This window comes from Actinomyces sp. Z5 (assembly GCF_003287795.1).
Classification (GTDB): Bacteria; Actinomycetota; Actinomycetes; order Actinomycetales; family Actinomycetaceae; genus Actinomyces; species Actinomyces glycerinitolerans.
Genome location: NZ_QMIN01000098.1, coordinates 1 through 56,010 on the forward strand (window position 1 = coordinate 1; position 56,010 = coordinate 56,010).

A 56,010-nucleotide genomic window follows, 5' to 3' on the forward strand; every position below is an offset into this window, starting at 1 on the left:
CGGACGAACCAGCTAGAACACCCCGACACGCCGGTCTAAAGCAACACGTTCGCGCCTATAACCCTCATTTTCGGGCTGGCGAGGTCGTTTTGGCCGGTCATAGGACATTGTCGGGCTGGCGGGGATGTCCTCGGGTCGGCGTCGGGGTGAGCGGTTCGTGTGTTTGGGTGGGGGTTCGTCAGGTAGCTCCAACGACTCGCCACTTCCGGCGCCGTGCGTCTGCCCCACGAACCGTTGCAAGAGGTGGCGAACCGTCGACCGCGGCGCGTGGTGCGCCACTGGGGCGCACGCGTCCACCACCACCTGGTCAGCCGCCGCTCCTGGCCCGCCACGTCTCCGAGCGCGAGGAGTCTGTGTGCCTGACGGCGAACCGTTTCTTCGTAGGGGGTGTGGAGGTTGGTGGTGCGAGCATCCGGGGTGGGGCGGCGTCGCGGGCGTAGAGCCAGTGGAATCAAGGCCAGGGCCCGATCATTGGGTACGCCCCTTCGGCCTCTGCTGCGCCCCTTCGGCGTCTGCTACGCCAGTTAGACCTCCGCTGAAGGGCCCAGAACCCTTCAGCAGACACCTAACCGGCGTAGTAAACCCCGAACCGGCGTAGTAGACGACGTCAGCGCCAAGCACGCAGGCGAACCGATCCCGGCTCCATCCACACCCACAAACACGAAGAACCCCATAAGACCTTGCAAGTATGGCACGCGCCCCCGGACGATACTCAACTCGCCCTCCGAAGCCGGTACGGCCCGGCCAGCGCGGCGAGCCGTGCACGGCGCTCCGCTCGAGCGTGCGCCGACGGACACTGGAACAGGCAGCTGAACAACCTGACGAAGGTCAACTGTTCGGGCACACCCGCGCGGCATAAAATGGGGTGGAGGAGGCGTCGGTACAGCTGCCGCACCGACCGGAGCGTCGAGGTCGACCCACGCGCACGCCCGAAGGATCAACGAGGAGCCGGAAATGAAAACCACCTACCGCGCTTCAGGGAGAACGATAACGATACTGGTTGGGAGCTTTTGCCTCGTATTCATGCTTTCAGTGATCGCGCTCGCTATTCTCGATGGCGCCAGCCTACAGGCTGTCACACTGACACCAACGCCGTGGATAACCGCGGTCTTGGGCACATTCATTCAGTGGCTGCGACTTCGAGAAGGCAATAATTAGACCGAGCCTCTACACCGACGCTTCTCCCCTGGTTCCGAAGGAATCCCGCATGAAAAAGTCGCTGCAGGAATTACGCGGGTACGTCGTGCTCTCGGTGATGGTTGTCATGGTCACGGCGCCGATGTACCTCGCCCTGGCAGCAGTCGCCCTTCTACCCGTCGGCAGACCCAAGTACGGTGGTCTCACGCTGGTTTGGCTGCCGCCGCTTCTGATGCTGACCTGGCTGGCAGTGGTGATCCTCTGGGGCGACTTCGTTTCCAAGTCACACGTGGGCCAGTTCCTCGGCGAGGCGCTGGAACTCGTCGTGCAGGCATCTGCCATGGCGCTCATCGGGGTGCTGCTGGTGGAGCCCCTGCCCGCGATCCTGGTATTCGGCACGACGGCGCTGGTCTCCTTCCTACTGCTCTACTGGCTGTACGGGAAGATCCCCGCACCAGAGGGAGACGACCGATAGCACCCCGGTCGGCAGCAGTGACACCATGCGGAACATCCGGCTTGCATAGCGGTCTGGCACGACAACCCTGACGAAGATCAGTCTATGATTCGGCTCATACTTTCCCTACACTCACCCTGACAGGTATCGGCCGATCGCAGATCGACGGACGAAATCCAATCAGGAGAACCCATGGCGACCACAACACAGGAATCCGACTCCCGCTGGCGCCCAGCAATCCCGCTCTGGGCGCTGGCTTCCGGGAGGGCCTTCATGGCTCTGCTTGATGGACTCGGTCTTGGCATCGTCACAGGGATCTTGTCGGCGTTGACCCACATGGGCCTGACCATCGACCGCGTGGTCGCATTCGCGATCGTGGCCGCAGTCATACGGGAGGTTCTCGACGCGACGGCGTCGCGGCTGATCATGCGAGCCAAGCGGTCGCAGGACCCCGAGGGACCGACCCTGACTGTCATATCGCTCATCTGCCCAGCCGTTGCAGGCTCCGCCGCTGCCACGCTGCTTGCGTCGTCCTCAATACTCACCCTCACCCTGGTGACCTGGATCTTCTACATGGTCATCATCGTCACGCTTGAGAAGCCTTGGAACACCACCCTCAACCACGAGGAAATGATGAAGCGCGGCCGCCAAGTGCGCCTGATGACACGCGAGCACTTCGCCGAGGAGATTCAGGACGGCCGCTTGAGTTTCCAGGAGATCGACGATGAAGGGTACTACGTTGACGAAGATGGCAACCGGATCGAAGAAGATCAGGCAGGGCATTGACAAGGCCCACATCATTTGCCTAGCGCTCACAATCACCCTCGCCACAGCACCCGCCTTCTCCCCAGACGGCAAGAACTATCCACTACCATGGTGCATTTTCGTGCCTTTTTCGACGCTGTGCCAACAACAATGACGGCCACCCTTCCGCTGAAGCGCACGCAGTTAAGGGTGATTGCATTAGCCCTAGCAGCTGGCCTAACATTGACATTAGACCTGCACTGGCTCATTGCTTCACCTGCACCCATTTCTGCAGGATGGGAAGCTCTTCAGTTCGTTGCCTTCATCGCCTATATGAGAAATCAACGCACCGGCACGCTAGTGTATGCCACGACGCTTGCAGTAGTATTTTTGCTTCCGGATGCACACCTCGCATGGTCGTCGTTACTCCCGTACGTTGCCGTCATTGACCTAATTGCACATCGACGCACATTAGTCGCCGTCGCGGTCTTCCTCACCGTACACATCGTCCAACTCCCCTCGGCAGATACACCCGCAGACGTTCTTGCCCCAATGGCGCTCTGGGCCGTCATCTGCGCCGGTGTGGGGCTGTTACTTCAATGGGTTGGCGGGCGAATGAATGCACTTGAGCGGGAGGCCAAGGCCTCTCGCGAGGCCGCCGATGCGCTCAACCGCCAACTGCGCCGTGACATCGCCGACACCCTGCACGACGACCTCGCCGCGGACCTGACTCACCTACTGATCCTGACCCGCCAGCTGCGCGAGGCGGCCCCGGAGCACGAGTCCGAAGCAGCCGCCGTCGAGGCGAACGCGCGCAAGTCCCTCGGTCACCTGCGCGCGCTCATCGACAACCTCGCGACATCCCCGCATTCCCAGGTCGAAGAACCTACCATCCCCGAACTCGTCGCCACCAGCAGGAAGGCACTTGCGCAGCGGTCCATCACCCTTGATGCGGACTTGGACAATACCGAACGTCTTCTCCCGCGGTACGGGCCCGAAGCCAGCCGATTGCTCGCGGCACTCATTCGCGAGTGCACCGTCAATGCCCTGAAGTACAGTGACGACGGCGATCTGCTCTCGCTGGTAGTCGAACCGGTCGAGAAGCACCTGGCGATCACCTTCACCGCGCCCTGGCGTGACCGCGAGGTCCCCGCCGAACTGCACGGCGGACACGGCCTAGCCACCTTGACGAGCCGCTTCGAGAAGGCCGGTGGCGAGCTCGTCGCCAGTAGGGTAGGTGAGTCTTGGACCGTCCTGGCAACCATCCCGATCGCCCCGGCACCTGATCACCCAGGAACGACCCACTCCACCGAACTACCGGAACGCACTGGAGCGTCCCATGTCTGAGGTAACCCCACCGCTGCGGATCATGATCGTGGATGACGATCCGCTCATCCGCACCGTATTCGCCGAGCAGATCGATGCGCAGCCGCCCGTCACCGTCGTCACCACCGCCGAGAACGGAATGGCCGCACTCGACCTGCTCAGCCGCGGCAATCTGGAGATCGACGTCGCCCTCGTCGACATCGACATGCCCGGGCTGAGCGGCCCCCACACCGCGCGCGCCATCATTCAGAACCATCCCGGCATCGCCGTCGTCATGTTCACCGTATTTCGGCGCGAGGACTCCCTCCGCGACGCGCTCGCCGAGGGAGTCAGCGGGTTCATCACCAAGGACGAGCCACCGGAGGCGGTCGCCCATGCCCTGGTTCGTGCCGCCCGGGGCGAGCCCGTCATGTCCTCCCGACCCACCGAGCTGCTCGTAGAGGCCTACCGGGTGCAGCAGGACCGGAGCGATGCCGTGCGGCAGGCGCAGGCCGCCGTCGAGAAGCTGCCACCGCACCTCCAAGAGGTCCACGCCTGCCTGCTGAAGGGGTTGACCAACAAACGGATTGCTACTCGCCTGAACCTCTCACAGAACACGGTCCGCCTCTACGTGTCCGATGTGCTCCACGAGCTCGGCTACAACTCACGCACCGAACTCATGGCCGCCTACATCACCGGCTGACCAAGACGCCGTCTCCTCCCCTTACCCTGTGCGCATGAGCCAGTCGTCAACTGCCGAGCCGTCGCCCCACCCGCTGCCGCAGCGGGTCTCGGAGATCTTCGATCCCCTCCACTGGCGCGACGTCGCCGGATTCGCCAACCGTGGCGACGGCCCGGGCGCGCTTACCGACGTCACCTACCACCGCGGCTGCGAGCGCGACGCCAACGGCGCGTGGGTGCGCGACCTGCCGGTGGTGCGGGTGGCCCTGGATCGTCCCGAGCTGCGCAACGCCTTCCGCCCCCACACCGTCGACGAGCTGTACCGGGTGCTCGACCACGCGCGCATGAGCGGCGACGTCGGTGCCGTCATCCTCACCGGCAACGGCCCCTCCCCCAAGGACGGAGGCTGGGGCTTCTGCTCCGGCGGCGACCAGCGGGTGCGCGGCAGGGACGGCTACCTGTACGAGAAGGCGGGCGACGACGTCGAGGCCGCGTCCACTGCCGGGGAGAACGCCGGGACGTCCCGCCCCGACGCCGTCGTCGGGAGCGTCGCAGCCGCGCCCACCGACGACCACGAGGCCGCTGCCGCGCCCACCGACGACCACGACGCCGCCGTCGCCGCACAGCGCGAGCGCCTGGACGCCGCCCGGGCGGGGCGATTGCACATACTGGAGGTGCAGAGACTCATCCGCACCATGCCGAAGGTCGTCATCGCGGCCGTATCCGGCTGGGCGGCCGGCGGCGGTCACTCCCTGAACGTGGTCTGCGACCTCTCACTCGCCTCCGCCGAGCATGCCCGCTTCAAGCAGACCGACGCCGATGTGGGCTCCTTCGACGCCGGTTACGGCTCCGCCCTGCTCGCCCGGCAGGTCGGGGACAAGCGGGCCCGCGAGATCTTCTTCCTGGCCCGCACCTACGACGCCGCCACCGCCGAGCGCTGGGGCGTGGTCAACGAGGCCGTCCCCCATGCCGAGCTGGAGGAGCGGGCGCTGGAGTATGCGCGCATCGTGGTCGGCAAATCGCCGCAGGCGATCCGCATGCTCAAGTACGCCTTCAACCTGGCCGACGACGGCATGGCGGGCCAGCAGGTCTTCGCCGGGGAGGCCACCCGCCTGGCCTACATGACCGACGAGGCCGCCGAGGGGCGCGACGCCTTCCTCGAGCGCCGCGATCCGGATTGGTCGCCGTTCCCCTACTACTTCTGAGCGTCCGCGCCCGGTTCCGCGGCCACCTGGCGGCGTCTCTTGGCCGCGTCCGCACGCGCCCACTCACAGGCCGCCCATACCTGGTCCAGTCGGTCCTCTACCGCCTGACGTGCGACGGCGGGGTCGTCGTACTGCTTCATATTCTCCAGTCCGCGCATGCGTACGCGCCCAGACGAGGTGTAGTAAACGGCACGATGGTGAGGGCGTCTGGCCAGACGCCGCTTCTCGACAACGAGAAGTTCCTCGCGCCGCCGCGGCCAGGGCAGGTAATCCCTGGCGATGTGCATGCCGCGTTCAGTCACCTGCACGCTCCGGGGCGACAGCAGAAAGCGGTGGGCGCTGTACCAGGCGGCTCCAAGCGCCGCGAAGTAGCACAACAGTACGAAGGCCCCCGTGCCCGCCATGTTCGCGATGACAAACAGCGCGGAGAGCATCACCGCCAGCCGCAGACCACACACCAGAACGACCGCCAGGATGGCACTGACAACACCCAGTGCGGTTCCGCCGTGCTCATCGTTCCTTTGGTAGTAGATCACACCTTTACCCTATGCGCTTGCTGGAGTTGTGTTGACGAGTTCGACACCCACCTTCGCCGCCGGGTCGCTTGGACACCGGCGCTACGCCGTGAAATCGTTGGTCGACCCAGATGAGCGCGCCGCAAGCGCCTGCTCATCATCGCCGCGGCGACCCCGCCGCAATACCCGGAGGTTCAATGCCCACCTGGATCACCCGCCTGCTCGGCTCGACCGAGCCCTCCCGACGCCGCCTCGGCGTGGCCACACTCGTCGGCCTCATTGCCGGCACCTTCTCCGCCCTGGTCAAGTTCGGCTGGGAGGTGCCCTTCCCGCCGCGCACACCCGGCATCCGCTCGGACACGAACCCGCCGCAGGCCATGCTGGAGTGGTTCGGCATGTCCCCGGAGACCTCGCACCTGACGGTGACGTTCTCCAACAACGAGCTGCCGATCATGTCCTTCATCGTGCACTTCAGCTTCGCGATCGTCTTCGGCCTGATCTACTGCATCGCCGCCGAGTACTTCCCGCGGATCAAGCTGTGGCAGGGTGCCGTCTTCGGCGTCTTCGTGTACGTGGGCGCGCACGTGATCGTCATGCCGCTGCTGGGCTGGGCCCCCAACCCCTTCCCCTGGATCGACGGCGCCCAGACCTGGTCGGAGCACTTCTCGGAGTTCTTCGGCCACATCGTGTGGATGTGGTCCATTGAAATCGTGCGCCGCGACCTGCGTAACCGCATCACCCGCGAACCCGACGCGGAGGTCGCCCTGGAGGCCGCCACCCGCTGAGCCCCTTCGCTTCCCGACGACGGCGCCCGCCCCGACTCTCCTGCCGGGGCGGGCGTCGTCTGTGCTACCCCGGTCAGCGGCCCAGGAGCGTCAGGATGTGGCGCCGCAGCCGCTGGAACTCGGGGGCGGCCTCGTCACGCCCCAGCCCCTCGGGCACGCGAATGTCCTCCACCACGTGCGCGGGCCGCTCGGAGAGCACGATTACGCGGTTGGACAGGCGCAGTGCCTCCTCCACGTCGTGGGTGACCAGCACCGCGGTGAAGCCCTGCGAGGCCCACAGGGAGGCGATCTCGTCCTGCAGGGTCAGGCGGGTGAGCGCGTCGAGCTTGCCGAAGGGTTCATCCAGCAGGAACAGGCGCGGCCGGTTGACCAGGGCCCGGGCCAGGGCCGCGCGCTGCGCCATGCCGCCGGACAGGGTGGTCGGGTAGGCGTCGGCGAAGTCGCGCAGCCCCACCACCTGCAGCGCCGCCTCGACCCGCCGCGGCTCCAGGCGTCCGCGTGCCTGTGGCCCCAGGGCGACGTTCTCCCGCACCGTGCGCCAGGGCAGGAGTGTGGCGTCCTGGAAGGCCAGTGCCCGCTCGGGGGCGGTGCCGGTCACCGGCTCGCCGTCGACGACGACGCTGCCCTGACTGGGAGTCTCCAGCCCCGACAGCAGCCGCAGGATCGTGGACTTGCCGCAGCCGGACTGGCCCACCAGGGAGACGAACTCCCCCGGGGCGATGTCCAGGTCAATGCCGTCCAGCACCGGCAACTGGTCCGGCTTGGCGGACTCGGCCTCATACCGGGCCCGGGCGGCGGGGGAAACCAGTCGCATGAGGGCCGGCACCCAGCCGTGGTCGACGTCGTGCCGCAGCGGGTAGTGGTGGCTGATGCCGGCCAGGCGCACCCGCGCTCCGCGCGAGGCGACGGCGCCGGTGGTGGAGGTGCCCGCTGCGTCCGCCTGCGCCGGCGCAGAAGTCGTAGAAACGGTTGAGGGCGTCGAAGCAGTCATCGTTTACCACCTCACCAGGTCCTGCTGCCAGGCCAGCAGCGAGGAGCGCAGTTTGAACAGCAGAATCATCAGGGCGCGGCAGAAGATGATGAGCACCGCCAGGCCCACGTACATGCGCGGGTAGTCGGCCCACCCCTTGACCCAGTTGATGTACCAGGCGAGTCCCTGGTCGACGCCCACCAGCTCCGCGGTCATCAGCGCCGCCAGGCTCGTGCCCAGGCCCGTGAACAGTCCGGTGAGCATGTCGGGCAGGGCCGCCGGGATGGCGATGCGACGCACCAGGAAGGACTCGCTGGCGCCCAGCGTGCGGGCCACGTCTATGTAGGTGCGGGGCACCGCCCGCACGCCGGCGCGGGTCATGGTCGCCATGGGGAACCAGGCTCCGAAGGCGACGATGAAGGCGGCCGAGGCGTACGTCGTCGGCAGGATGAGCACCGCCAGCGGCAGCAGTGAGGCCGCGGGCACCGGTCCGATCGTCTGCAGCAGCGGGTGCAGCCAGTAGTCGGCCCGCCGCGACCAGCCCATGAGCAGGCCCGTGATGAAGCCCAGTACAGACCCGACGGCGTAGCCGGTCAGGAACAGCAGCGCGGAGGATCCCAGGCACCTCGCCAGCAGCGTCCAGTCGCCGCGGAAGGCCTCGATGAGCACCTCCGGGGCGACGAAGTAGGGCGGGTCCAGCAGCCCGGACTTGACCGTGGTCAGCTGCCAGACGATGAACCACGCCCCGAAGAACACGATCCAGGGCAGCCGGTGGGCCAGTGCCCCCGCGGCGGGTGTGCCCGGGCGCGCCAGGGCCGCCGCCGTCCACAGCCCCAGCGCCACGATCCAGGCGCCGACCCCGGCGAGCAGCGGCGTCGTACTGGCCGTGCGCGCGTCGGCGGCGTCGGGGACCAGGACAACGACTCCGACATACACGGCCCAGAGGACCAGCGCCGCCCCGGCGAGACGAATCAGGGCGATGCGCCGACGTGGGTCCGCGGAGGGGCGCGGTGCGGTCCGGTCGGGCGGCGTCACAGCAGTGCCGGCCGGGACCGAGTCGTCGGCAGGAGCGGGCCGCCCCGCCGCGACGGCCGTCCGGGATGCGGCACTCACCGGTTGATCCCCAGGTCGGCGTAGACGGTGTCGGCGAGCTCGGCGGCGGCGATGCCGGAGTCGATGTAGCCGGTGAGCTTGAAGTCCTCGATGCCCGGCTCGATGGCCTCGCGGAAGGCGGTGGCCGAGGCCTCCCAGCCGTAGGTCTCCAGCACCTGCTCCACCAGGGACTGGTCGGCGGCCACGTAGTTGTTGTCTACCTCGATCTTGGCGATCTCCTTGCGGTTGGCCTCGGAGGCGGCCAGGTAGTCCGAGCCCTTCAGCCAGGCCTCGGTCAGTGCCTTGGCGTCGTCGGTCCGGTTGGCGACGAAGTCGCCGTTAAGGGCGACGGAGCAGCAGAAGGGCTCGTCGTCGTTGGATTCGATCACATGGGCGGTGCCGTCGAATACGGGCAGCAGCGGGGCCGGGTCCGAGCCCATGATGGCGTCGACGTCGCCGTTGGTCAGGCGGGTGCCCAGGGAGTCCTCATCAATGGTGGTCCAGGTGATGTCGCCGTGCTCGGGGTCCACGTCGATGCCGGCCTTGGCCAGGCCGATCGAGAAGTAGGCGAAGGCCGAGGAAGACAGTGAGGGGACGCCAATGGTGGCACCCTTCAGATCCGCGTATGAGGAAATAGGGGAATCGTTGTTGACCACAAGCTGCAGGCAGCCGGAGTGGAAGCCCGCGGTCAGCTTGGCGTTGATGCCGTTGTAGATGGGCTCCAGCCAGGAGAAGAAGATGCCGGGGGCACCAATGTACTTACCGGCGCTGAGCGCGTCCTTGGTGTCCTCGGTGCGCTGGGTGCGGGCGAGAGTGACGTTCAGGCCGGCGTCGTCGAAGTAGCCCTGGTGGTAGGCGGCGTACAGCGGAGCGGCGCAGATGTCGCCGCCGATGACCAGCGGCAGCTCCTCGGCGGTGCCGACGACGCCGGAGTTGGTGCGACGCAGCGTAAGCCATGCGGCGCCGCCGGCCACGGCCGCGGCGGCGAGTCCGCCGACGGTGAGCAAGCGCCGCCGGGTAAGGCGCGAGGTTTTGGAGGACTCCGCGGCGTCGGTGTCGTCTGCGGCGAGGATGTCGGCGGCGTTCTCGGCGGTGACGTCGCCGGCCTGGGGATCAGGGGTGCCGCCGGCCTGGGGTTCGGGGGTCGAGTCGGGCGTGTGCTCGGGGTTGTTGACGGGGTTGGAGGGAGTGGACATGGGGGTTCTCCTCAAGGCGCATCGACGTGATCGTTGCGCGGCTGCGGACGGAAATGGCGTTGTCCGAAAGGGAGGATCGCTGTCAGGCACAGGCGGACGGCGGCAGCAATGGCTCGTCCCAAGGTTTCCGCGGCGCTCGATCCAGGTCGGATTTGCGCCCCGGCGGGGCTCCGAATGATGCAGAAGTCGCGCGGAGTTGAGTTGGGGTTGAGTCGGGCTAGCGGCGGGCGTCGCGCCTCACGGACAGGGTCAGCGTGCCTGACAGCACCGACACATGCACACCTGACACATGACCGCGAGCGCCTGGGCGCTGCCAGCGGTCCGGGTCATCAGGTGAGTGTCAGCCATGTCCCGGACGCTAGCCCTCGCGATCCGAGCCGTGCAAACTGTCGGGCCGAACTCCGGCGGATCTCACACCAGCGCTACCAGGGCGACGGCCAGGACGACGCCGTAGGCCAGCTCGTACAGGCCGGCGTCGCGCAGGGCGGGGATCAGCGCCCGGCCGGTGGCCCCGGCCAGCACCGGCCGCAGCGTGCGCACGGCAGCAGCGGTGAGCACCACGAGCAGCACCGCGACGAGGGCGAGCAGCGTCCACACCGAGCCCGGCTCCGCGGCCCTCGCGGTAAGGTCGGCGCGCGCCCAGACCGGCACGAGGACGGCCATCACCACCGGGGTACACACCATGACGACGAAGGCCCGCCGCGCGCCGCGCTCCCCCAGGCGCACCGCCAGTGTGCGCTTGCCGTGCTGCGGATCGGTGTCGATGTCCCGCAGATTGTTGACCATCAGCAGGGAGCAGGCGATCAGGCCGATCCCGCTCGCGGCCAGCCACACCCACCCGGGCACGCTCCCGGCCTGCACGTACACGGTGCCGCCGGTGGCCATGAGCCCGAAGAAGATGAATACGAAGACCTCGCCGAGTCCCATGTAGCCGTATGGGTGGGAGCCGCCGGTGTAGAACCAGGCGGCCGCGACCGCGGCGGCGCCGGCTGCCACCAACCACCACTGGCCGGAGAGCGCCACGAGGGCCAGTCCGAACAACGCGCCGATGCCGAAACACCCGAAGGCCGCGTACTTCACGCGGCGCGGAGCGACCTGGCCGGAGGCGGTGAGCCGAGGTGGACCCGTGCGGTCATCATCGGTGCCGCGCACGCCATCGGAGTAGTCGTTGGCCAGGTTGGAGCCGATCTGCAGCGCCAGGGCCACGCCCGCGGCCAGCAGGGTGCGCACCAGCGAGAAACCGCCCAGGGCCGCGGCGGCGCCGGCGCCGAGAATGACCGGGGCGACGGCAGCGGGCAGTGTGCGCAGGCGCACGACCTCCATCCAACTGGTGGCGGCCGGGCCCGTGGGGCTCTGACCGCCGCGCCGTGTGGATCGGTTGCCTTCCGATGCCTGCCGCTCGCTCATGGTTTCCTTTCTCCGGTACGGGCAGAGCCTACTCGCAGAGCAAGGTGTCACAATCTGCACCACTTTCCCACGCGGACCGCTCGCGCCACACTAGGAAAACCCCGTAATCACGCGGGTCAAGCGGTGACCTGCACCTACAGGGACGGGGAAAGTGGTGCATTTCGTGTCACCGCGTCGGCCGATCCGAGGCACCGCATTGTCTTAGAGCGCACTCGAAGTCCTAGCGTTCGAAGTATGGATGCGGAAGCCCTAGCACAAGCCCTGCGTCTTGCGGTCGACCCACCCGGCGGAGTCGGTATCGAAGCGCTGCAAGGCCTGGTCCGCGATGATCAAGCGGCGGACTGGGATATCGGTACGACCGCCCGGCACCTGCAGCTCAGCCCGCACACGCTCCGCTACTACGAGCGTGTTGGACTGGTCACCGTCACGCGCGACTCGGTCGGTCACCGGCGTTACACCCCGGCGACTATTCGTCGCTTAGTTTTTCTCGCTCGCATGCGGGCCTCGGGCCTGTCGATTGCCGATCTCCAGCGATACATCAAGCTGGTCGACGCGGGCCCCGAGACGATTCCCGCCCGCGTCGCTCTGCTCACCGGGCACCGCGATGCGCTGCGCCACCGAATCGCTCAACTGCAACTCGCGCTAGCGGCCACCGAATTCAAACTCGCCACCTACTCGGAAGGACCTCAGCCATGAACTCTACCCAGCACGACATCTCATCCACCGAGAACCTAGCTCGGCGACAGCATGGTCAAGACGTCTTGTACCGGATCGATGGAGACCAAGGCGGAGCCGTCATCGACTCGCTCGCCGACATCAACCCGGCGATGGGCCACCACATTGCCGCATTCGCCTTCGGAGACGTCTACGACCGGCCGGGCTTGGATGCGCGTAGCCGGCAGCTGGTAACCCTCGGGGTGCTGACGGCTCTGGGCGGCTGCGAGCCCCAGCTCAAAGTACACGTCGGCGCCGCCCTAAACGTCGGGATCACCCGCGAAGAGATCGCCGAAGTGATGCTGCACGCCGCCGTCTACTGCGGCTTCCCGAAAGCTCTCAACGCCACCTTCGCCGCCCGGGAGGTCTATACGTCTCTTGATCAGCCGCAGGATCCAACGGTCAATGCGACAGATCGTCGCTGACGCTGCGTCCACCGGCACGAGTGGTCAGTATCCGGCACCGCCGCATCGATCTCGCCCTAGGATGCGGACCTCTGAGAGACTCGCATTACCTCCCGTTCCCGATTCGTGATTTTGTGGGCGGTCGGTTAGGGTGGGGCGTCCTTCCCCAAACGGAGGTCCTCGCATGACCAACAGCCCGAAACCCGACCAGCAGTCCCCGTACACGAACAACGGCGGACGGCCGCGCAGCTATGACGTGCCGACCTGGCGCAAGGTCGCCTACTACGGCGGGGCCGTGCTCCAGGGCGTGGGACTGGTCATGTTCTTCAGCGTCTTCTTTATCGGCTTCAGCGCCTTCTCCGGGATCGGTACTTCGGACACGGGCCAGGACATCGGCCGCATGTTCCGGTCCTTCCCCGTCTCACTCGTCGGTTTCATCCTGATCGGGATCGGCCAGTGGATCCGACGCGTCGGCAAGGAGGGACTGGCCGGCTCCGGCGTCGTGCTGTCGCCCCAGGGAGAGGCCCGCGACGCCGAACCGTGGAAGCGGTCGGAAGGCGCCCAGGATCAGATGCGGCTGGAGGAGGTTCCTACCCTGCAGACCGCACTCGGCGGCTCTTCTAAGCCGGCGGGCGCCCCGGCCGAGGTGGTCCGGCTGCGCTGCCGCTCCTGCGGATACCTGGAGACCGAGGACGCCACCTTCTGCTCCCAGTGCGGCCAACCGATCTGAGATCGCTCGGGGTCGGCCCGCAACTCTGCCCGCAAGCACACCGTCCGGTCCGGCCGCGCCCGCTACGAGTCAGAGCCCGGCCTGATTCCGTGGCACCGAGTCACTGGTCATAATCCCGGCCCGCCCCTACGGTGGGGGCATGAGCGAGCACACCGACTCCCCCACGAACGCCAATCCCTATCTCGGCCTGCTGGAGGCCTCACTGGATCGCTCCCGCGAGCGCTTCGACCGCGCCCTGAACGGGGTCACCGTGGAACAGGCGAACACTCAACCCACCCCGGAGCTCGCTCCGCGCATCGACTCCCTCAGCTGGCTGGCCTGGCACACCGCCCGCGAGATCGACATGCAGATCTCCGCCCTGGCGGGCACCGAAATGCTGTGGACCGCCGCCGGCTTCAAGGAGCGGTTCGCTCTGCCGCTGCCGGACGACACCGAGGACTGGCGCCACACACCGGCTCAGGCCGCGCTCGTGCGCGTGGCCGACCTGACGGTGCTGACCGACTATCTCGACGCCGCCTACGCCCTGGCGCGCCACTACCTGCGTTCTTTGTCGCCGCAGGCGCTTGAAGAGGTCATTGACCGGGCCTGGACACCGCCGGTCACTCGCGGGGTGCGGCTGGCCTCGATCATCGACGACGCCGCCCAGCACTCCGGGCAGGCCGTCTACACCCACAGGCTCCTGGGCCTGCCCGGCTGACCAGTTCCCGCGGCCCCGATGGGGGCGGCCCGAACCGACACTAGCCACGCGCCGCCCGGTCCCACCCGGGTCAGTCCACGACCTCACCGCGGCGGATCACGGTCACCGGGCGCAGGTCCGCGTCGGTGACCACGACGTCGGCCCATAGGCCGGGTTCCAGTGCGCCGATGGAGTCGTCACCGACGATCTCGGCGCCCTGGCAGGAGGCGGCGAAGACCGCGTCGACCAGGTCAACCCCGCCCCGCCAAGTGGTGCGCACGACGTCGAGCAGGTGCGCCGTGCTGCCGGCAAGCGCCCCGCCCTCGGTCAGGCGGGCCACCCCGCCGGAAACCGTGACGGCCTGGGAGCCGAGCACGTAGTCGCCGTCGGGCACGCCGGCGGCGGCGAGCGCGTCGGTGATCAGCACGACGTTCTCCCGCCCCAGCGTCTCGAACATGTCGCGCACGATGGCGGGGTCCAGGTGGACGCCGTCACCGATCAGCTCCACGATGCACTCCCCGCCCGCGGCGGCGGCGAGGAACTCTGGCACGGGTCCGGGCTTGCGGTGGTGCATGGGGCGCATGCCGTTGAACAGGTGGGTGGCGGTGGCGCGGGCGGAGCGGACCGGAGCGCCGGCCTCAGCGCGCGCGGCGATGCGGGCGGAGGCGTCAGCCAGGGCGGCGCGCACCGGGGCGGCCTCGGCATCGGTGTGCCCGAAGGAGGGCAATGCACCGCCGTCGATCAGCGCGGCGACCACGCCGTCGCCCCCGGTGATGTGCGGCTTCTCGGGGGCGATCGTCATGGTGGCCACGTGTCCGCGGCCGAGCGCGATCAGCTCACGGGTGAGGGCAGCATCGGGGTCCGTGATGTAGGTGGGGTCCTGGGCGCCGCAGCGCTCGACGGACACGAATGGTCCCTCGAAGTGGATCCCGGCGAGCTCCCCGGCGTCGCACAGGTCGGCAAGTACTCGCGTGCGCGCCTTGAGCACCTCCGGGGCGGCGGTGACGCAGGAGGCGACCAGGCTGGTGGTGCCGTGCCGGCGGTGCTCGCGGACGGCGGTCATGGCCTGGGCAGGGGTTTCCGCGTTGGGGAAGGACTCGCCGCCGCCGCCGTGGCAGTGCACGTCCACCAGGCCGGGCAGCAGGTAGCCGCCCTCCGGAGCATTGTGAGCGGTGGCGAGCAGGTCCGCCCAGCCCGCCCGCGCGGCCTCCGTGGCCGGCCCCACCCAGGCGATGTGGCGTTCGGCGAGGACGACGATGCCGTCGTCGATGATCTGCATCGGGGTGACGACCCGGCCGCGCAGAGCGAGGGTGGCCGGTGCCGCGGCGGAGCCCGCGGAGGCCGAGGTGGAGCCCGGATTGGAGGAGGCCGACGCGGAGTCGGCGGGCATGGCGGCGTTGCTCATGCCCGCGAGTCTATCGCATGAACCACGCAGACATCAGACGTCTGCTGTCTCGCGGGGTTGGTGCGGATGAGACGGTCACATCCGGGCCACTCAGTGGCTCAGACGCCGCTCCACACGCCGCACCGCCCGGTCCACCGCGGCCTCCAGCCGGGCCGAGCGGCGGGCACCGTCGGCCCACAGCAGCCCCTCCCCCACGGGCCGCACGGCCACCACCCGCCCGCGATCCACCAGCAGCGGGCGGAACATGCCGTTGCTCGCCGGGCAGATCAGCCGCTCACCGGCGGCGTCGGTCAGGCACAACCGGTCCTTGTAGCCCACATGCAGCTCATCGAAGGAGGGCAGGAACAGCGTGCGGGCGACGGCGCGCCGATTCGCCTCCAGCAGCTCCGGCAGGTCGACGCGCAGGTAGAGCACGTCGCGTCCGGGCCGCGCCCCGGCACCCGCTTCGAGCAGCCGCACGCTCCCCCGCAAACCGCCCTCGGCCCGAGCGCGCGCCAGCGGCACACGGGCCGTGGCCGGATCCACCGGGTAGTCGGCGGCGTTCGTGATCTCGACGGCGTCCTCCAGGGCCCGAGTGGCCTCGGCCTGCGGCAGGGTGGTCCAGCGGGCGAGGTCGGCGGCGCTCACCGGCCCGTGGCTGGTGGCGTAGCGGCGGGCGATCTCCGCCAAGGCGGCGCGGTGTCCGGCGGCGCCGTGGGCGGCTCCCCCGCTGCCGCCGGGGCCGGTGTCTGCGCCGGGCAGGTCACGGGCGTCCATGATCAGGTGCTCGTTGCCGCGCCGGGGCCCCTGCACCAGCAGCCCCTCACGCTGCAACCGCACCAGCAGGTGTCGCCGCCGCCAGGAACCGCTGGTGGCCGGGTCGGAATCGAGCAGGCCGGCATCCCGCCAGGCCCTGATCAGCCGGCTGCGGGCCACCGGCCCCTCCCGGCCGATGAGCCCCAACGCGGCATCGGCGGCGCGCCCCAGGACGGCGTCGTCAATCCCCAGGCGCGCCTCGGTCTGTCGCGTCCAGGCGTCCGAACGGTGCATGAGTGCCTCGCGCAGCCAGTGGTGGTCGGCGGCGGTGGTGATGTGGATCGTGCCGCGCATCGGCCAGGAGCGCACCAGGTGCCCGGAGGCGAAGGCGGCGTCGACTGCCGAGCCCGTGGCGCCGTCGGCCCGCAGAATCAGCGCGTGCGGGGCGGCGGAGGGCTGCTGCCCCTGCACGGCGAGTTGACGGCGCACCGCCTCGACGACGTCGGGGGCGGTGGTGGCGGGGACGAGCCCCTGGGCGAGGATGCGCAGGTAGGACATCTCGCGCGGGGCTGCGGAGCGGGCGGCGGGCATGGACAGATGCTAAACGCCCGGCGAGGGTGCGGCACGACGGGGAGGGAACGGCGCACGCGCCGTGACTCGGGCCCGGTCCCGCGCCGCCGGGCTACGCCGACCCGTCAGAACAGCCGGGAGGAGGGGTCGTCCAGGCCGCGCATGGCGTCGTAGTCCAGCACCACGCAGCGGATACCGCGGTCCTCGGCCAGCACGCGCGCCTGCGGCTTGATCTGCTGGGCGGCGAACACCCCGCGCACCGGGGTCAGCAACGGGTCGCGGTCGAGCATGTCCAGGTAGCGGGTCAGCTGCTCGACGCCGTCAATGCCGCCCACGCGCTTGACCTCCACGGCGACGGCGGCGCCGGCCCCGTCACGCACGAGCAGGTCGACCGGGCCGATGGGGGTGGGGTACTCGCGGCGCACCAGGCGGAAGCCGGGGCCGAGCAACTCCACCTGCTCTGCGAGCAGCTCCTGCAGGTGGGCCTCGACCCCGTCCTTGGTCAGCCCGGGGTCGACGCCGAGCTCCACACTGGTATCTGAGACGATCTCGAACAGGCGGATGACCAGGCGGTCGTCGGTCTTGGCGGCGGTCACCTCCCAGCGAGCGGTGACGCCGGCCTCGGCGTCCTCCTCGTCCGGGGCGACCTCCGCCAGGCGGGCGGGCGGACTCATCCAGTTCAGTGGCTTGTAGGAGCCGCCGTCGGAGTGAACCAGCACCGAGCCGTCGGCCTTGACCATGATCAGGCGGGTGGCCCGGGGCAGGTGGGCGGCAAGACGGCCGGAGTAGTCCACGGAGCAGGAAGCGATGACGACGCGCACTCCGGCAGCCTACCCGCTTCCCCCTCACCGAGGTCGACTGCACTTACCCGCCAAGGTCGACTGCACTTACCCGCCGAGGTCGGTTGACGTCACGTACCGAGCTCGGTAGGTATGACGCGGCTCACCCCACTCAGTTCGCCCCGCCCGCGGACAGCGGCCCGTAGTACCAGGAGGCGGTGACGCCGCCGTCGGCCAGCACGTCCGTGCCGTTGATGTAGCCGGCCTCCGGCCCCATGAGGAAACCAGCCAGCGCGGCGATCTCATCGGGCGTGCCGGCGCGCCCGGCCGGGGAGAGCTCGAGCTGCTTGCGGTAGCCGGCGCCGCGCGGCCCCTCGAGCTCGTCGCGCGCCAGCGGCGTGATGACGATGCCGGGACTGATCGCATTGATACGAGCACCGCGCTCCCCCCAGGTGACGGCGTTCGCCCGCACCCGCAGGCCATTGGCCCGCTTGGACATCTGGTAGGCGTGCAGCGTGGAGGTGATGGCGCCGTCGGCGAGCAGCGGCAGGTCGAGCAGCTTGTCGACGGGGGTGGTCGCCAGCAGGGCGTCCTGCTCACGGGTGAGCGCGGGCATGCGGTAGCCGGACTGGCTGGAGATGACGACGCCGGAGCCGCCCGGGGCGATCACCTTGCCGAACTCCTCCAGGGCGACGGCGAAGCCGTACAGGTCCACCCGCAGGATGGTGGGGATGTCGGCCTGCGACGGCGAGACTCCTCCGGCGAGGATCACGCGGCTGACCGGCCCGAGCGAGGCGGCGTGCTCCGTCAGGGCCCGGATGGAGGCGGGGTCGGCCAGGTCCGTCGTCGTCGCCTCGGCGCTGTAACCGGCGTCGAGGAGTTGCTCGCGGACCTTTTGCGCGTTCTCGAGCCGCAGGTCGGCGACGACGATGTGGCCGCCGTTGGTGACGCGCCGGGCGATGGCGGTGCCGATGGCTCCGGCGCCGAGCAGGACAGTAACGGGACGTTTTGTGCTCATGAAAGCGATTGTCCGCCTCGGCGCGCCCTCGAGGCAGGCCGTGTCACAGGGGGTCCGAGGGACCCTCCCTATCCTCGTGCGCGGACCGTCCGCTCGGGCGCCGCTGCGCCGTACTTCATCTCTTCCAGATTGGCTACAGCCTGATCGACCACTTCGAGTACCTCGGGCAGCAGTCGTTCACACTGTGATCTGGTTGGCGCAGTGTCGGGCTCCAGCAGTTGACGGATTGTGCGGGCCAACACGGCGGCCGGGTCGATCACCGCAGAGTCCGCCCGCTCCGTCACCTTGCCGACGACGAAACCGGTCATCACGGCGTTGAAGACGTAGGCCTGTTCGTGCGCATCGGTATCACTGCGCACAAGTCCCTCCCGGCGCATCAGAGGCAACACACGCACACACAGTTCCATCGGCATGGATCGTTCCAGGAGCTCTCGAGAATCCCGGTGCGCGGCGAGGACTCGACGCAGGTATAAGTCGGAGGCAATGAGTTCAACCACTTCATGGCGCCACGAGTCCAGCAGCAGCACCGCCAGACGGGACGGGCGCAACCGCTCGGGATCGTGCACCACCTCGGCGCGCACGGATCGGATCCACACCACCAGCTCGTGGGCGAGCAGCGCCAGCAGCAACTTCTCCTTGCTGGGCCAGTACAGGTAGGCCGTCCCCTTGCCGACGCCGGCCGCTCGGGCGATCTCGGCGACGGTGGTCTTCTGGGGACCGTGCTGACCGACGAGTTCCGCGGCGGCCGTGAGGATCCGCTCGGGGAGGGCAGAAGCGACGGTCGGCACCCCGACGTCGGATGCGTGCCGGGTATTGCGCATGGGGCGATCATATTGCCGCTGGGTGCCTTGACTGTCCGGCCCCCAGGACCGGTCCGGTAAGTTTAGCCTTCGGGCGCCCGGCGCCGCCCAGCAAGCCCAATTCGCTGTCAGCCAAGGTTGCCGTTGGTGCCCTCCGCCGGTGCGGGTTACGGGATTGATGGTTCGGCCGTCACCGACATCCGGGTGACGACGCCGGCCGAACCGTCCACCTCGATCAGTTCGCCGTCGCTAATCCGCGCGGTGGCGCCGGTGGCACCGAGCACGGCGGGTATGCCGAACTCCCGGGCGATGATCGCGGCGTGCGACAGAGGCCCTCCCGCGTCCGCGACGACGCCGGCGGCCAGGGAGAACAGCGGTGTCCACGACGGGTCGGTGAACGGGCACACCAGCACCTCCCCGGCGTTCAAGCGCCCGAAGTCCCGCGGCTCGAGGATCACCCGCGCGCGCCCGCGTACCCTGCCCGCCGCGGACGGAAACCCGCGCAGTGCCAGTCCTTCTGCGGGTCGGTAGTCGGCCGACTCAACCGCGTCTGTTGCGCCGCAACTGCGCAGCCAGGTCTCCCGAGCCCGCGCACGGGCGTTCTTGCGTCGAGTGATCAGGCTTGTCAGCCCCACCTCCGCGGGACGGGTCAGCGCCCGACGCACCTCGGCGTCGTAGAGCAGGACCACGTCCTCCGCCTCCTCCAGCACACCGCCGGCCACCAGCCTGCCGGCGATCTCAGCCATGACCCGGCGGGCCTGGAGGAAGAACTCCTCGATCAGGTAGAGGGTGCCCTCCCGTCCGACGTGCAGGGCGCGCTGCCGCGCCACGGATCGGTGCCAGCAGCCACGCAGCGGCGCAGACAACCGAGCCGTCACGTCCTGCATCACGGCGGGCCGGGACGGAGGCTCAATCTCCGTCCGCTCGCGGGCCGAGGCGTTCATTCCGCGCAGTTGCACCGCGATGAGCCCGATCAGGTCCTCGGGACACTCACGCCATGATCTGGCGGAGAACGCCAGGTAGGGCGAGCCGGCTCGCGCACCGTAGTCATCGAGGAACTGGTGCAGTTCGGCGAGAAGTTTGCGTCCCGCAGGCGTGGCGTCGAGCCCGTTCAGGAAAGGTCGCGGCCCGTCCTGAAGCAGCCTCCGCTCCAGTCCGAGTGAGCGCATCCGCTCGCCGAGGCGGGAGATTCCCGCGTTAGCCGCAGCGGTTACATAGGACAGATCCCGGTAGAGGTCCTCCTCCTGCACACCGTCTCCCAGACCCGCCATTGCCGCCAGCCGCATGGTGACCGCCCGGTTAACGGCGAGAGGCACGAGATAGTTGCGGTAGCGGTCGTGCAGGACGTGGGCGGCGGCGTCGACCGCTTGATCCAGAAGTCGCAGGAGCGCTGCCGAATCGGCTTCCGCGCATCGATCGATGCACCGGGTGAGACGACCAAGGCGTCTGCGGATAGCGGCCTCCTCCTGGGACCAACACCCGGGATCGTGGCGCAGGCTGCGCCCCACGACGGCGGGCAGGCGCGTGAGCCCCCACAGACTCTGCGGCGGCAGGGACGCATGCAGGCGTATGACGCCGTCGGCGTCGCCTTGAAGCAGTGCCTCCGGGGCGGGAGGATTGAAGCCGGCGCGGGACAGCAGCGCCCCTACGGCCTCGACGAGCCGGTGCGCGGCACTCAAGTCGAGGGGGTAGGGGCAGGGCAGGTGCTCAGCCACGTCCGCCCGGATCAACTCCTCCGCTCGGGCGCGCATGGATCGCGGTCCGGCAGGCGGTGCGGCGGAGCCGGCCCGGCCGGCGAAGGCGGTGACCGGCCTGGCCTGGAGGAGCACGACCTCTCCGTCGCACAGCGCCCACTCGACGTCCTGCGCGCATCCGTAGTACTCCTCCAGGCGCATTCCGATATCGAGCAGGCGGAGCAGCTGATCGTCGTCGAGGCACAGTCGGTTGCGCTCGGCCGAGGGGACCTGTGTGGTGACAACGCCCCGCGGGCCCAGGTCCATCCGAGTCTCCTTGGAGCCCATGGTTCGGCTGAGGATTCGCGGCGGGCTGGCACTCAGCTTGAAGACATCGGGCAGCACGTGACCGGAGACCACGCTCTCCCCGAGCCCGTACGAGGCGCTCACCACCGCCGCATCCGCTGCCGCGGATAGCGGGTCGCGGGTGAATAGCACGCCGGAGACTGCGGGATCCACCATCCTTTGGACGACGACGGCGATGGGCGCCGCCTCCGTGATCTCCCGGCGGCGGCGGTACTCGGCGGCCCGCTCGTTGAAGGCGGATGCCCAGCAGGTGCGTACGGCGTCTAGCAGTGCGGCCGCGCCCGACACGCCCAGGACAGTGTCGTGCTGCCCGGCCAGGCTGGTTTCGCGGCCGTCCTCATCGGCACCCGAGGAGCGCACCGCGACTGCGGGCCGTCCCAGCCGGTCATAGGCATCAAGCAGGGCGGACTCAAACCCGGGAGGAAGTGGGAGCGGGTGCGTGCCATTCGTCTGCCCATCAACTGCACCCGACCGGCTGGCGGCGAGGAATGCCCTGGTGGTGATGCAGAAGCCGTCGGGGACGGGCAGACCCAGCTGACGACACTGCGCCAGGGAGGCGCCCTTGCCGCCCGTCAGTGAGCGATCGGAGGCTTCGGCGTCGTCGAGCCAGAGAATCATGGCGCCTCCATTCAGCGGCCGGGGCGCGGGGTACGCCGCAACCCATCCTGACTAACTGACCAAAACATGTCAACTGGTCAGTCAAAGGGTGTTGCCGTCCCCGGGCTCGGACCATCAACACCTGTTTGGACCGCGCAAGTCCATTCGGCGCTTCTCTGTTTGGACCGCCGTCGTGCGCCACTGGGACGGTCCAAACCGACGCAAGCGCTCCAAACAGGGACAAGTCGGGGCTTACCCCCTTGAGCTAGAAGAGGGTGGGCTGGGAGGGGGCCGCCGATTCGATCCAGGCGACCAGCGCGGAATGGGAGTCCTCCACCATGGCCAGCTCAAAGCGCTCACCGCGGTAGCGGCAGGGCACGTCCACGACGTGCCCGCCCTCACCGCGGTGGTGCACCGGGCCCAGCTCGAGGTCTTCGCGCAGCAGCCGCTGACGCGGCCGCAGCGATAACGACACCAGCCGGTGCCACTCCAGGTCGTCGTCGCCGAAGATGGCGATACCGCTGATCCAGTGCCGCCCGCCGGTGGGACGCAGTGCGCACTCGAAGGCGCCGACGCGCCCCGCCAGATGACGCAGCCGCGTGAGGAACAGGCCGGCGAGGATGATCACCACCAGCGCTATCGCACCGACAATCCCCCACACCGGCATGCTCATGATCAGTCCCGTATACCCACGCCGGGGATGACGATGGTCTCGGCGATCACGTCCGTGACCTGGGCGCTGGACTCGGAGGCCCCCGCCCCGGCCACGTCGGCCGCCACGGTGACCACATCGCCGTCGACCGAACAGAATCCGCCGGCCACCGGCACCGCGACCGGCTCGCCGTCGACCGGCGTGATGCGCACGTTGCCGCGTCCGAGCACCGCCAGGATCGGCTGGCGCCCGGGCAGGATGCCGAGTTCGCCGTCGGGCAGCGGGACCGAGACCCGGGTGGCTGCGCCGACCCAGGCCTCGCCCCCGAACCGGGAGACCACCTCCACACTCAGGCTGTGCTCGCCGGGCATGTCAGGCGTCCGCCATTTCGGCCGCGCGGCGCTCGAGGTCGTCGATGCCGCCGATGTTGAAGAAGGCCTGTTCGGGCAGGTGGTCGTACTCGCCCTCGGTGATGCGGCGGAAGGCCTCGATGGTCTCCGCCAGCGGCACCGTGGAGCCGGGCACACCCGTGAACTTCTCCGCCATGTAGGTGTTCTGGGACAGGAACTGCTCGATGCGCCGGGCCCGGCCCACCGTCACCCGGTCCTCCTCGCTGAGCTCGTCCACACCGAGGATGGCGATGATGTCCTGCAGCTCCCGGTTCTTCTGCAGAATCGACTTCACGCGGGTGGCGACGTCGTAGTGCTCCTGCCCCACGTACTGGGGGGCGAGCAGCCGGGAGGTGGAGGCCAGCGGGTCCACCGCCGGGTAGATGCCGCGGGAGGCGATGTCGCGCGACAGCTCCGTGGTGGCGTCCAGGTGGGCGAAGGTGGTGGCCGGGGCGGGGTCGGTGTAGTCGTCGGCGGGCACGTAAATCGCCTGCAGGGAGGTGATGGAGTGGCCGCCGGCGGAGGTGATGCGCTCCTGCAGCTGTCCCATCTCATCGGCCAGGTTCGGCTGGTAGCCCACGGCCGACGGCATGCGGCCCAGCAGGGTGGAGACCTCGGAGCCGGCCTGGGTGAAGCGGAAGATGTTGTCGATGAACAGCAGCACGTCCTGGTGCTGCACGTCGCGGAAGTACTCCGCCATGGTCAGCGCGCTCAGGGCCACGCGCAGACGCGTGCCCGGCGGCTCGTCCATCTGTCCGAACACCAGCGCGGTCTTGTCGAACACGCCGGCCTCGTCCATCTCCCCGATCAGGTCGTTGCCCTCACGGGTGCGCTCGCCGACACCGGCGAACACGGACACGCCACCGTGGTTCTGGGCGACGCGCTGAATCATCTCCTGGATCAGGACCGTCTTGCCGACGCCGGCGCCGCCGAACAGGCCGATCTTGCCGCCCTGCACGTAGGGGGTCAGCAGGTCGATGACCTTGATGCCGGTCTCGAACATCTGCTCCTTGGCCTCGAGCTGCTCGAAGGCCGGCGGCTGGCGGTGGATGGGCCAGCGCTCCTTGATCTCCAGGCGCTCGCCCGGTTCAAGGTTGAGCACCTCGCCGGTGACGTTGAAGACGTGCCCGAGGGTGACGTCCCCGACGGGCACGGAGATGGGGGCGCCGGTGTCGCGCACCTCGGTGCCGCGCACCAGGCCGTCGGTGGGCTTGAGCGAGACGGTGCGCACGATGTTGTCGCCCAGGTGCTGGGCCACCTCGAGGGTGATCTCGTGGGTCTCGTCGCCCTCACCGGTGGAGTTCACGGTCACCTTCAGGGCGTTGTACATCGCGGGGATCGCGTCCGGCGGGAACTCGACGTCGACGACGGCGCCGATGATCCGGGTGACGTGCCCGATGGCGGGGATGGTCCCTTGGGGGGTCGTGTCGGTCATGATGCGTTCTTCCGTGTCCGTTCTGCCAGAAGCTACTGGGTTGGTTGGCTGTGATCGAGTGGGGCGGCCGTTATTGCGAGCCGAGGGCGTCGGCGCCCGAGACGATCTCGGTGATCTCCTGGGTGATGTCGCCCTGACGGGCGGCATTGGCCAGGCGGGTGTAGGTCGCGATGAGGTCCTCGGCGTTCGAGGTGGCCGTGTGCATGGCCTGTTGCCGGCTGGCCAGCTCGGAGGCGGCCGCCTGCAGCAGGGCGTTGCGGATGCGGCTGCGCACATAGCGGGTGAGCAGGGCGTCCAGCACGGCGTCAGCGCTGGGCGAGAACTCATACAGGGGCTGGGCGCCGGTCCGCTCGGCCCGCACCCGCTCGACGTCGGCGGCCAGGTCCTCGCGGCTGAGTTCGCCGGGCCCGTCGACGTCGACGACGGTCAGCGGCAGCATGCGGCGCACCTCGGGCACCTGGGAGACCATCGACACGAAGCGGGTGAAGACGATGTGCACCTCGGCCACGCCCCCGGCCTCCACGCTGGACAGGAAGTAGTCCAGCATGACGGTGGCCACCTCCTCGATGGAGGCGTCGCTGGGACGGTCGGACTCGCCGGTCCAGGAGAACTCCACGGGCCGGCCGCGGAAGGCGAAGTAGGCGCTCGCGCGGCGCCCGTAGGTGAACAGGACGGGCTCCTTGCCGTCCTCCACCAGCTGCTCGATCAGCCGCTCGGTCTCACGCAGGATGGTGGCGGAGTAAGCGCCGGCCATGCCGCGGTCGGAGGTGAGCACCAGGACGGCCACCCGATTGGTGTCCTCCCGCTCCCGGGTCAGCGGGTGGTCCAAGACGGCGTGGGTGCCGACGGCGGCAACCGCCTGACTCAGGGCGTGGTCGTAGGGGCCGGCCTCCTGGGCGTTGTGGCGTGCGGAACCGATCCGGGAGGAGGCGATCAGCTCCATGGCCCGGAAGACCTTCTGCAGCGTCTCGGTGGACCGGATGCGCTGCTTGTAGATGCGCTGGTTCCCTGCCACGGCGGTCAGCTCCTCTTGACCACGATCTGCTCGGCGGTGTGCTCCGCGGGCACCTCTTCCTCGGGCGCCTCAACCTCGCCGGACAGCATGCGCCCGCCGGACAGGTAGGTGGTGCGGAAGGACTCCACGGCCTGGCGCAACGCCGCCTCGGTGTCGTCGTCGAGCTGGCCGGTGTCCCGGATGGTGTCCAGGATGGAGGTGTTGCGGCGCAGGTAGTCCAGCAGCGCGCGCTCGAAGGGCAGCACGTCGGCGACGGGGAGGTCGTCGAGGTAACCGTTGGTGCCCGCCCACACGCTGGCGACCTGCTCCTGCACCGGGTAGGGGGTGAACTGGGGCTGCTTGAGCAGCTCCATGAGCCGCTCACCGCGGGTCAGCTGCTGACGAGTGGCCGAGTCCAGGTCGGAGGCGAACATGGCGAAGGCCTGCATGGAGCGGTACTGGGCCAGCGTGATCTTGAGCGTGCCGGCGACCTTCTTCATCGCCTTGATCTGCGCGTCACCACCGACGCGGGACACCGAGATGCCCACGTCGACGGCGGGGCGCTGGTCGGCGTTGAACAGGTCGGACTGCAGGAAGATCTGCCCGTCGGTGATGGAGATGACGTTGGTGGGGATGTAGGCGGAGACGTCGTTGGCCTTCGTCTCGATGATCGGCAGGCCGGTCATGGAGCCGCCCCCCAGCTCGTCGGACAGCTTGGCGCAGCGCTCCAGCAGCCGGGAGTGGAGGTAGAAGACGTCACCGGGGTAGGCCTCGCGGCCCGGCGGACGGCGCAGCAGCAGCGATACGGCGCGGTAGGCCTCCGCCTGCTTGGACAGGTCGTCGAAGACGATCAGCACGTGCTTGCCGCCGTACATCCAGTGCTGTCCGATCGCCGAGCCGGTGTAGGGCGACAGGTACTTGAATCCGGCCGGGTCGGAGGCCGGGGAGGCGACGATGGTGGTGTACTCCAGCGCGCCGCGCTCCTCCAGGGTGGCACGCACCGAGGCGATGGTGGAGCCCTTCTGGCCGGTGGCCACGTAGATGCAGCGCACCTGCTGGTTCGGGTCGCCGGTCTCCCAGGCGGCCTTCTGGTTCAGGATCGTGTCCAGGGCGATGGCGGTCTTGCCCGTCTTGCGGTCGCCGATGATCAGCTGTCGCTGTCCGCGACCGATCGGAATCATGGAGTCGATGGCCTTCAGGCCGGTCTGCAGCGGCTCGTGCACGGACTTGCGGGCCATCACGCCGGGGGCCTGCAGCTCCAGGGCGCGGCGCCCCTCGGCGGCGATCTCACCGAGCCCGTCGATGGGGCGGCCCAGCGGGTCGACGACGCGCCCGAGGAAGCCGTCCCCCACCGGTACCGAGAGCACCTCACCGGTGCGGTGCACGACCTGTCCCTCGTCGATGTCGGAGTAGTCGCCCAGGATCACCACGCCGATCTGGCGCTCGTCCAGGTTCATGGCCAGTCCGGCGGTGCCGTCCTCGAAGGTGAGCAGCTCGTTGGCCATGGCCCCGGGCAGGCCCTCCACGTGGGCGATGCCGTCGGCGGCGAAGACCACGTGCCCGATCTCGTCGGCGGCGACTTCCGCCGGCCGGTAGGAATCGACGAACTCGTCCAGGGCGGAGCGAACGTCCTCCGCGGCGATGGTCATATCAGCCATCTGTCGTCTCCTTCGCTGTGGCTGGCTGCGTTATCGCAGCGGTTCGTTTGGCTTGTATGTGGCGTCGGCGCCGGGAGGCGGGTCATCCGGTCAGTGCGGTGCGCAGCCCGGCGAGCGAGTGGCGCACGGTGGAGTCCATGACGAGGTCGCGCACCATGACCCGCACGCCGCCGATGACCTCCGGATCGACCTGCAGGTTGAGTTCGACGTCGTATCCCAGCCGCCGGGCCAGGATGTCGCGCAGCCGGGTCTGCTGCCGGGTGGTCAGCGGCACGGCCGTGACGACGTCGGCGATCACCCGGTTCTGCATGGCGGCGGCCAGCTCGGTGACGCGGCGCAGGTTGTAGGGCACCCCGCCGACGGCGACCTCCGGCTGGTGTCGCACGCACCAGACCACCAGGGTCATGGCGGGGTGGGAGATGCGTGAGGCGAACAGCCGCTGGGCCAGGCGCACACGAGCCTCGGTACTGGTGCGGCGGGCCGGCTCGAGCGCCTGCCGGATCTCCCGGTTGGCGGCTACCTGGCGGGAGACGGCGAAGACCTCCTGCTCGACGTCGTCGAGGGTGCCACCCGCCCGGGCGCCGGCCAGAATCGACTGGATGCCCAGGTCGTGCAGCGCACTGATCAGGTCTACGGGCCGGGACCAGCGGCCCCGCGCCATGCCCTGCAGCAGCTCCACCACGCGCGCGTCCACACGTCCCGTGAACAGGCGGGCGGCCAGCGCGGCCTTGTGCTCCGGCTCGCGATTGGGGTCCGTCAGGGGGCCTCGCAGCGGGTTGGAGGCGATCGCGTGGGCCACGGTGAGGATCTGTTCGCCGAGTTCCTGCCCCTGCGCACCGGCGGCGGCCAGGACCGGCGCCCAGGCCTCCTCGGCTTGGGCGCGGGTGGTGGCGGTTCCGGCTTTCACCGGACCGACCCCGCTCTGGCGGACCAGGCCGGGCTCACCGGCGCGTTCTCGAGTTCGTCAAGGAAGCGGTCGATGACGCGACCGGACAGCTCCGTGTCTGACAGGTGCTCACCGACGAGCTTCTCCGCCAGGTCCGTGGCCAGCAGGCCGACGTCGGAGCGCAGCGAGATCTGGGCGGCCTGCTTGTCCGCCTGGATCTGCCGCTCGGCGGCCTCCATGGCGCGGCCGGCCTCGCCGGCGGCCTCGGCACGGGCGTCGGCAATGATCTTGTCCGCCTCCGCCTGGGCGTTCTCGCGGATCTTGGCGGCCTCCAGGCGGGCGTCCTCCACAAGCCGGGCCGCACGGGCCTCGGCCCCGGACTGCTCCTCCTTGGCCTTCTCCGTCAGGGCCAGGCCCTCCTCGATCTTCGCGGTGCGCTCGTCGAGCACCGCGTTGAATCGCGGCAGGGCGTACTTGATCAGGACGACGGCGATGATCAGGAAGCAGATCGTGCCCCAAACCAGGTCGGCCAGGTCGGGGATGAACAGACCAATTCCCTCCGGGGTCCCGGCCGCCGGCAGCACGACGGTACCGACAGACATGCTGGTCACTCCGTAACGATCAGTGGAAGATGAAGCCGGCGACGAAGCCGAGCAGGCCGAGGGCCTCGATCAGGGCGGCACCGATGAACATGTTGGTGCGCAGCACGCCGGCGACCTCGGGCTGCCGGGCGGTGGACTCCTGGGTCTTGGCCACGACCATGCCGATGCCGAGGGCGGGACCGACGGTCGCCAGGGCGTAGCCGATCGTCGCGATAGAACCGGTGATTCCCATGGGGTTTCTCCTCAGTGTTGGTAGGTGGGTGGGTTGTTCGGGGGCGGGTCAGTGCAGGTGCACCGACGATTCGATGTAGACGGCGGACAGCAGCGCGAAGATGTAGGCCTGCAGCGCGGCGATGAACGTCTCGAACAGGATGAAGACGATACCCGCCGCCAGAGTGACCACGCCAACGGCCTTCAGCTGCGCCGACGCGTACACGAAAAGTGCGTTGGTGGCCAGGAACCACAGCGACAGCAGCAGGTGCCCGGAGATCATGTTCGCCATGAGTCGGACGGTCAGCGTGAACGGGCGCATCACGAAGGTCGACAGGAACTCGACCGGGACGATCAGGGGATACAGGAAGCCGGGCACGCCCGCCGGCACCAGCGAGCGCAGGGTGAACTTCCCGACCCCGTTCGTGCGTACACCCGCGTAAATGAAGGCGATGTAGGAGACGATGGCGAAGACCAGCGGCATGCCCACCACGCCGGTGGAGGCGATCTGCAGGCCGGGTATCACGCCGGAGAGGTTCAGGAAGAACACGCCCAGGAAGATCGTGGTGATGATCGGGGTGTAGCGCTTGCCGTATTTCTCGCCGAGGATCTCCACCGCAATGTTCTTGCGGACGAACTCCAGCAGCATCTCCAGCGCGTTCTGCATCCGCCCCGGCACCACCTTGGCGCGGGACGCGCCGATGCCGAACAGAGCCACCAGCACCAGCGTCATGATGATGCGCACCAGCATGACCCGGTTGAGCTCGAAGGGCGTGCCCAGGAAGGCGAAGGGCTCGGGATAGAAGTCGTCGATCGAGGGGGGTTCGAAGCCGCCCTCGTCCGCTGCCGGGACGATCGCGGCCAGACCGGATGCGAGGATCGCGCTCGTTGTCACCGGACCTCCTCAAGAACGATTGCGGACTGCGGGATGTTACCGCGGCGCGCCGCAGCGGCGGTGCCCGATGGCATCTGCCACCGCCTCCAGCGCCGGCACCTGGCGGTCATGGTACTCCCCTCATGGTGCAGTGACCCTACCCCGCTTCGGCGCCGGTCGCACGCCCGTGCCCCCGGATTCCGTTGCATGGCGGTTGAGGATTGCGCCTCCCGGATGCAGGTGACGGTGCCGGGCACGCTTCGGCACGCCGACGCGCCTAAGTCTTTAGGTCTTATCATCCGAGTTGTTGCCCGCGGGACGCCCTGAGGGCGCATGGCTGCCGGAGCCGAGCGAGACGACCTCGACGACGGTCACCCCCAGCAGCACCGCGGCGAAGGCACAGAAGAACCAGCCCGGCGCCAGCGCACCGCGGTGCGCTCCGAGCACCAGCACCACGCCGATCACCACGAGGATCTTCGCGGCGAAGGAGACCATTACCCCGGCCGACGCGAGCATGGGGAAGCGGTCCCAGGGGATGAGCAGGGCGATGACGGTGACGACGGTCAGCAGAACCCCGGTCAGGGCACCCCACGCCGCCCCGGCCCAGGCGCCACCGCCCGCCAGGGCGCCGGCAATCAACGCGACCGCGGCAATCACACCGCCCGCCCAGGCGACGCGCACCGCGGTGCGGCGGAACAGGGACTGCTGCGACATCCGCTGCGATAAGGACCGCTTCTGGCTCGGCCCCCGCCTCTGCTTCAACGCCGCTCCCCCCTGACGCGTCGGGGGCGGGCGTGGCGGGCGCCCAGGTGACGCGTCCAGGCGACGCGGACGCCGGGCATCAGGTCCGCCGTCACCACCAGGGCGAGGACCACACCGACGGCGGCGCCCGCCAGGACCCAGCGCAGGGGGAAGAAGGCCATGGCCGCCACGGAGTACGCGGCGACGGCGGCCCACACGTACATCACCAGCACGGCACGGCGGTGGGAGTGGCCGGCGGCGAGCAGACGATGGTGCATGTGCATGCGGTCGGGGTGGAAGGGGCTGTGGCCGGCGCGGGTGCGGCGCACGATCGCCATGATCATGTCCATCAGCGGCAGCAGCAGCACCGCCAGGGGGATGAGCACCGGCAGGAACACGGGCACCGCCGTCGGCCCCCCGAGCGTGCCCGGGTCGATCTGCCCGGTGACGATGATGGTGCCGGCGGCACTGATCAGCCCCAGCTGCATGGAGCCGGAGTCGCCCATGAAGATGGTGGCGGGATGAAAGTTGTGGGGCAGGAATCCCAAGCAGATGCCGATCAGGGCCGCCATCACGGTGGCCGCCAGGGAGGTGTAGGACTCCGGGGAGGTGTGGCGGGTCAGCACGTAGACGTACAGGAAGAAGGCGGAGGCGCCGATGCCGATGATGCCGGCGGCCAGCCCGTCCAGGCCGTCGACGAAGTTGACGGCGTTGATGACCGCCAGGACCACGATGATGGTCGAGAACAGGGACAGCCGCGAGGAGCCGATGGTCAGCCCGCCGACGGGGAAGGTGATCAGCTGCACGCCCTGCCACGCCATGACGCCGGCCGCCAGCACCTGCCCCACGAGCTTCGTCATCCAGTCAAGCTCCCACAGGTCGTCGATAACCCCGAGGACGCACACCAGGCCCGCCCCCAGCACCACCGCCCAGGCCGAGGAGTCGATGACGCGGGACAGGTAGGGCACCTGGGAGGCGACCACCATCGCGGTGGCGAAGCCGGCGAACATGGCCACACCCCCCAGCCGCGGGATCGGCTTGGAGTGCACGTCCCGCGCCCGTACCGGGGTGAGGGCACCGCTGACCAGGGCGAGGTGACGCACGATCGGCACGGCCACATAGGTGACGGCCGCAGCGACCAGCAGCACGAGCAGATAGACCCTCATGCGTCCACGCCCTCCAATCGCGCGCGGGTGATGACACCCTCCCGCAGCACCGCGGGGGCCTGCGCGGCCGTCCCGGCCAGGGAGACGATGGTGGAGGGTACCGAGCCCGGGGTGGGGCCGCCGTCGAGCAGGAGTATGTCCGCGGTTGCGGGCTGGCCTGCGGCAGCGTCCCCGGCGTCGACGACGCGCCCCGGGAAGGCGGCGCGCACTCCGGCGGCGTCGGTGGCCGGGGGCCGTCCCGTGGCATTGGCGCTGGTGACGGCCATGGGGCCGGTGGCGTGCAGCAGGGCCAGGGCCAGAGGGTGGTCGGGCATGCGCACGGCGATCGTGCCGCCGGTCTCCCCAAGGTCCCAGCCGAGGCTCGGCGCGGCGTCGAGTACGAGGGTGAGCGCTCCGGGCCAGAAGGTCTCCATGAGGGCACGGGCCGCCTCCGGGACGTGGGCGACGACGCCGTCGAGCTGGGACACGCCGGCGATCAGCACGGGCGGCGGCATGCTGCGGCCACGACCCTTGGCGGCCAGCAGGCGGGAGACGGCGTCCGCGTCGTCGGCGCGCACGCCCAGGCCGTAGACGGTGTCGGTGGGCAGTGCCAGTAGTCCGCCGGCGGCGACGTGTGCGGCGGCCCTGGCGATCTGCTCGGGCATCGAGTCCGAAGGGGCCTGCTGGGTCACGGCCGTCATCTTCGCACGATTCACCCCGTCACGCGCGCACGCGCCGCGGTCACCGGCTCAGCGCTTGGGCGATTCCTTGCCCGCGGTCAAGGCTGCGTACCAAATCAGGGCAATGCCGAGAACCATTTGTATCAGCATTATGACTACCGGAACTACGAACGGGATGATTTCAGGCAGGAACGCCTGAATCACGAACAGCACGGCGGAGTCGAAGCATATGAAGCCCAGCAGCAGTACGGCGTTCGCACAGGCCGACTGGATTTGATACCAGTCCTCCTCGGAACGGTAGGCACGGGGGATGCGCACCCCCGCAAAGGAGTTCGGTTTGAGGGCCCCGCGTTTCATCTTGACACCGATGACGGTGCCCAGAACACCGCTGGCGGCGAAGACCACGGTCATCAGCATGCCCGCCAGGAAGTCCTCCATGCCTCCCACCTCGCTCCGCCTGCCCAGGAAGCCGCCGCTCCGGGCGTACCAGCAGCCTACCGTTTCCGGATGACCGGTTCCAGGGCGGCAGGACCCGGCTGCCTTCCCCGAGCACGGATGCGCGTCACGGGGCGTGGTCGACGACGGCTCGTCGGCTACACGATGCGGCGGGCGGCGGCCCAGCGGGTGAGCTCGTTGCGGTTGGACAGCTGCAGCTTGCGCAACACGGCGGACACGTGGGTCTCCACCGTCTTGACGGAGATGAACAGCTCCGCGGCGCACTCCTTGTAGGTGTAGCCGCGGGCGATCAGGCGCATGACCTCGCGCTCGCGGGCGGAGAGCCGATCCAGTTCGGAGTCGGCCACCGCGACCTCCCCCGCCCCGGCACCGAAGGCGTCCAGCACGAAGCCGGCGAGCCGTGGGGAGAAGGCGGCGTCCCCCGCAGCGACGCGCCGCACCGCCTGCGCCAGGTCGGTTGAGGAGATGGCCTTGGTGACGTAGCCGCGAGCGCCGGCACGGATCACGCCCACGACGTCCTCTGAGGCGTCGGATACCGACAGGGCCAAGAAGCGGGTGGCGGGCACGTCCCGGCAGGCGGTGACGACCTCGGCCCCTCCCCCGCCGTTGCCGCCGGGCAGGTGCACGTCCAGCAGGACCACGTCGGGGGTCAGGGCGTGAACGGCGGCGATGGCGCCCTCGACGTCGTCGGCCTCGGCGATCACCTCCAGGTCGGGGGCGTCGGCGGCAAGCTCGGCGCGCACGCCGGCGCGCACCAGGGCGTGGTCGTCGACGACGAGGATGCGCAGCGGGGGCTGTTCGGGCTGATCGGAGGCGGGCGGCTGGGTCACGGGGAACTCCTGGTTCTGGATGGGAGTGGGCGGCTGCGTTCTGGACGAGGGCGGGCGACGACGTGGGCCGTCAGTGCGGGGAGGCCGGCCCGGCCGAGGCTCCGGACGCGGGCGACGGCGAGGCAGGCGTGGCCGGGCCGACCGGTGTGGCCAGGGACAGGTGTACCTCGGTGCCGCTCTCGCGGCAGCGCACGGTGGCACGGCCGCCATGGCGTTCCATGCGCCCGATGATCGACTCCTTCACGCCGTGTCGGTCGGGGGCGACCTCCGCCAGGTCGAAGCCGGCACCATGGTCGCGGACGAACACGTCCAGGTGGTCGGCGGCGATCTCGGCGTAGGCGCTCACCGGCGGGGTGCCGTGGCGCACGGCGTTGGACAGCGCCTCCCGGGCGGCGGCGACCACGACCTCCGTTGCCGCGTCCGGGGGCCGGTCCCCCACGATCACGAGCTCAACCTCGACGCCGTGGCGATCCTCGATCTCGGCCGCCAGCTCGCGCAGGACGTCGGCGGTGGAGGCGGCGGCCTCGGGGCGGTCGGTGTACAGCCAGGCGCGCAGTTCGCGCTCCTGGGAGCGGGCCAGACGCGCCACCGTCTCGGAATCGTCGGCGCGCTTGCGGATCAGGGTGAGGGTTTGCAGCACGGAGTCGTGCAGGTGGGCGGCGATGTCGGCGCGCTCGGCCTCGCGGGCCTCGGCGGCACGGGTGTCCGACAGGGCGCGATTGGTGCGCAGCCACAGGGGCGCCAGGACCAGGCCGATGCCCGCCACCAGGGCGCCACCGGTCAGGGCGCCTTTGACCAGCTCACGCGGCGGGACGTCGTCGCCGATCAGCAGCAGGACGCCGGCGGCCGCCAGCAGCACGCCCCCGGCCAGGCGCACGATGGTGCCGGAGTCCCGTTCCGGGCCGGTGACGGCGTCGGCCTGGGACCAGGCCAGGGCGGCGCCGGAGGCGATCAGGATCAGCGGTAGCAGCAGGCCGGCGCCACCGGTGAACACGCCCTCCCGCCAGGCGGCAATCATGGCGGCGGCCAGCAGCAGGGAGCCGCCGCCGACCAGGCCGCGCAGCCTGGGCGTCAGCAGCGGCCGATCGGCGGTGCGGCCCGCCAACCGGGCGGCCAGTCGGGCTCGCGCGGGCGGCAGCGGTGCCGGGCTGAGCGGGTTGCCAGTGGGCACGAATGCCCACAGCAGTAGGTACAGCAGGACGCCGGCGCCGCTCATGGTCGCCGCCAGCACCATGGCCAGCCGCACGACGCCGACCGGCAGCCCCAGGTGAACGGCCATCCCCGCGCATACGCCGGCGACGACCCGCGACGGGCACGGCGCTGCGGCCCGGTAGGGCGGGCGCAGCAGCGGGGGACGACCGGGCGACGGCGCCCCCGCGCCGGCGCCCACCGGAGCGGCGGTCGGCGTCGGCAGCTGCTGCGAGGGCGCGGACGCAGACCGGTCCCCGAATGCGGAGGGCGCGCCGGAGGCGGTCTGGGTCATGCCCCCATGTTGGCACGCGGAACCGTCCTCCAGGCAGGTCCGTAAACGGAATTCAGGGACTCGGGCGGGAGAATCGGGGGCGACTCAGGGGAGCCCCCCATCGCGTTGGAGCCGCCGGGGCGCCGAGGATGGGGCCATGAGTGAAGTGCCCCCTACCGAGCCGCCCGCCGACCAGCCGCAAGACCGGGCGCCCAGCCCCGGTGCCGGACAACCCGAGCCCTCCGGTGGGCCGGTGCCTCCGCCGGGCACGGTCCCCGCGGACGACATGCCGCCGGGTGCTGCGCCACCTGGGGGCGTGCCGCCGCAGGGCGCCTTCCCGCCCGACGCCGGCGCGCCCGTGCCCCCGCACCGGCCGGCATCGGCGGGGTTCTTCGAGTCTCTGCGCCGCACCGGCCTGGTGCGCACCAATGAGCGCTGGATCGGTGGCGTTGCCGGCGGGGTCGCCCGCCGCCTCGGCCTGGATCCCACCCTGGTGCGTTGCATCTGGCTGGTGTTGACCATCTTCAGCGGCATCGGGCTGGTGCTGTACGGCCTGGGCTGGGCGCTCATGCCCGAGGAGTCCGACGACCGTATCCACTTGGAGCAGGCTGTCGGCGGTGACTTCGACGCCGGACTCGCCGGAGCGCTGGCCACCTTCATCGCCGGCTGGGTGCTGCTCGACCACGGCCTGGTCCCCTCCTGGTACATCACCGGCCTGGCCGAATCGGACCTGTACAACGGGTTCTGGCCCGTGGTGTGGACCTGCCTGATGGTGGGGCTGGTGTATTGGGCCTACCGCGTCTTCCAGCGACGGCAGCGTCAAAAGCCGCCGGCTCCGGGCTCCCCGGGCTCACCGACGCCGGGCGCCGGCATGCCCTACGCCGCTCCACCGGCGGCGGGGCCGCAGGTGAGGACGCCGCCCCCCGGGGCCCCCGCGGCACACGCCACCCCTTACGCCGCTGCCGCGCGGGCAGCCGGTGGGGCAGACGGCGCCGTGCGCGCAGACGCGGCGCACAACGCACCCGCGGGCATGCCCGGCCCGACGGCGTCGGGCCCCACTCGCCCCATGCCCGCACAGGCCGGTGCCGGCCACGCCGCGACCAGGCCGACGGCCGCGCCCGGCACACCGGCGTCGGCGGCGCGCCGGCCGACTTACGTCGCTCCCCGTCCCGTCCGGCCGGTGCGGCCCCGTCGTCCCGGGCCGAGTCGACGCCTGGGGCTGGCGATTATGGGCATTGCCTGCTGCTGCATCGCCGTGATCGTGCTGACCTGTTCGACCGGCAGCATGGGTCCGCTGGCGGCGGGCTTCGCCATGGTCGGCACCGTCACCGCGCTGCTGGGAGCGGGCGTCATCATCAGTGCCCTGCGTGGGCGCCGCGGCGGCTGGATGACCGCCACGGGCTGGCTCGCCGTGATGGTGGCCGTGCCCGTACTGGCGATCGGCACCAGCATGCCAGAGGGTGCCCTGAGCGCACGCAGCACCACCCGCGGTGGCACCACCAACACCGTCACGTTGACCTGGGCCGACCTGGAGCCGCAGCTGACCGCCGCCGATGGCAACGCGAACGTGGTAAGCCTGGGTGACTACGCGGTGGGAAGCATCGTGCTTGACCTGCGCGACATGCCGGCCGGCGCCGAACCGCACACGCGGGCGCGGCTCAGCGTCGGCGTCGGCGAGGTCACGGTGCGCACCGTCACGGGCCAGAACCTGGCCGTTGACGCGGAGGTGGGCATGGGTGAGTTCACCGCCGACTTCAAGGACGACTGGCTCGTCGACGGCCAGCCGGTCAGCGACGGCGGCTACTGGCAGGAGGCCCGCTTTCGGGTCGACGGGAGCAGCGTCAACAACTACGCCGTCGCGCGCCTGAGCATGGACGAGACCAGTTCGGTCGTCTCACCGGCGGCCCGGGCCTCCGGAACCGCCCTGATGCTCGACATTGAGATGGGCACGGGAGAGGTGCGCGTAGCCGAGCAGCCCAGCGAAGTGACCTGGTACGGGAACCAGAACAACGAGGTGTGGATCGTCTGGTACTGGGTGGACGCCAACGGCAACTCCCACGACGGGCTCCCGGTTCCCGGCATGACGCATGACGCCATCGACAGCGACACCGCCGATATCTGCGCAGAAGCCGCGGAGGAGGCCCGGAATGCCGAGACCGCCGCGGAGGACGGTTCAGAGGATGCGGATCCCTACGAGGACGACTACTGGGACGGCAGCTGGTATGACGTCTCCAACTTGACGGGTGCCGGCCGCGAGGCCTGGGACAACTGCGTGAGTGAGGCCCTGGAGGCCGGGGCCGCCGCCGACGGGCAGGCCGAGCCGTCGGCCCCGGCCTCGGCGCAGCCTTCCGATGAGCCGTCGGCCGGGCCCTCGACCTCGTCGTCGACCGCGGAGCCCACGCCTACCCCGACTCACTGACCTGCGGCCGGATGTTTAAGGAGAAGACCATGAACGAGAACACGAGTGAGATCACCACAGACCCGGATGACCGGCCCGCGGAGGTCGCGGACACCACCGACGCTGGGCGTAACGAGTCCGGCGTCGCCCCGGACGCGAGCCCGGAGGAGGAGACCCGCAAGCTGGACGCCACCACCCCCGACGATCCCCCTACCGCCCCGCTGCCCCTGACGGCGCCGGACTCGCCCGACCCGGCGACCACCTGGCAACTGCCGGCCGGTAAACCGCCCGAGTCCCCCGCCGCGCGGCCGCCTCACGACCTGCCGCCGCTCACCCCGGAACGCGATGTCTGGAGCGCGCCGCGCAAGGGCACGCTCAACCAGGGCGCCGAGGCGCAGAAGAACGGCGCGAACACCGCCTCGGCCCCGGCCGCCCCGCGGGGCGTGCGGGCCAGCACCCTGGTGTGGGGACTGATTCTGCTGGTGCTGGGCGGGCTGTTGCTCGCCGTCGCCGTGGGCGTGAAAGTCGATCCGGTCACCGCGCTGATTGTGCTGCTGGCAGGAATCGGCGTCGCGCTGCTCATCATCGCGCTGCTGCCACACCGCAAGGCGGACGGACGGCAGTAACGGTCAGTCACGGTCAGTAGGCCTGGCAGGTGGGGCACCAGAACAGGCGCCGCCCGCCAACCTCCCGCTCGGCAATGCGAGTGCCGCAGCGCAGGCAGGGCCGCAGCGCGCGGTGGTAGACGTACCAGCGCCCGGCCTCCGCGTCACCCTCGGGCAACGGCTCGGGCGCCTCCGCGGCGTCGACCGTGGTGATGAAACCTGTGGCGACCCCGTATTCCATGAGCGGCACCAGGTCGTCCCAAATCTCCTGCAGCCGCTTGGCGCTGATCCGCTTGCCCTGTCGGAATGGGGACAGCCCCACCCGGAACAGGACCTCGGCGCGGTAGATATTGCCAACCCCGGCCAGAATCGATTGATCCATGAGTAGCTCGCCGATGGTGCGCTTGCGGCGGCGAACACCGGTGATGAAGTCCTTGGGGTCGGCATCCGGGCGCAGCGGGTCCGGCCCCAGGCGACGGCGCACCGCGGCCACGCCGTCGGCATCCAGCAACTCGCAGGCGGTCGGGCCGGTCAGGTCCGCCACCCCATGCTCCCCGGCGAGCCGCAGCCGGACGGCACCGCGGGGCTCGGGCGGGGCCCACTGTCCGGGCGCGGCGGGAGCCGGCTCCTGCCCGTCTAGGCCGGACAACGCGGAACCGCCGCCGTGGGCGAGGGCGTGCTCGCCCCGCTCCCCCACTCTGCGGCGGGGCGCGCCAATGGAATGGGGCGCGGTGAAGGCGCTGTCGCCGGCGAAGGTCCACGAGCCGTACAGGCCCAGATGGATGCGCACCCAGGTCACGTCCGGGGCGTCCTGGGGCAGGTCGGGAGCCGGGGCGAAGGGCAGGAACAACTGCTTGCCGTGCGCCTGCGCGCCCAGGAGTATCTGCCCGTTCAGGCGGGCGGCTCCGGCGGCGAAGCGCCCCTGCGGCGAGGACACCTCCAGGCGCTGGCCGCCGTACAACTCGGTGAGGGCGTCGGCGAGGCGGTGGACGGTGTGACCTTCGGGCATACCGGGAACGCTACACGCTGGTTAAGGCGCCGCAGCGGTTGGTCTCAATCCTGGGGATGGCTGCGGCGCGCCTCGTAGGCGGCCATCTGGTCGATACGGTTCTGGTGGCGCTGGTCGCCGCTGAAGGGCTCGGCGATGAAGGCGTCCAGGATCCGCACCGCCTCGTCGGTGCTGTGCATGCGGGCGCCCAGCCCGGCCACATTGGCGTCGTTGTGCTGACGGGCGAGCCGCGCGACCTCCTCGTTCCACACGAGCGCGGCGCGCACGCCGTCGACGAGGTTGGCGGCGATCTGCTCGCCATTGCCGGAGCCACCGAGTACCACGCCCAGGCTGCCCGGGTCGGCCACCACCGCCTCGGCGCAGGCGATGCAGAACTCCGGGTAGTCGTCCATGCGGTCGTAGACGTAGCAGCCGTGGTCGACGACCTCGTGTCCGGCCTGTCGCCAGTGGTCCACGAGAATGCCCTTGAGCTCGAATCCGGCGTGGTCGGTACCGATGTGAATGCGCATAAGGAGATTGTGCCCCACGCGAACAGCTCCGACGCCCTCAGCTAGCGAATACGGGCGGATGTGCAACCGCGGGCTAGCGTTGCGCCATGACTGAACCGACTGCTTCCCCCGCCGGCGCCGACGCCCCGGCGGCGCCCGCCGACTCCGATGCCGCCGTGCTGGCGGGCGTGTACGAGATCGCCGCCGCCGACGCCTCCGTGCGGCCGCAGGACGACCTGTACCGCCACGTCAACGGGAGCTGGCTGAGCGGCACGCAGATCCCCGCCGACCGCCCGGCCACCGGCTCCTTCCTGGTGCTGCGCGACGCCGCCGAGGCCGCCTGCCGCGACATTCTCCAGGAGTTGGCAGACGCCCCGCACGACGACGTTCCCACCACCTCCGCGGGCAAGCTCGGCGCCCTGTACGCCGCCTTCCTCGATGAGGAGCACGTCGAGCAGCTCGGTGCCGGCCCGTTATCCCCCGAGCTGGAACCGGTCCTTGTGGCGGCGGACAAGGAGGCGCTTGCCCGCGCCCTGGGCGCGCACCTGGCCGCAGGTTTTGTCGGGCCGGTAGCCATCGACGTCGAGGTCGACCTGAACGACCCGGACCGCTACACCACCTGGATGGCTCAGTCGGGCCTGGGCCTGCCGGACGAGTCCTACTACCGGGAGGAGAACCGCGCCGAGATCCGCCAGGCGTACGTCGCCCACGTGGCGCGCATGCTGGAACTGGCGGGTCTGCCGGAGCAGTTGGGGGCCGGCGCGGACGCGCTCGCCGGACGCATCATGGCGTTGGAGACGGCGTTGGCCAAGGGGCACTGGGATGTGGTGGCCTGCCGCGACATTGAGAAGATCAACAACCCTACGACCTGGGATGACCTGACGGCTTCCGCACCCGCCTTCCCCTGGCGGATCTGGCGCGAGGGCGTGGCCGAGGCCGTCGCGGCCGCGGATGCGCCGCTGGGGACCCTGCTGGAGCACACGATCGTCGAGCAGCCCGACTACCTGGCGCACCTGGCGCAGGTGTGGCAGGACACGCCACTGGCGGACCTGCGCGCCTGGGCGGCCTGGCATGTGGTGCATGGCCGCGCCACCCTGCTGTCGAAGGACTTCGTGGAGGAGAACTTCGACTTCTACTCCCACAGGCTGCAGGGCGTGGACGAGCTGCGGGCCCGCTGGAAGCGCGGAGTGGGCCTGATCGAGGGAACGTTGGGGGAGGCGCTGGGCGAGCTGTACGTGGCCCGGCACTTCCCGCCCGCCCACAAGGCGCGCATGGAGCAGCTGGTCGCCCGCCTGATCGAGGCCTACCGCCAGTCGATCTCCGCCCTGGACTGGATGAGCCCGGCCACGCGCGAGCGCGCCCTGGAGAAGCTGTCCCTGTTCACGCCGAAGATCGGCTACCCGAGCAAGTGGCGCGACTACACCGCCGTCACGGTCACGCCCGGCGACGTCGTCGGCTCGGTGCGCTCGGTTGAGGCCTTCGAGCTGGCCCGCGCCCTGCGCAAACTGGGCGGCCCGGTGGACCGGGACGAATGGCACATGACCCCGCAGACGGTCAACGCCTACTACAACCCGACCATGAATGAGATCGTCTTCCCGGCGGCGATCCTGCAGCCGCCCTTCTTCGACCCGGACGCCGACGACGCCATCAACTACGCCGGCATCGGCGCCGTGATCGGTCACGAGATCGGCCACGGCTTCGACGACCAGGGCTCCACCTTCGACGGGCACGGCAAGGTGACCGACTGGTGGACCCAGGCCGACCGGGAGGCCTTCGAGGCCCGCACCCATGCGCTGATTGCCCAGTACGACGCCTACCGTCCGGCGGCGCTGGTGGCGCGGGCGCAGGCCGAGGGCAAGGACGGCGATGCCGTCCCCCATGTCAACGGGGAACTCACGATCGGGGAGAACATCGGCGACCTGGGCGGCTTGGGCATCGCTCTGAAGGCCTATGCGCTGGCCCTGGCCGACGCCGGCATCGGTTCGGTGGCCGAGGCGCCGGTGATCGACGGCCTCACCGGCCTGGAGCGCTTCTTCTACTCCTGGGCCCGCATTTGGCGTAACAAGAGCCGGGACGACTACGCCGAGCTGCTGCTGACGATCGACCCGCACTCCCCCGCGGAGTTCCGCTGCAACGGGATTGTGCGCAACGTGGATGCCTTCTACGAGGCCTTCAACGTCACCGATCACGATGCACTGTGGCTCCCGCCGGAGGAGCGCGTGAGCATCTGGTGAGGCGCCGGGCCGGGCGAGGCGGCGTGAGGCGAAGTCAGCCGGCCTGACGGGGCGGGGTACGCAGGCGCGGGGCCCGGATGGGCGGCTCTCCGCGCATTGGGGCGGGCCGACCCCGCAGGCGCAGGGGGTACCGCGCTTTTCCAGTTGGACCCCTGTCCCCCCGTTGGACCGCCGTATCCGCCGGTTACAGCGGTCCAACGGGGCGTGGGCGGTCCAAGCAGGGGCAGACGGTCCAAGTAGGGGCAGACGGTCCAACGCCCAAACGCGAAACGCCAGACTCACCGGGCCTTAGGTCCCAGCTATGAGACTGATGTGACACCTGTTGCACCATATGGAAGCGGGATCACAAAGAGATCACACGAAAGGGACTTGTCTTCAAACCGAGATCAAGGAAGGCTTGGCTGGGTCCGGCGCTCCCCGCGCCGCACCTCGTCTATCCCATCTGGAGGATTCATGCGTCTCGGACGCCCCATCACCGCCATCGGTGCCGCCGCGCTCGTTGCCGCCGGCGTCGTCGTATCGACCCCGGCATTCGCCTACACCACCGATGACGGCTTCACGCTCGACGCCCCCGACAGCCGCGTCGTCGACCCCAACTCGTCCATCACCGTGACCGGCTCTGGCTGCGGCAACTCGGAGAACCCCGGGAAGGTGGCCGTCGCCCTCACCAACGACGTGAACGGCTCCACCTACTCCACGCCCGTCACGGTTGACCCCGGCACCGACGGCACCTGGACCGCCACCGTGGACCTGTCCACCGCCGTCGCCGAGGTCGGTGGCGACCCCAACGAAGACCCCTGGTACGTGGCCGCTCAGTGCCTCAGCTACAACGGTGACGAGAGCGACACGGCCGGCGAGCGGATCATCCTGGACGGCACCGACTTCTCCGGCAATTACACGATCAGTGGTGCGGCCGGATCCCAGACCTTCGAGATCACGGCCTCCGGCCTGACCCCGGGCGAGACCGCCACCGCCACCCTGATCCGCCAGGCCGACGCCGAGTCGGCCGACGCCACCCCCGTGGCCACCATCGGCTCCGGCACCGTTGACGCCGATGGCAACTTCAACGGCACCTTCCCCGCCCCCTCCGTCCCCGACGGAACCTATGTGATGCGCCTGACCGGCTCCCGCTACGGCGAGGGCGGCGACTCCACCTCCCTGATCACCGTCACGAACGGCGCGTACAACCTCGCCGCCCGCGACAACAACTCCGACGACACCGCCATCACCCAGAACGACCCCACCACGACGACGGCGGACAACACCTCCGCGACCGTGGCGGTCGCCGTTCCGGCCAAGGCCTCCAGCAAGCAGCTGGCCAAGACCGGTGGTGAGGGCCTGGTCCCGGCCATTCTCGCGGCCGGCCTGCTCGCCTCCGGCGCCGTGCTGCTGCGCACCCGCCGTCACGCCTGATTGCTGACTAGTCTGCCCGGGTGATGACCTCCTCGGAGAACTCGCCCACAACGGTCGGCTTCCTCGCCCGCGCCCACCAGGCACTTTCCGCCTGGTGGGCGCGGGCGCGTGCATGGGGACGCAGGCACCCGCTGCGCGCCGCCATCTGCGCCGTTCTCGCCGTGCTGCTGGTTCTCGGAGTGGGAGACCTCGGTCTGCTGTGGACCCGCCTGGACCGCTTCGACGTCGATCTGCCCGGCAGTGCCTCCGGCGGTGCCACCGCTGCGGGGGATACGGCGGAGACCTGGCTGGTTATCGGCACCGACTCGCGCACCGATCTGCCCGACGGACCCGCCCGCTACGGCGGCGTCGAGGAGGTGGGCGACGGGGCGCGCGCCGACGTCGTCGCGCTGGTGCAGCCGACCGCCTCCGGCTTGAACGTGCTGGTACTGCCGCGTGACCTGACCGTGGCGCAGGGGCAGCTGTTCGACGAGCGCCTGACCACGTCCTTCCTGCAGGGCGCCCAATACACGGTCGATGCCCTGTGCACCGCCTACGGTGTGGCAGCCGACCACGTGGTCACGGTCGACATGGCCCAGTTCGCGGACATCGTCGACGCCCTGGGCGGGGTTGAGGTCGAGGTCGATGAGCCCGTACGCGACGCCTACTCCGGGCTCCAGATAGATGCCGCGGGCACGCAGCGCCTCAACGGTGTGGACGCCCTGGCGCTGGTGCGGTCGCGCCACCCGGAGGTCCTTCGCGATGGGCGGTGGGTGGCGCTGTCCGAGCAGGAGGGTGCCGAGCGGCGCAGCCGCTTCACCGGCGTCGTCATGCGCGCCGTACTGGCGGGGATATTGGAGCGGGCACACAACCCCCTGGCGATGCAGTCACTCGCCTGGACCCTGACCGGAGACCTCGGGGCCGATTCCGGCACCGGGCTGCTCGACCTGGCGCGCCTGGCCCGCACCGTGCGCAGCAGCACGGGTACGGATGCGGCCGACGGGGTGAACCTGGTGACCGTCCCCGCGGGGCCGGTCGGGGACGGCTTCACCGCGCCCCCGACCGACGAGACCTATGCGACCCTGGCGGAATACGGATACACGCCGGGGGCATGCACTCCCGCCGACTAACTCGCCGCGATCACTAGAAGTTACGCACCGCCGCTTTACGACCCCCGGGGCTGATTTACGACCCCGGGGTGGTCGTGAAACGGACCCCAGGGTCGTAAATCGACGACGGGTCGCTGTCCCCGCACCTACTACTGGGGTCAACGCCGCAGGTAGTCGCCGACGGCGCGACGCAGGTTGTCCGGGCCGTGGCGCAACGCCTGTTCCAGGGGCTCGTCGGGGGAACCGACCTTCACCAAGTCGCGCACCCCGTGTTCGAGCAGGTTTTCGGCCCCGGCCTTGATGCGCCCGGCGAAGACGACGCAGGGCACGCCCGCCCCTGCGGCGAGGCGGGCGACCCCGGCGGGCGTCTTGCCCGCCAGGGTCTGGGCGTCCACGGACCCCTCCCCCGTCAGCACCAGGTCCGCCCCGACGACGGCGTCGGCGAGGCCGACCGCCTGGGCCACCAGCTCAACTCCGGGCTCGAGCTCCGCGCCGAGGAAGACCCGCAGGGCGAAGCCGAGCCCGCCTGCGGCTCCCGCCCCGGGCGTGTCCGCCTCCGGCTCGTGGCCGGATACCCGGGCGACGTGGGCCAGGGCATGGTCCAGAATCGGCACCATCTCGGAGGTGACGCCCTTCTGCGGCCCGAACACGGCGGTGGCGCCGGTAGGGCCGGTGAGCGGGTTGGTCACGTCGCAGGCGACCTGGAAGCGGGTCTCGGCCAGCTGCGGGACGAGCCCGGAGGTGTCGATCTCGGCGATCCGCTCGAACCGCCCCGGATAAGGAGCGATCTGCGCTCCGTGTTCGTCCCGCAGCCCGGCTCCGAGGGTGGTGAGCATGCCCAGGCCGGCGTCGTTGGTGGCCGAACCGCCGATGCCCAGGATGATGCGTCGCGCCCCGCGGCCCACGGCGTCCCTGATGAGCACTCCCAGCCCGGCGGTGTTGGAGTGCAGGACGTCGCGGTCGGCGGGGGCGATGAGCTCCAGGCCGGCGCAGCTGGCCACGTCCATGACGGCGCGATCACCGTCGAGCCCGTAGGCGGCGCGGATGGGCCGGCCCAGGGCGTCGACGGTGGACACCTCCACGAGCTCGGCACCCCAGGCGGCGGTGACCGCGTCCACGAAGCCCTCCCCGCCGTCGGACATCGGCACCATGACCGTCTCGGCGTCGGGATACACGTCGAGGACGCCGCGACGCATCGCCTGTGCGGCCTCGCGTGCCGTCATGTTCTCCTTGAAGGAGTCGGGTGCCAGAACCAGTTTCATTGGGCTGCCCTTTCGGTCTCGTGTACGCGGTGCCCGCCGCCCGGTCACGACGCTTTGACCGGGGTGAGCGGCTCACGCCCGTCCAGCACGGCGAGGACATTGTCGACGGCGAGGCGGCACATGCGGTCGCGGGTCGCCTCACCGGCACTGGCGGTGTGCGGGGTGAGCACGACCTGTGGGCGGGCGATCAGTTCGGGGTTGACGCGCGGCTCGCCCTCGAAGGTGTCGATGGCGGCGCCGCGCAGGTGTCCGGAGTCGATCGCCTCGATCAGCGCCTGCTCGTCGACGATGCCGCCGCGGGCGCAGTTGACCAGGTAGGCGCCCGGCTTCATGAGAGCGAGCGTCTCGGCGTTGATCAGGTGCCGGGTTGAGGGCAGCAGCGGCACGTGCAGGGTGACCACGTCGGCGGTGGCCAGCAGCTCCTCCTGGGTGACGATTTCGACGCCGTCGACGCTGCTGCCGAGCTGCCGGGTCGCGTCGGTGGCGATGACGCGCATGTCGAAGGCACGCGCACGCCGGGCCACCGCGCGGCCGATGCGGCCCAGGCCGATGATGCCCAGGGTCGCGCCGGCGGAGATGTCCAGGCCGACGAACATGCGCGGCCCCCACACCCAGTCATTGCCCTCGCGGATGAACCGGTCGGCCTCGACGATGCGCCTGCCGAGCGCCAGGATGAGGGCGAAGGTGTGATCGGCGGTGGCGCCGTCCAGGACACCGGGCGTGTTGGTGACCGTGACCCCGTGACGGGCGGCGGCGTCCAGGTCGATGTTGTCGAAGCCGACGGCCACGTTGGCCACCACCTTCAGGCTCGGGCCGGCCGCGGTGAAGAACTCCTCGTCGATGCGCTCGGTGAGCGTGACAATGGCGGCGTCCTTCCCGGCCACCCGTTCCAAGAGCTCCGCCCGGGCGGGCGGCGCCTCCTGGCCGATGTCGAAGCCGAGCCCGGCGTGGGAGTCGAGCTCGCGGGTGACGGCGTCGGTCAGGAGCCGGGCGACGTACACGGACTTGGTCGGCTTCACAGCCTCCACACTATTTGTCGAAGTGGTCATGGAACTGCCTTTCGTGAGGGAATGACAAATGGAGTTGGGTGGTCGGAGCGGTCAGATCTCCGGCAGGGGTTCGCGTCCGGTCGCGTCGGTCCAGGAGGCGCGGAAGGCCTCCCAGCGGTCGTCGTTGATGGCCACCCAGTCCGGCCGGGGACTCACTCGCCGGGAGACGACCTCCGGCAGCACCGCGTCGGCGACCGTCGCACCGCACATGCCCGCCGCGCCGATGGCCGGCAGGTAGGACTCGTCCACCAGGTCTAGGTCGGCATCCAGGATGTCGGCGAGCATCTGGGGGAAGGCCTCGTCCGCCCCGAAGGCCCCGGTGACGTAGATGGAGCCCGAGCCCTTGGGCACGCAGGACCCGAGCACCATGCGGTCCACCAGCAGCACGCCGTCGACGATGCCGCGGGCCACCTGTGCGCGGCTGATCTCGCGGGTGATGTCCACCAGCCGGGCACAGGGCGCCTCGAACCACAGCGGCCCCCGCTCCCGCATGACATGCGGAATGAAGAACGGGGCGGTGACCGCGTCCTCGCGGGAGATGTCGTAGGCGGTGCGGATCATGCCGGCCACGCCGCCGTCGGCCTCGCCGAAGCCGGCCACCAGCGCACCGGTGGCCAGGGCGTCCCCACCGTTGGTAACCCCGTTGATCAGCCACTCGCCCGGCCGGTTGCCGCAGCGTTGCAGGGCGGTGGCGCGGGTGTCCGGAGCGGCCAGGCAGGAGTTGATCACGTGAGTGGTGCCCATGATGAAGAACGGCTTCGTGCCCGGCCTGGTCCCCAGGGCATAGGAGGCAGCCGGGGTGTCCGCCGAGCCGACCGACACGGGGATGCCGGCGGGCAGGCCGAAGTCGGCGGCCGCCTCCGGCGTGACCGTGCCGAGGATCTCCACCGCGTGCTTGACCGACGGCAGCGTGCCCGGATCGACCTCCAGCAGGTCGACCGTCTCCTGGATCCACCCCTGGGCCGGGTCCAGCGTGTTGAAGATGCCGGAGTAGGAGGCCTGCGTGGGGTCCAGAGCGGTCTTCCCGGTGAGCAGCGCGCCGAGCCACGTGCCGGCCATCCCGAAGGTGGCCATGCCCGCGAAGGCGTCGGTGTCATGGTTACGCAGATAGGGGTATGCCAGCGCCATGAAGGTCGACTGCGAGGGGTGGTTCCCGGTAGCCGCCAACGCCTGCGGCGAACGCTGATCCGAATACTGGTTGAAGTAGTAGCGCAGAATGTTGTTGTCCCACACCACCCCCAGCCCGCAGGCCTTGCCGGCGGCATCCAACGGAACGGCGACCGGGCAGTGGACGTCGATACCGACGCCGGCGGCGCCGGCAAGGACGGGTCCCAGATCGGCCAGCGCGCCGCGGATGGACTCCTCCCAGGCCCGGGGGTCAACGCGGCCCTGCACGGAGCGGGAGCGCGGGTGGGCGCAGCGGGCGCGCGCGATCACCTCCCCGCCGGCGTCGACGACGACGGCCTTGGTGGCCGAGGTCCCCAAATCGATTCCGACGAATGTGCTCATCATTGAACCTCCGTCTTCCTGTCGTCTTGGCTGACGTCGACCGCCGTCAGTCCAGCAGCTTGACGGCCTCGGACGGGGCGACGCCGTCGTGCACCACGGCCCGCAGGGCCCGGACCATCTTGGCGGGGTCCTCGGCCTGCCAGATGTTGCGCCCGCAGGTCATGCCCACGCCGCCGGCCTCCATCACCGCGGCGGCCTGTTCGAGGACGTTGATGGGCTTGGGAGCGGGGGCGCCACCGGCGGCGACCACGGGTGTGGGGACGGCGTCGACGACCTGCTTGAACTCCGCGGCGGAGCCGGTGTACCAGGTCTTGACGATGTCGGTGCCGCATTCGGCGGCGGCCCGGGCCGCGTATACCACTGACTCGGTGGAGCCCTTGCGATCGCCCCAGAGCTCACCGGAGGGGTAGGCGTGGCAGATGACCGGCATGCCCCACTTGTGAGCCTCCTCGGTGGTGGCAGACATCATCTCCAGCATGGCGACCTGGTTCTCCGAGCCCGCGGAGATACCGATGGCCAGGGCGTCGGCGCCCAGGCGGATGGCGTCGTGAACGGACGCGACGGTGGCGTCGTAGGTGGGGTGGAAGTCGACGCAGAAGGTCGATCCCTTGATGATCAGCGGGACGGTGATGTCGGTGTCCCACAGCAGGTGGCCGGCGATGCCCTTGAAGACGGTGAAGGCGTCGGGTCCGCCCTCGATGATCCGGTTGAAGGTGTTCTTGATATCGGCCAGGCGGGGTGCAACGCCGCGCGGGACCGCCTGGTCCAGGGCCACCGACATCATCCGGCCGTCCGTGCCGAGCAGGCGGCGCATACGCAGCTGGCGTCCCAGGGCGGGAGTGGTGCCGACGGGGTTGATGGAGTAGACGGACATGGTTTTCTCCTTGTTGTCATGTGACCCGGCCCTGCGCCGGGCCACTTGGGTGAAGTTGAGTAGTGAGTCGAAAAAGGGTGCGTTGACCGGGACTCGCGTCGTGAACGCGAGTCGGAGGGGTGGTTGAGAAGAGTCGCCGGGCGTTAGGCCCAGACGTCGACGCCGACGCGCATGTCGGCACCGGAGGCGGCCAGATCAATGGCCTCCGTGGCCCGATCGAGCGGCAGCTGAGTGCCGATCAGATCGGCCACCTTCAGCCGACCGTCATTGATCATTGGGGCGACCTGCTGGAAGTTCTCCAGACGGCAGGAGGATGCGCCCACGATCTCGTACTCGTTGTAGTGGATGTCGTTGGCGACGAACTCGAGCTTGGCCTCGGAGTTGAAGCCGGCGAACACCGAGATGCGAGCTCCCGGAGCCAGTAATCCGAGGTAGGGGGTCATGGCCTCGGGACGGCCGATGGCCATGATCACCACGTCGATGCCGTCGGGGGCGAAGTCCCGGATGCGGTCGGCGATGTCGTCCGACGGCGCGAGCACCAGGTCCGCCCCGGAGGCGCGGGCGATGTCGTGGCGGGCCTGGTTGGGCTCGACGGAGATGACCTGGCGCACGCCCTGCGCCTTGGCCAGGCGGATGTGGATCAGGCCGAGCGGCCCCGCCCCGGCCACCAGCACCGTGTCGGCCCCGGCCACCTTGGCCAGGTTCTGGCCGTTCAAGGCGCACGAGACGGGCTCGACGATGGCAGCCTCCCTGGGGGAGACGTTGTTGATCGGGATCAGGTTCTCGCGCGCCTGGGCGGGGACCCGCACATACTGGGAGAGCCCGCCGTCGAGCTGGTAGCCGAAGGCGACGCGGTTGCGGCAAATGTTGGGGTGCCCCTTGGAGCAGGCCGAGCAGGTCCCGCACGGGACGAGCGGGTAGACACAGACCTGGTCGCCCATGGACACGCCCTCAGGCAGCTCGCCGTTCACGGCTACCACTTCTCCGGCGAACTCGTGCCCGAGTGTGGAGGGCAGAGTCACGTTGCGGGTCTTTCGACCGGTGTAGATGCGGACATCCGTGCCGCATAGAAGGGCCCCGGTGACCTTGAGCAGGACGTCCCCCGGCGCAAGTTCGGGGATCGGCACCTGCTCAATCCGCATGTCGTTGGGGGCGTGCAGTACCGCCTTCCTCATGGTGGCGTTCAAGTCGACGGTCGTGTTGACAGTCATGATTGTTCCTTAGGATTACGTGAGTCTTTGGGGATCTGCTCGCCGGCGAGCAGAATGGTGGTGGCGCCGTGTTCCTCGAGCGCGTCGAGCTGTTCCTGAGTCGCACCGGCGTCGGTGATCAGCGCCCATTCATGGGGCAGAGGCGACCAGTAGGGGTAATCGTTCGCGTCGTCGAGCTTGGAGGAATCGGCGATGACATAGACCTGGGCGGCCTGCCGGAGCATCATCGACTTCAGCCGTGACTGGTCGTAGGTTCGCGAGGCGATGCCGCGTTCGGTGTTGACGGCGTCGGCGCCGACGAAGGCGATGTTTCCGTAAATACGGGACAGTGTCATCTCGGCGTCACCGCCGCAGATCGTCTCGTTGATGCCGCGCAGATTGCCGCCGAGGACCAGCACGTGAACGCGCTCCTGACCTACCAACCGGTTGATGCAGCGCAACCCGTTGGTGACCACGGTGAGTTCGAAGCGGTTGTCGATGGCGGCGGCAATGCGTTCCGCGGTAGAGCCGGCATCGAGGATCACCAGGTCGCCGTCGTGCAGCAGAGACACCGCGACTTGAGCGATCGCCTCCTTCTCGACGACGTTGGAGACCTCCCGCTGCGCCATGGTCATTTCCCGCCGCCCCGGGGCCAGCGAGGCGCCCCCATAGGTACGGGAAATGACCTCGTCCTTCTCCAGTAGGGCCAAGTCCCGACGGATCGTGACTACGGAGACGTCCAACGCCTCGGCGAGCTCGTTCACCGACGCGCGCTTGCCCGTACCCTCACCGAGCATTTCAACGAGCCGGGCTCGCCGCCGATCCCCCTTGGTGCGGGGCTCGGCAGTCGCATTCGAACGAACGGTGATGGCCATGGTGTCTCCCTGGTCGTTTAAGACGGTCTCTAGGCGCATCGTCCCACCTCCCTTCGTCGTTGTCGTTCGTTCGTGTCGTGTGCCGCAATGGACTCGTGTGGAGCGCATCTCTCAACTGCGGGGCCGAGGTCCTTCTGCCCCCGGTACTCGTCTGTTGCTGCGCTTACACGGTGACCAAGTCCCTGGAGAAGTCGATCTGTTCGACCTTGGGAAGCATGAAGGCGAAGACCAGGGCGCCGAGGACGGATACCGCCCCGGACAACAGCAGCGGCAGGCCGAAGGCTCCGGTAGCCCCATACAGGAAGCCGATGACGATCGGGTTGAGCGCGGAGCCGATGTTGGAGAAGAAGTTCTGAGTGCCGCCCAGCACTCCGACGGTGGAGGCGGGGACGAAGTCAGCCGGTAGGCACCAGATGGTCACGATGGTGAAGGCCGAACCGAAGTAGGACACGGACATGAGCGCAAGCGCCAGTCCCGCTGTGGGGACGAAGGCCGCTCCACCGATCACGGCACACAGCAGCATGCCGACGACCAGGCAGGTCTTGCGGACCCTGGTGACACCCCAGCCGCGCTTGAGCAATGCGTCATTGATCAGACCACCGCTCCAAGAGCCGATGATGGAGCAGATCGGGGGAATCGCGCCGAAGGCTCCAAGCTTGAGCAGGTCGAAGCCACGCTCGTCCACAAGGTAGGTGGGGAACCAGGTGAGGAAGAAGGTCACCGCGAAGTTCACGCAGAAGAAGCCGATCATCATGGCCCACACGGCGCGCTTGCGCAGCAGGATGAGTACCGGGACGGCCTTCTCGGTACCGGCCGCAGCCGCTTCGCGCTCCTCCTCATCGCGCCCCTCGTTGATGATCGCCATCTCCTCCTCACCGATTGAGCCGACAAGCTCCGGGCGGCGATAGAGCGCCCACCAGCCGAGCGACCACAGGATCCCGAGCACGCCTGCGATCAAGAAGACCCACCGCCAGCCCCACAGGCCGATGATCCCGGCGATCACAGGAGTCGCGATGGCCGAGCCGATACGCGCGCCTGAGTCATAGACGGAGGTGGCGCGAGCACGCTCCCGCTGGGGGAACCAACGGGAGACGGTCTTTGCAGATGCCGGGTAGGCACCCGACTCACCGATACCGAGGCCGAGTCTCAGCCCGAACAGCATGGCGAAGCTGCTGACCAGGAAGGTGGCACCGGTGCACACCGACCACACGAACACCGACGCGCCGAACATGACGCGCTCGCCGAACTTGTCGATCAGTGAGCCCGCGGGGATCTGCATGATCGCGTACGACCAGGAGAAGGCGGACAGGATCAGGCCCTGTTCACCGGGCGTGATGTGGAAGTCCTTGGTCATATAGGGCAGCGACACCGAGATCGCAGAGCGATCGATGTAGTTGATGGCGAGCCCGATAGCACAGACGACGGCGACCACCCACCGCCAGTTGGTCTTGCCAGACCGGCGTACCGGTACTCCAGTTGAAGTCGTCATGGATACCTCCTTGTACCTCAAAAATGAGCGGTTCACTCACATAAGGAACCGTCGACGATCGGTTCGATCATTCCGACGACACCATCGTCGCCCAGCCCCGCCACCCGGTCAAGTCAGATCGATCGATTCGACCATCTTTTCGATCGATTCGATCATCACACACCGAGTTGCTTGGGACCTAAGTACTAGACGCTTCGAACACCTCGGACCCTGCAGGCATGCTCTCCTGCGCACCAGCACCCATGGTCGTGAGTGCGCCCGCTATGGTGGCGTACTTCAGGGCGGAGTCGATGTTCTGTCCTCGCACCAGCGCGGCACACATGGTCCCTACGAACGAGTCGCCGGCACCCGTGGTGTCCACAGCATTCACATGGTGCGCCGGAACCACCTTTTGTCCCTTCGCCCCCGCATACACGGAGCCCGCCCCGCCGAGGGTCACGATCACCTCAGGCGAGATCCGCCGAAGCCCGACGGCCAGCCGCTGCCACCCGGCGATGTCCCCCGGTGCATGCTCACATCCCGCGTATGCGAGTGCCTCCTCCTCGTTCACGATGAGGTACTGGAACAGACCATGCAGCTCGTCCCCGTACGGCACGTAGGGGGCGGCATTCAGAACCGCCGGAATGTGCATGTCACGCGCTCTTCGACCGACGGAGACGACGGAGTCCGCCGGGACCTCGTTCTGGGTGAGAACCAGCCCAGGTCGGGGAATGGCGGCGAACGCAGCGTCCACGTCCGCTGGTGTGAGCCGCGCGTTGGCACCGGAGATCACCGTGGATGAGACGGTCCCGTCTGGAGTGCAGTGGACGAATCCCAAGCCGGTTGCACAGCCGTTGATCTGCGTGACACGCAGGGCAACTCCTTCCGACTCCATCCGAGAGAGGTAATCGCGCCCCCGGTCGTCGGCGCCTACCGCGCCGACGAATGTCACCGGTACTCCCAGCCGACGTGCCTGGATCGCTTGGTTGGCGCCCTTACCGCCAAAACTCGTAACAGCGTCAGTTACACAGAGCGTCTGCCCGGGTCTGGGCAACTCGTCCACGTATACGGTGAAGTCCGTGTTAAGGCTTCCAACAACCAACACGCCACCTTCCATGGGAATTGCGTCGGTCATGATCCCCCACCCCTGCCCAGCAGTTCCAAGCGCAGCGCGGCGACCTGCAGCGCATCCTGGGACTCAGCGACCTCCTGGAAACGATCAGGCTCCTGCCTATCAAGCACCTCCAAGAGGGCATCAGTCGCGGCGACATTCGCCTGCAACTCGCCAGCAGCGTCCTCCCGCACGGGGAAGGTGTCAAAGTAGATCGGGGCCTGATAGCCGCCACGCCTGAGCCAGTGCAGAAGTTCTAGGGTCTCCCATGGGTGGACGGAACCCACGATCATCCCGTCGTCACTGCCCCCATACCCGTCGTTTAGATGGATTCCATACAGCCTTCCGTCCGCGAGCAGGAGCGCAGCAGCGTGTGCGGGATAGTCGCGTGCCATGATCATGTGACAGAAGTCCAGAGTCGCACCCACATTGGGCCGATCAATACACTGAAGCAGGTAGAGGACGAAGCCGCTACTTGGAATCATCGTGTGAACGCGCTCCTCATACGGCTTGTACTCGATGCTGAAGCGCATGTCCGGGTGCTCGTCCGCCAAGCGCTGATAGACGGAAACAAGGCGCTTGGTAGCCGTCACGAAGTCCTTTTGGAAGGCGTAGTCATAGCCGTCATATCCGAGCCACAGGGTGACCAGGTCACTGCCGAGGTCTCTGGCGGCCCGTACACCGGCACCTACCAGCTCATAGGCGTCGTCGGATATATTCGTATCCGGCCCGGTGAACTCTCCGGATCGGTACTTGCTGCGGAATCTCACAGCGATCGAGTTCAGCCGCAGTCCGTTGGCAGAAAGCGCCTCTTTGACGGCCCCGACGCCTCCGCCCACCAAGTGCTCGGGATAATTGAGATCCACATAGCCGACGCCGTCCACGCCGGCGATCGCAGCGAGCGCCTCCGGCACACTCATTCCCTGTTTGATGTATGAATTGATTCTGGCCGAGTACTGCATTCGACCCCTCCTATTCCGTCGGCGCCAAACGCCGAAACTGTTGGTGCTGTAAGACACGTGTAGTGTTGATCCGCGACGTCTCTCACCTATATGCGGTAGAAATCGGTCGCCGTGCCGGCGAACAACCGGCCTCGCTCTTCTCGGGTGAAGTCCGCCACCGTCGCATCAAAAGCCGCGTACAGAGTCGACATGTCGGAGTAGAGCGAGTCGACGGGGAAATTGCTGGCGAACATGGAACGCTCCACTCCGAATGCATCGATCGCGGTCAGAATCGGCTCCCTTATGGACGTCTTCGTCCAGTGGTGGTCGGTAGTTCCTAGGCCGGAGAGCTTGACCAACACGTTTTCGCGCCGAGCCAGATCACGCAGTCCACCGCCCCACCACCTCAAGTAGTCCGCGTCCCGACGGATCGGCATGCCGAGGTGGTCAAGGACTATCCGTGTGGAGGGGAAGGCGTCCGCCAGTCGTGCGGCATCGGACAGCTGCCCGGGGAATACCTGCAAGTCGAACGACATGCACAACGGTTCGAGCTGTGCGAAGTTATCCCGCCACACCGGCTCGTCCATGATGCCGTCGCGGGTACGGTGGGTGTAGTAGGGGTCAGGATCCCAGTTGAGGATGTCGCGTACCCCTCGGATAGTCGACAAGCTCGCATACCGTTCCAGAAGCGCCGGGGCAGCGGGATCCAACAGGTCGGCCTTGGCCACCTGCACGCTCCGACTGCCCGACAGCACATCGTTGATCCACTCCGCTTCACGCAGCGGCGAAGCGGCGCCGTTCTCTATCACCACGGAGGCGACCACCGGGATTCCGGCGCAGTCCGCTTGATAGTCCTCGATGAGGTAGTCACGGCGCAGCGGCGTATCATCGCCGTGATATCGCGGCATCGGCGGTCCACTCAACCAGGGATAGCCGTCGGCCAATCGACACAGGTGGTGGTGCGCATCCACCACGGGCACGTCAATCATGACCGGCTCCGGACGTCGTCGCCGTTTGACTGCCGTGCATCTCCGACTCCTGGGGTTCACTCGGCACCGGGCTGGACCGCTTGGGTCGCTTGGTGCCGCGTCTCATAGCCGGCCAGTTCTTTCCGACCTGGTCGAAGGTGACCGCGATTACGACTACCAGTCCGGTTACGATCTGTTCGTAGAAGCTCGGCACGCTCAGCAGCACTAGGCCGTTCGTCAGCGCCCCGAGAATCAGGGCACCGATGATCGTTCCACCGATCGAGCCCTCGCCACCCATGAGGTTTGCACCGCCGATCACTGAGGAGGCGATCGCCGTCATCTGGTAGGGGGCACCGGCCTCGGACTGCGCCGCCGAGATGCGGGCGACAACTACCATTCCCCCCAGTCCAGACAGTGTGCCGGCCAGGACGTAAACCCAGATCTTGACCCGCGCTACATTGACTCCGGAGAGCCAGGCAGTCTCCTCGCTGCCGCCCGTGGCAATGACATTCTGGCCGAACACGGTGCGCCGCAACAGGAACCAGCAAAGGATCGC

The 56,010-nt window shown here is 69.0% G+C and carries 54 protein-coding genes (1 of these 54 only partly in view); 15 read left to right on the forward strand and 39 right to left on the reverse strand.

The genetic code is table 11. The features are described from left to right. Positions 1-1,207: 1,207 nt before the first annotated feature. The 5 genes from DRB06_RS12930 to DRB06_RS12950 all read left to right on the forward strand — a co-directional run bounded on the left by DRB06_RS12930 (position 1,208) and on the right by DRB06_RS12950 (position 5,526). On the forward strand, positions 1,208-1,612 hold the full coding sequence (locus tag DRB06_RS12930) for a hypothetical protein (protein WP_111820169.1): 405 nt from the start codon (positions 1,208-1,210) through the stop codon (positions 1,610-1,612). Positions 1,613-1,783: 171 nt separating this feature from the next. Continuing rightward, positions 1,784-2,377, forward strand: coding sequence for a hypothetical protein (locus tag DRB06_RS12935; RefSeq protein ID WP_111820170.1), 594 nt, complete (start codon positions 1,784-1,786; stop codon positions 2,375-2,377). A gap of 87 nt (positions 2,378-2,464) precedes the next feature. Further along, entirely contained in the window at positions 2,465-3,682 is a 1,218-nt protein-coding gene (locus DRB06_RS15895; RefSeq protein WP_146750896.1) for a sensor histidine kinase, read from the forward strand. After that, on the forward strand, positions 3,675-4,343 hold the full coding sequence (locus tag DRB06_RS12945) for a response regulator transcription factor (RefSeq protein WP_111820172.1): 669 nt from the start codon (positions 3,675-3,677) through the stop codon (positions 4,341-4,343). Before DRB06_RS15895 ends, DRB06_RS12945 begins: the two co-directional genes overlap by 8 nt. Before the next feature lie 34 nt (positions 4,344-4,377). Then, the gene (locus DRB06_RS12950; protein ID WP_111820173.1) at positions 4,378-5,526 is read left to right on the forward strand and encodes a 1,4-dihydroxy-2-naphthoyl-CoA synthase; all 1,149 of its coding nucleotides are present in this window, start codon (positions 4,378-4,380) and stop codon (positions 5,524-5,526) included. Here the strand turns inward: DRB06_RS12950 and DRB06_RS12955 are convergent. Continuing rightward, positions 5,517-6,062 (reverse strand): hypothetical protein, encoded by a 546-nt coding sequence (locus DRB06_RS12955; RefSeq protein ID WP_111820174.1) that lies wholly within the window; start codon positions 6,060-6,062, stop codon positions 5,517-5,519. The genes DRB06_RS12950 and DRB06_RS12955 overlap by 10 nt on opposite strands. A 176-nt stretch (positions 6,063-6,238) precedes the next feature. On the opposite strand from DRB06_RS12955, the gene DRB06_RS12960 reads away from it, so the two are divergent. Continuing rightward, complete coding sequence (locus DRB06_RS12960; protein WP_111820175.1) at positions 6,239-6,826, forward strand: DUF1440 domain-containing protein; 588 nt, start codon at positions 6,239-6,241, stop codon at positions 6,824-6,826. Positions 6,827-6,899: 73 nt separating this feature from the next. On the opposite strand, the gene DRB06_RS12965 is transcribed toward DRB06_RS12960, so the two are convergent. From DRB06_RS12965 to DRB06_RS12980, 4 genes are all read right to left on the reverse strand, one after another. Continuing rightward, on the reverse strand, positions 6,900-7,817 hold the full coding sequence (locus DRB06_RS12965; protein ID WP_111820176.1) for an ABC transporter ATP-binding protein: 918 nt from the start codon (positions 7,815-7,817) through the stop codon (positions 6,900-6,902). 3 nt (positions 7,818-7,820) lie between these two features. After that, a complete protein-coding gene (locus DRB06_RS12970; protein ID WP_395994454.1) occupies positions 7,821-8,909 on the reverse strand; it encodes an ABC transporter permease in 1,089 nt (362 codons plus the stop codon). Further along, the gene (locus DRB06_RS12975; RefSeq protein ID WP_111820178.1) at positions 8,906-10,084 is read right to left on the reverse strand and encodes an ABC transporter substrate-binding protein; all 1,179 of its coding nucleotides are present in this window, start codon (positions 10,082-10,084) and stop codon (positions 8,906-8,908) included. Before DRB06_RS12975 ends, DRB06_RS12970 begins: the two co-directional genes overlap by 4 nt. A gap of 411 nt (positions 10,085-10,495) precedes the next feature. Next, positions 10,496-11,491, reverse strand: coding sequence for a 1,4-dihydroxy-2-naphthoate polyprenyltransferase (locus DRB06_RS12980; RefSeq protein ID WP_111820179.1), 996 nt, complete (start codon positions 11,489-11,491; stop codon positions 10,496-10,498). A gap of 234 nt (positions 11,492-11,725) precedes the next feature. Between DRB06_RS12980 and DRB06_RS12985 the strand changes: the two genes are divergently transcribed. From DRB06_RS12985 to DRB06_RS13000, 4 genes are all read left to right on the forward strand, one after another. Then, on the forward strand, positions 11,726-12,187 hold the full coding sequence (locus DRB06_RS12985; protein WP_073328743.1) for a MerR family transcriptional regulator: 462 nt from the start codon (positions 11,726-11,728) through the stop codon (positions 12,185-12,187). After that, positions 12,184-12,630, forward strand: coding sequence for a carboxymuconolactone decarboxylase family protein (locus tag DRB06_RS12990; protein WP_111820180.1), 447 nt, complete (start codon positions 12,184-12,186; stop codon positions 12,628-12,630). The genes DRB06_RS12985 and DRB06_RS12990 overlap by 4 nt, the downstream gene beginning before the upstream one ends. A gap of 163 nt (positions 12,631-12,793) precedes the next feature. After that, on the forward strand, positions 12,794-13,339 hold the full coding sequence (locus DRB06_RS12995; RefSeq protein WP_073328738.1) for a zinc ribbon domain-containing protein: 546 nt from the start codon (positions 12,794-12,796) through the stop codon (positions 13,337-13,339). 139 nt (positions 13,340-13,478) lie between these two features. Next, the gene (locus DRB06_RS13000; protein ID WP_073328735.1) at positions 13,479-14,036 is read left to right on the forward strand and encodes a DUF664 domain-containing protein; all 558 of its coding nucleotides are present in this window, start codon (positions 13,479-13,481) and stop codon (positions 14,034-14,036) included. A gap of 70 nt (positions 14,037-14,106) precedes the next feature. On the opposite strand, the gene DRB06_RS13005 is transcribed toward DRB06_RS13000, so the two are convergent. The 21 genes from DRB06_RS13005 to DRB06_RS13105 all read right to left on the reverse strand — a co-directional run bounded on the left by DRB06_RS13005 (position 14,107) and on the right by DRB06_RS13105 (position 34,993). Next, positions 14,107-15,294, reverse strand: coding sequence for an N-acetylglucosamine-6-phosphate deacetylase (locus tag DRB06_RS13005; protein WP_258522269.1), 1,188 nt, complete (start codon positions 15,292-15,294; stop codon positions 14,107-14,109). 216 nt (positions 15,295-15,510) lie between these two features. Next, entirely contained in the window at positions 15,511-16,746 is a 1,236-nt protein-coding gene (locus DRB06_RS13010) for a DNA glycosylase AlkZ-like family protein (RefSeq protein ID WP_111820181.1), read from the reverse strand. 104 nt (positions 16,747-16,850) lie between these two features. Then, positions 16,851-17,546, reverse strand: coding sequence for an endonuclease NucS (nucS, locus tag DRB06_RS13015; RefSeq protein ID WP_111820182.1), 696 nt, complete (start codon positions 17,544-17,546; stop codon positions 16,851-16,853). Between the two features lie 130 nt (positions 17,547-17,676). Beyond that, positions 17,677-18,522, reverse strand: coding sequence for an SDR family oxidoreductase (locus tag DRB06_RS13020; protein WP_111820183.1), 846 nt, complete (start codon positions 18,520-18,522; stop codon positions 17,677-17,679). 68 nt (positions 18,523-18,590) lie between these two features. Beyond that, positions 18,591-19,343, reverse strand: coding sequence for a TetR/AcrR family transcriptional regulator (locus DRB06_RS13025; protein WP_111820184.1), 753 nt, complete (start codon positions 19,341-19,343; stop codon positions 18,591-18,593). 146 nt (positions 19,344-19,489) lie between these two features. Beyond that, entirely contained in the window at positions 19,490-21,979 is a 2,490-nt protein-coding gene (locus DRB06_RS13030; protein ID WP_111820185.1) for a PEP/pyruvate-binding domain-containing protein, read from the reverse strand. A gap of 244 nt (positions 21,980-22,223) precedes the next feature. Continuing rightward, positions 22,224-22,631, reverse strand: a complete 408-nt coding sequence (locus DRB06_RS13035; RefSeq protein ID WP_170866463.1) for a DUF2550 domain-containing protein — start codon at positions 22,629-22,631, stop codon at positions 22,224-22,226. A 2-nt stretch (positions 22,632-22,633) separates the two neighbouring features. Then, complete coding sequence (locus DRB06_RS13040; protein ID WP_073328717.1) at positions 22,634-22,981, reverse strand: F0F1 ATP synthase subunit epsilon; 348 nt, start codon at positions 22,979-22,981, stop codon at positions 22,634-22,636. 1 nt (position 22,982) lies between these two features. Further along, positions 22,983-24,434, reverse strand: a complete 1,452-nt coding sequence (gene atpD, locus DRB06_RS13045; protein WP_111820186.1) for a F0F1 ATP synthase subunit beta — start codon at positions 24,432-24,434, stop codon at positions 22,983-22,985. 70 nt (positions 24,435-24,504) lie between these two features. Then, positions 24,505-25,449 (reverse strand): F0F1 ATP synthase subunit gamma, encoded by a 945-nt coding sequence (locus DRB06_RS13050; RefSeq protein ID WP_073328712.1) that lies wholly within the window; start codon positions 25,447-25,449, stop codon positions 24,505-24,507. A gap of 5 nt (positions 25,450-25,454) precedes the next feature. Next, positions 25,455-27,086, reverse strand: coding sequence for a F0F1 ATP synthase subunit alpha (atpA, locus tag DRB06_RS13055; RefSeq protein WP_073328710.1), 1,632 nt, complete (start codon positions 27,084-27,086; stop codon positions 25,455-25,457). A gap of 82 nt (positions 27,087-27,168) precedes the next feature. Beyond that, positions 27,169-27,993, reverse strand: a complete 825-nt coding sequence (locus tag DRB06_RS13060) for a F0F1 ATP synthase subunit delta (RefSeq protein ID WP_073328707.1) — start codon at positions 27,991-27,993, stop codon at positions 27,169-27,171. Then, the gene (locus DRB06_RS13065; protein ID WP_108968128.1) at positions 27,990-28,574 is read right to left on the reverse strand and encodes a F0F1 ATP synthase subunit B; all 585 of its coding nucleotides are present in this window, start codon (positions 28,572-28,574) and stop codon (positions 27,990-27,992) included. The genes DRB06_RS13060 and DRB06_RS13065 overlap by 4 nt, the downstream gene beginning before the upstream one ends. Positions 28,575-28,593: 19 nt before the next feature. Beyond that, positions 28,594-28,800, reverse strand: coding sequence for an ATP synthase F0 subunit C (gene atpE, locus DRB06_RS13070; protein WP_073329290.1), 207 nt, complete (start codon positions 28,798-28,800; stop codon positions 28,594-28,596). A 54-nt stretch (positions 28,801-28,854) separates the two neighbouring features. Beyond that, positions 28,855-29,679: a F0F1 ATP synthase subunit A gene (gene atpB / locus DRB06_RS13075; protein ID WP_083565576.1), complete on the reverse strand. Its 825-nt coding sequence runs from the start codon at positions 29,677-29,679 to the stop codon at positions 28,855-28,857. A gap of 264 nt (positions 29,680-29,943) precedes the next feature. Then, complete coding sequence (locus DRB06_RS13080; RefSeq protein ID WP_108968130.1) at positions 29,944-30,372, reverse strand: hypothetical protein; 429 nt, start codon at positions 30,370-30,372, stop codon at positions 29,944-29,946. A gap of 44 nt (positions 30,373-30,416) precedes the next feature. Beyond that, positions 30,417-31,565, reverse strand: coding sequence for an MraY family glycosyltransferase (locus tag DRB06_RS13085; protein ID WP_108968132.1), 1,149 nt, complete (start codon positions 31,563-31,565; stop codon positions 30,417-30,419). After that, positions 31,562-32,245, reverse strand: coding sequence for an L-threonylcarbamoyladenylate synthase (locus tag DRB06_RS13090; protein ID WP_108968134.1), 684 nt, complete (start codon positions 32,243-32,245; stop codon positions 31,562-31,564). The genes DRB06_RS13085 and DRB06_RS13090 overlap by 4 nt, the downstream gene beginning before the upstream one ends. Before the next feature lie 48 nt (positions 32,246-32,293). Next, on the reverse strand, positions 32,294-32,662 hold the full coding sequence (locus DRB06_RS13095; RefSeq protein WP_111820187.1) for an SdpI family protein: 369 nt from the start codon (positions 32,660-32,662) through the stop codon (positions 32,294-32,296). A gap of 155 nt (positions 32,663-32,817) precedes the next feature. Continuing rightward, positions 32,818-33,510, reverse strand: a complete 693-nt coding sequence (locus DRB06_RS13100; protein ID WP_108968136.1) for a response regulator transcription factor — start codon at positions 33,508-33,510, stop codon at positions 32,818-32,820. Between the two features lie 70 nt (positions 33,511-33,580). Beyond that, positions 33,581-34,993, reverse strand: a complete 1,413-nt coding sequence (locus DRB06_RS13105; RefSeq protein ID WP_111820188.1) for an ATP-binding protein — start codon at positions 34,991-34,993, stop codon at positions 33,581-33,583. 136 nt (positions 34,994-35,129) lie between these two features. Between DRB06_RS13105 and DRB06_RS13110 the strand changes: the two genes are divergently transcribed. Together DRB06_RS13110 and DRB06_RS13115 are read left to right on the forward strand one after the other, a co-directional pair. Continuing rightward, complete coding sequence (locus tag DRB06_RS13110; protein ID WP_181575275.1) at positions 35,130-37,391, forward strand: PspC domain-containing protein; 2,262 nt, start codon at positions 35,130-35,132, stop codon at positions 37,389-37,391. A gap of 29 nt (positions 37,392-37,420) precedes the next feature. Next, entirely contained in the window at positions 37,421-37,996 is a 576-nt protein-coding gene (locus tag DRB06_RS13115) for a hypothetical protein (protein WP_111820190.1), read from the forward strand. Between the two features lie 13 nt (positions 37,997-38,009). Here DRB06_RS13115 and DRB06_RS13120 read toward each other — a convergent pair whose 3' ends face one another. Both DRB06_RS13120 and DRB06_RS13125 read right to left on the reverse strand, forming a co-directional pair. Further along, the gene (locus DRB06_RS13120; RefSeq protein ID WP_111820191.1) at positions 38,010-38,984 is read right to left on the reverse strand and encodes an Fpg/Nei family DNA glycosylase; all 975 of its coding nucleotides are present in this window, start codon (positions 38,982-38,984) and stop codon (positions 38,010-38,012) included. A 44-nt stretch (positions 38,985-39,028) separates the two neighbouring features. After that, entirely contained in the window at positions 39,029-39,493 is a 465-nt protein-coding gene (locus DRB06_RS13125) for a ribose-5-phosphate isomerase (RefSeq protein WP_108968147.1), read from the reverse strand. An 86-nt stretch (positions 39,494-39,579) separates the two neighbouring features. On the opposite strand from DRB06_RS13125, the gene DRB06_RS13130 reads away from it, so the two are divergent. From DRB06_RS13130 to DRB06_RS13140, 3 genes are all read left to right on the forward strand, one after another. After that, on the forward strand, positions 39,580-41,706 hold the full coding sequence (locus DRB06_RS13130) for a M13 family metallopeptidase (RefSeq protein WP_108968149.1): 2,127 nt from the start codon (positions 39,580-39,582) through the stop codon (positions 41,704-41,706). A gap of 453 nt (positions 41,707-42,159) precedes the next feature. Next, on the forward strand, positions 42,160-43,119 hold the full coding sequence (locus tag DRB06_RS13135) for a hypothetical protein (RefSeq protein ID WP_111820192.1): 960 nt from the start codon (positions 42,160-42,162) through the stop codon (positions 43,117-43,119). A gap of 23 nt (positions 43,120-43,142) precedes the next feature. Continuing rightward, entirely contained in the window at positions 43,143-44,228 is a 1,086-nt protein-coding gene (locus DRB06_RS13140) for an LCP family protein (protein WP_111820193.1), read from the forward strand. 137 nt (positions 44,229-44,365) lie between these two features. Here the strand turns inward: DRB06_RS13140 and DRB06_RS13145 are convergent, their stop codons facing one another. From DRB06_RS13145 to DRB06_RS13195, 11 genes are all read right to left on the reverse strand, one after another. Then, positions 44,366-45,469, reverse strand: coding sequence for a glycerate kinase (locus tag DRB06_RS13145; RefSeq protein WP_111820194.1), 1,104 nt, complete (start codon positions 45,467-45,469; stop codon positions 44,366-44,368). A gap of 44 nt (positions 45,470-45,513) precedes the next feature. After that, complete coding sequence (locus DRB06_RS13150) at positions 45,514-46,518, reverse strand: D-glycerate dehydrogenase (protein WP_111820195.1); 1,005 nt, start codon at positions 46,516-46,518, stop codon at positions 45,514-45,516. A gap of 51 nt (positions 46,519-46,569) precedes the next feature. Further along, positions 46,570-48,030, reverse strand: coding sequence for an FGGY-family carbohydrate kinase (locus tag DRB06_RS13155; protein ID WP_111820196.1), 1,461 nt, complete (start codon positions 48,028-48,030; stop codon positions 46,570-46,572). A gap of 43 nt (positions 48,031-48,073) precedes the next feature. Continuing rightward, positions 48,074-48,901 carry a class I fructose-bisphosphate aldolase gene (locus tag DRB06_RS13160; protein WP_073328666.1) on the reverse strand — a complete coding sequence of 276 codons (828 nt, stop codon included), beginning with the start codon at positions 48,899-48,901 and terminating at the stop codon, positions 48,074-48,076. 143 nt (positions 48,902-49,044) lie between these two features. Further along, a complete protein-coding gene (locus DRB06_RS13165) occupies positions 49,045-50,112 on the reverse strand; it encodes an alcohol dehydrogenase catalytic domain-containing protein (RefSeq protein WP_199912497.1) in 1,068 nt (355 codons plus the stop codon). Next, positions 50,109-50,966 (reverse strand): DeoR/GlpR family DNA-binding transcription regulator, encoded by an 858-nt coding sequence (locus DRB06_RS13170; RefSeq protein WP_159097685.1) that lies wholly within the window; start codon positions 50,964-50,966, stop codon positions 50,109-50,111. The genes DRB06_RS13165 and DRB06_RS13170 overlap by 4 nt, the downstream gene beginning before the upstream one ends. A gap of 163 nt (positions 50,967-51,129) precedes the next feature. Continuing rightward, entirely contained in the window at positions 51,130-52,455 is a 1,326-nt protein-coding gene (locus tag DRB06_RS13175) for an MFS transporter (protein WP_073328661.1), read from the reverse strand. Between the two features lie 178 nt (positions 52,456-52,633). Then, complete coding sequence (locus DRB06_RS13180) at positions 52,634-53,569, reverse strand: ribokinase (RefSeq protein WP_111820197.1); 936 nt, start codon at positions 53,567-53,569, stop codon at positions 52,634-52,636. Next, on the reverse strand, positions 53,566-54,507 hold the full coding sequence (locus DRB06_RS13185; protein WP_111820198.1) for a sugar phosphate isomerase/epimerase: 942 nt from the start codon (positions 54,505-54,507) through the stop codon (positions 53,566-53,568). Before DRB06_RS13185 ends, DRB06_RS13180 begins: the two co-directional genes overlap by 4 nt. An 86-nt stretch (positions 54,508-54,593) precedes the next feature. Beyond that, the gene (locus DRB06_RS13190) at positions 54,594-55,475 is read right to left on the reverse strand and encodes an amidohydrolase (RefSeq protein ID WP_111820199.1); all 882 of its coding nucleotides are present in this window, start codon (positions 55,473-55,475) and stop codon (positions 54,594-54,596) included. After that, positions 55,468-56,010 carry the final stretch of an ABC transporter permease gene (locus DRB06_RS13195; RefSeq protein ID WP_073328654.1) on the reverse strand. Its footprint extends 591 nt past the window's final position, so 543 of the gene's 1,134 nt are visible here — the last part of the coding sequence; its start codon lies off the right edge, out of view; its stop codon occupies positions 55,468-55,470. Before DRB06_RS13195 ends, DRB06_RS13190 begins: the two co-directional genes overlap by 8 nt.

Excerpts from the sequence above, each read along its gene's own strand:
- DRB06_RS12930 (WP_111820169.1), top strand. The coding sequence starts at position 1,208 with ATGAAAAAGTCGCTGCAGGAATTACGCGGGTACGTCGTGCTCTCGGTG.
- DRB06_RS12935 (WP_111820170.1), top strand. The coding sequence starts at position 1,784 with ATGGCGACCACAACACAGGAATCCGACTCCCGCTGGCGCCCAGCAATC.
- DRB06_RS15895 (WP_146750896.1), top strand. The coding sequence starts at position 2,465 with ATGGTGCATTTTCGTGCCTTTTTCGACGCTGTGCCAACAACAATGACG.
- DRB06_RS12945 (WP_111820172.1), top strand. The coding sequence starts at position 3,675 with ATGTCTGAGGTAACCCCACCGCTGCGGATCATGATCGTGGATGACGAT.
- DRB06_RS12950 (WP_111820173.1), top strand. The coding sequence starts at position 4,378 with ATGAGCCAGTCGTCAACTGCCGAGCCGTCGCCCCACCCGCTGCCGCAG.
- DRB06_RS12960 (WP_111820175.1), top strand. The coding sequence starts at position 6,239 with ATGCCCACCTGGATCACCCGCCTGCTCGGCTCGACCGAGCCCTCCCGA.
- DRB06_RS12965 (WP_111820176.1), bottom strand. The coding sequence starts at position 7,817 with ATGACTGCTTCGACGCCCTCAACCGTTTCTACGACTTCTGCGCCGGCG.
- DRB06_RS12975 (WP_111820178.1), bottom strand. The coding sequence starts at position 10,084 with ATGTCCACTCCCTCCAACCCCGTCAACAACCCCGAGCACACGCCCGAC.
- DRB06_RS12980 (WP_111820179.1), bottom strand. The coding sequence starts at position 11,491 with ATGAGCGAGCGGCAGGCATCGGAAGGCAACCGATCCACACGGCGCGGC.
- DRB06_RS12985 (WP_073328743.1), top strand. The coding sequence starts at position 11,726 with ATGGATGCGGAAGCCCTAGCACAAGCCCTGCGTCTTGCGGTCGACCCA.
- DRB06_RS12990 (WP_111820180.1), top strand. The coding sequence starts at position 12,184 with ATGAACTCTACCCAGCACGACATCTCATCCACCGAGAACCTAGCTCGG.
- DRB06_RS12995 (WP_073328738.1), top strand. The coding sequence starts at position 12,794 with ATGACCAACAGCCCGAAACCCGACCAGCAGTCCCCGTACACGAACAAC.
- DRB06_RS13000 (WP_073328735.1), top strand. The coding sequence starts at position 13,479 with ATGAGCGAGCACACCGACTCCCCCACGAACGCCAATCCCTATCTCGGC.
- DRB06_RS13005 (WP_258522269.1), bottom strand. The coding sequence starts at position 15,294 with ATGCAGATCATCGACGACGGCATCGTCGTCCTCGCCGAACGCCACATC.
- DRB06_RS13010 (WP_111820181.1), bottom strand. The coding sequence starts at position 16,746 with ATGCCCGCCGCCCGCTCCGCAGCCCCGCGCGAGATGTCCTACCTGCGC.
- DRB06_RS13020 (WP_111820183.1), bottom strand. The coding sequence starts at position 18,522 with ATGAGCACAAAACGTCCCGTTACTGTCCTGCTCGGCGCCGGAGCCATC.
- DRB06_RS13025 (WP_111820184.1), bottom strand. The coding sequence starts at position 19,343 with ATGCGCAATACCCGGCACGCATCCGACGTCGGGGTGCCGACCGTCGCT.
- DRB06_RS13030 (WP_111820185.1), bottom strand. The coding sequence starts at position 21,979 with ATGATTCTCTGGCTCGACGACGCCGAAGCCTCCGATCGCTCACTGACG.
- DRB06_RS13035 (WP_170866463.1), bottom strand. The coding sequence starts at position 22,631 with ATGAGCATGCCGGTGTGGGGGATTGTCGGTGCGATAGCGCTGGTGGTG.
- DRB06_RS13040 (WP_073328717.1), bottom strand. The coding sequence starts at position 22,981 with ATGCCCGGCGAGCACAGCCTGAGTGTGGAGGTGGTCTCCCGGTTCGGG.
- atpD (WP_111820186.1), bottom strand. The coding sequence starts at position 24,434 with ATGACCGACACGACCCCCCAAGGGACCATCCCCGCCATCGGGCACGTC.
- atpA (WP_073328710.1), bottom strand. The coding sequence starts at position 27,086 with ATGGCTGATATGACCATCGCCGCGGAGGACGTTCGCTCCGCCCTGGAC.
- DRB06_RS13065 (WP_108968128.1), bottom strand. The coding sequence starts at position 28,574 with ATGTCTGTCGGTACCGTCGTGCTGCCGGCGGCCGGGACCCCGGAGGGA.
- DRB06_RS13080 (WP_108968130.1), bottom strand. The coding sequence starts at position 30,372 with ATGTCGCAGCAGTCCCTGTTCCGCCGCACCGCGGTGCGCGTCGCCTGG.
- DRB06_RS13085 (WP_108968132.1), bottom strand. The coding sequence starts at position 31,565 with ATGAGGGTCTATCTGCTCGTGCTGCTGGTCGCTGCGGCCGTCACCTAT.
- DRB06_RS13090 (WP_108968134.1), bottom strand. The coding sequence starts at position 32,245 with ATGACGGCCGTGACCCAGCAGGCCCCTTCGGACTCGATGCCCGAGCAG.
- DRB06_RS13095 (WP_111820187.1), bottom strand. The coding sequence starts at position 32,662 with ATGGAGGACTTCCTGGCGGGCATGCTGATGACCGTGGTCTTCGCCGCC.
- DRB06_RS13105 (WP_111820188.1), bottom strand. The coding sequence starts at position 34,993 with ATGACCCAGACCGCCTCCGGCGCGCCCTCCGCATTCGGGGACCGGTCT.
- DRB06_RS13110 (WP_181575275.1), top strand. The coding sequence starts at position 35,130 with ATGAGTGAAGTGCCCCCTACCGAGCCGCCCGCCGACCAGCCGCAAGAC.
- DRB06_RS13115 (WP_111820190.1), top strand. The coding sequence starts at position 37,421 with ATGAACGAGAACACGAGTGAGATCACCACAGACCCGGATGACCGGCCC.
- DRB06_RS13120 (WP_111820191.1), bottom strand. The coding sequence starts at position 38,984 with ATGCCCGAAGGTCACACCGTCCACCGCCTCGCCGACGCCCTCACCGAG.
- DRB06_RS13125 (WP_108968147.1), bottom strand. The coding sequence starts at position 39,493 with ATGCGCATTCACATCGGTACCGACCACGCCGGATTCGAGCTCAAGGGC.
- DRB06_RS13130 (WP_108968149.1), top strand. The coding sequence starts at position 39,580 with ATGACTGAACCGACTGCTTCCCCCGCCGGCGCCGACGCCCCGGCGGCG.
- DRB06_RS13135 (WP_111820192.1), top strand. The coding sequence starts at position 42,160 with ATGCGTCTCGGACGCCCCATCACCGCCATCGGTGCCGCCGCGCTCGTT.
- DRB06_RS13140 (WP_111820193.1), top strand. The coding sequence starts at position 43,143 with ATGACCTCCTCGGAGAACTCGCCCACAACGGTCGGCTTCCTCGCCCGC.
- DRB06_RS13145 (WP_111820194.1), bottom strand. The coding sequence starts at position 45,469 with ATGAAACTGGTTCTGGCACCCGACTCCTTCAAGGAGAACATGACGGCA.
- DRB06_RS13150 (WP_111820195.1), bottom strand. The coding sequence starts at position 46,518 with ATGACCACTTCGACAAATAGTGTGGAGGCTGTGAAGCCGACCAAGTCC.
- DRB06_RS13155 (WP_111820196.1), bottom strand. The coding sequence starts at position 48,030 with ATGATGAGCACATTCGTCGGAATCGATTTGGGGACCTCGGCCACCAAG.
- DRB06_RS13160 (WP_073328666.1), bottom strand. The coding sequence starts at position 48,901 with ATGTCCGTCTACTCCATCAACCCCGTCGGCACCACTCCCGCCCTGGGA.
- DRB06_RS13165 (WP_199912497.1), bottom strand. The coding sequence starts at position 50,112 with ATGACTGTCAACACGACCGTCGACTTGAACGCCACCATGAGGAAGGCG.
- DRB06_RS13170 (WP_159097685.1), bottom strand. The coding sequence starts at position 50,966 with ATGGCCATCACCGTTCGTTCGAATGCGACTGCCGAGCCCCGCACCAAG.
- DRB06_RS13175 (WP_073328661.1), bottom strand. The coding sequence starts at position 52,455 with ATGACGACTTCAACTGGAGTACCGGTACGCCGGTCTGGCAAGACCAAC.
- DRB06_RS13180 (WP_111820197.1), bottom strand. The coding sequence starts at position 53,569 with ATGACCGACGCAATTCCCATGGAAGGTGGCGTGTTGGTTGTTGGAAGC.
- DRB06_RS13185 (WP_111820198.1), bottom strand. The coding sequence starts at position 54,507 with ATGCAGTACTCGGCCAGAATCAATTCATACATCAAACAGGGAATGAGT.
- DRB06_RS13190 (WP_111820199.1), bottom strand. The coding sequence starts at position 55,475 with ATGATTGACGTGCCCGTGGTGGATGCGCACCACCACCTGTGTCGATTG.